Here is a 57671-nt window from a genome sequence, read left to right on the forward strand (position 1 = left end):
GGCCTGACCGACGACGGTGACGTGTGGTGGGAGGGTCTCGAGGACACCCCCGCGCACCTGATCGACTGGAAGGGCAACGACTGGACCCCCGAGTCCGGCACCAACGCCGCCCACCCGAACTCGCGTTACTGCACCCCGATGTCGCAGTGCCCGATCCTGGCTCCCGAGTGGGACGACCCGCAGGGTGTGCCGATCTCGGCGATCCTGTTCGGTGGACGTCGTAAGACGACGGTTCCGCTGGTCAGCGAGTCCTTCGACTGGCAGCACGGCACCTTCCTCGGTGCGACGCTGTCGTCCGAGCAGACCGCTGCCGCCGAGGGCAAGGTCGGCGCCGTGCGCCGCGACCCGATGGCGATGCTGCCGTTCCTCGGCTACAACGCCGGCGACTACCTGAACCACTGGATCAACCTCGGCAAGAACGCCGACTCGGAGAAGCTCCCCAAGATCTTCTACGTGAACTGGTTCCGTCGCGGCGAGGACGGCCGCTTCCTGTGGCCCGGTTTCGGTGAGAACTCCCGCGTGCTCAAGTGGATCATCGACCGCATCGAGCACAAGGCGGACGCCGTCAGCACCCCGATCGGTCTCGTGCCGACGGCTGCCGACCTCACGCTGGACGGCCTGGACGTCGACGCCGCTGACGTCGAGGAGGCCCTGGCCGTGGACGTCGAGGAGTGGAAGGCCGAGATCCCGCTCATCGAGGAGTGGCTCGACTTCCTCGGCGAGAAGGTGCCGTCGGGTATCCGCGACGAGTTCGAGGCCCTGAAGCAGCGCCTGGGCTGATCGCCTCTTGCTTCGACCGAATGTCACATCGGTTCAGTTCGACTGAACCGATGTGACATTCGTCGTTTCGGGGGCGATGGTGGGAGGACGGAGCCACGGAATATCGTCGACGTGCGTATACGTTCGTACCTGTGTGGACCCGGTGGAGTTCCGTTCACGGCATGATGGTGCAATAAACCAACCTGACAGCAACAGACATCGACCCGGCTGCCGACGTGGCCGCGAGGAGGATCCGGCATGGGGATCTACAACAACGTCACCGAGCTGGTCGGACGCACCCCGTTGGTGCGCCTGAACCGTCTCACCGAGGGCCTCGACGCCCAGGTCGTGACGAAGCTCGAGTTCTACAACCCGGCCAACAGCGTCAAGGACCGCATCGGCGTCGCGATCATCGACGCCGCCGAAGCGTCCGGTGAACTGAAGCCGGGCGGCACGATCGTCGAGGGCACCTCGGGCAACACCGGTATCGCGCTCGCCATGGTCGGTGCGGCCCGCGGCTACAAGGTCATCCTGACGATGCCCGAGACGATGTCCACCGAACGTCGCGTCATGCTGCGCGCCTTCGGCGCCGAGATCGTCCTGACCCCCGGCTCCGAGGGGATGGCCGGTGCGGTCGCGAAGGCCGAGGAGATCGTCGCGCAGAACGAGAACGCCGTCCTGGCGCGGCAGTTCGCGAACGCCGCCAACCCCGAGATCCACGCGCGCACCACGGGCGAGGAGATCTGGGCCGACACCGACGGCAACGTCGACATCTTCGTCGCGGGCATCGGCACCGGCGGCACCATCACCGGCGCCGGCCGCACCCTGCGCAAGTACAACCCCGACGTCAAGATCGTCGGCGTCGAGCCGGCCGACTCGCCGATCCTCAACGGCGGTCAGCCCGGCCCGCACAAGATCCAGGGCATCGGCGCCAACTTCGTGCCCGACGTCCTCGACCGCGAGATCTACGACGAGATCGTCGACGTCGAGTTCGACGACGCGATCCGCGTGGCGCGCGACCTCGGCACGCAGGAAGGCATCCTCGGCGGCATCTCGTCGGGCGCCATCGTGTGGGCGGCTCTCGAGCTGGCCAAGCGTCCCGAGAACGCCGGCAAGCTGATCGTCGCCGTGGTGTGCGATTTCGGTGAGCGCTACATCTCCACCCCGCTCTTCGAGCACATCCGAGGCTGAGAATTGTGAGTGTCCTGCGCACGATCCGGGAGGATCTCCAGGCAGCAAGAGGCCAGGATCCGGCCGCGCGCAGCAACGCCGAGAACGCCGTCGTCTACTCGGGACTGCACGCCATCTGGTCGCACCGGGTGGCGCACCGCATGTGGGCCAAGCCCGCTCTGCGGGGCCCGGCCCGAGTGCTGGCCCAGTTCACCCGGTTCCTCACGGGCGTCGAGATTCATCCGGGCGCGACGATCGGGCGGCGGTTCTTCATCGACCACGGCATGGGTGTCGTGATCGGGGAGACCACGGAGATCGGCGACGACGTCATGATCTACCACGGCGTCACGCTCGGCGGTCGGTCGCTCGCGAAGGCCAAGCGGCACCCCACGATCGGCAATCGGGTCACGATCGGCGCGGGCGCAAAGGTCCTCGGGCCGCTGCTGATCGGCGACGACAGCGCGATCGGCGCCAACGCCGTCGTCACCCGCGACGTGCCGTCGGACCACATCGCGACGGGTATCCCGGCGTCGGTGCGGCCGCGCAAGCAGCACGAGCAGCTGGTCGATCCGACGTCGTACATCGATCCGGCGATGTACATCTGAGTCCGGGATTCCAGCTGAAGGGTCCGTTCATGCGCTGACAGCGCACGAACGGACCCTTCAGCTTTTGCGGGTGTGGGCGTACCGTGTCGATCTTGGTGGCAGCCCCGCCGAGGACGGTCCTCGGTGTTCGTGCGTCGCCGTGTGGGGAGGGCGTACATGGGCGTCTATGCGGTCACCGGTTCGGCGTCGGGCATGGGACGGGCGGTGGTGGACAAGCTGACGGCGGCGGGGCACACCGTCATCGGTGTCGACATCCAGGGCGCCGACGTCGTCGCGGACCTGTCGACCGAAGCCGGGCGTAGGCAGGCGATCCGCGACGTGTTGTCGCGGGCAGGCGGCACACTCGACGGCGCGGTCCTCGCGGCGGGGGTGGGGCCGCTGCCCGGTGCCGAGAAGCTGCAGCTGATCGCGTCCGTGAACTACCTGGGTGTCGTCGAACTGCTCGACGGATGGCGTACCGCGCTGGCCGCGTCGGGCAGTGCCAAAGTAGTTGTCTTCGGCAGTAACTCGACGACCACGACGCCCGCCGTGCCCGGACGCACGGTCCGGGCCCTGCTGGCCCGTGACGTCGCGAAGGCCGCCCGCTCGGTGCGGCTGTTCGGTAAGGGTGCGGCGCCGATGATGTACGCCGGTTCGAAGATCGCCGTCTCTCGTTGGGTGCGCCGGAACGCGGTGACCCGCGACTGGGCGGGCGCCGGAATCCGGCTCAACGTTCTCGCGCCCGGCGCGATCATGACGCCGCTGCTCGAGAAGCAGTTGGCGACGCCCGCCGAGGCCAAGATGATCAAGCGTTTCCCCGTTCCGGTCGGCGGCTTCGGCGATGCGGGTCAGCTCGCGGACTGGGTGGTGTTCATGCTGTCCGACGCCGCGAACTTCCTGTGCGGCAGCGTCGTCTTCGTGGACGGCGGTTCGGACGCCTACTTCCGCCCCGACGCGTGGCCGCGCACCGTGCCGGTCACCCGACTGGTCCCGTATGCCCGGAAGTTCCTCGGCTTCCGCGGCAACCGGTAAACGGCCGAATAGTCGGAACTGCCCCCGATTCGGCTCCGCCGCAGCGCCTCTCGAGTCAGGATGATGCCGATCGTCGCACTTGTGCGGCGGCGGCGGAATGTCACATCCGACATGGGAGGGGACACGTGAACGTTCGCAGGATGAAGAAGGTTGCCGGGGGCGTGGTGGCTTCGGCCGCGCTGGTGCTGGGTCTCGCGGCGGGAACCGGGACGGCGGTCGCGGCCGACCGGTACGACGGTCCGACGTTGGAGACCGCGCAGGGTGATTTCAACGGTAAGAACGTCGAGTTGACGCTCACCAACCCGAAGAAGGCCGTGGGTGCGTTCAGCGAAACCACGTGTACGTCGGCGCTGCTCGACGGACAGCAGGGTCTCGACGCCTTCATCGCGTTCAACGCCAAGGACTACGGCAAATTGATCTCGATCATGACGTCGCCCAATCTGCATCTCGGTCCGGCAGCGAGCAACAACCTGATCAGCCCCGGGCCGAACAGCAATTCGAAGACCGTCCAGGTCGCCGAGGGCGTCTACATCTACCTGGGTACCTGCGGCGGTTGGAACTCGGTGCTGGATCCGAGCAACGTCGGCGTGTCGATGCAGGTGCTGATCGTGCCGGACGGCATCGGCAGCCTGTCGCCGGCCCTGACCTTCGGGAGTACCGCGCTCGAGGCCGGCGTCGACCTCGCGAGCCTGCTCCCGCTGCTCGGGTCCGTCGGCGGCGGTGCGGGCAGCTAGCGGCACTGGGCCCCGAGAGCTGAAGGGTCCGTTCGTACGCTCGCAGCGCATGAACGGACCCTTCAGCTCGAGGCGGGCGGCGGGGGCGGGGAACGCAGTACGCCGCGGCGGCTCGAGGTGTCGTAGGGGACGATGATCGCCACGGCGTGCGGGAGGTCGCTGACGATCCGGGCGATGTGGTCGGCCGTGCGGTCGTGCAGGACCCGGCCCAGCGGTGCTCGGTAGATGCGGCGCGGTAGCAGGATGCTGATCTCGGTGCGCGGCGCGCCGGCGCGGGCGATCATCTCGAGCGTGGCGTGGCCGAGGCGCCGATCGGGGCATTCGATCAGTTCGAGCGGCACTTCGAGATCGCTGGCCTCCCACTCGCGTTTGAGGTGCGCGGCGTGGGCGTCGTCGAGGACGAAGTGCACGGCTCGCAGTTCGCTGGGCCGCAGGCTGCGCCCGTAGCGCAGTGCCTCGATCGTCGCGAGGTCGAAGGCGTCGACCATCACGATGACGATGTGGTGTGAGTAGACGGCCTCCGCGTCGGCCTCGGCGTCGCCGAGTTCTCGCAGTTCGGCTGCCTCCTCGCGGTATTCGCGGTTGAGCCGGATCAGCACGTACACGAGGGTCGGGAACACGATCACGACGACCCACGCGCCCTCGGTGAACTTCGCGATCGCGAAGATGCCCACCACGATCGCCGACGTGATCCCGGCCGCCAGGTTGAGCGTCATGTTGCGCCGCCAGTTGCGGCCCTTCTCCCGCTGGTAGTGCCGAGCCATGCCGAGTCCGGCCATCGTGAAGCCGGTGAAGACGCCGATGGCGTAGAACGGCACCAGCGAGTTGACCTTGGCGTCGGTGGCGATCAGCAGGACGATCGCGATGGCGGTGAGTGTGATGATGGCGTTCGAGAACACCAGACGGTGGCCGCGTCGGCGGAGTTGGCGGGGGAGGAAGGCGTCGTCGGCGACGAAACTGGCGAGGAACGGGAAACCGTTGAAACTCGTGTTGGCGCCGGTGAACAGGATCAGCGCGGTCGCGGCCTGCACCACGATGAACAGGACGTTGCCGAGTGCGCCCGAGCCGAAGACGATCCGCGCCTCCTGGCTGATCACCGACGGGTAGCCGGCCGCGTACGGGGTTGCGTGCGTCAGATACGCGAGCAGTGACACCCCGGAGACCAGGAACGCGAGGATCGACGCCATGATCACCAGCGCCCGACGCGCGTTGACGCCCTCGGGCTTCTGGAATGCGCTGACGCCGTTGCTGATCGCTTCGAGACCGGTGAGCGATGTGCCGCCGTTCGCGAAGGCGCGCAGGATCACCAGCACCGTCGCGCCCATCACGAGGCCGTCGCCGTGTGCGATGTCGACGGTGCCGTCGAGCGTCGTCGGGTCGATCCGATCGAGATTGCCGGTGAGCGCCTGGATCACGCCGACCACGATCACCACCCCGATCGACGCGGCGAAGAAGTACATCGGGAAGGCGAAGGCGCGTCCGGCTTCCTTGAGCCCGCGCAGGTTGCCGTACGCGAGCAGCAGTACGGCGCCGATGGTGATCTCGAGGCTGTACGGGCCGAGTGCCGGGACCGCGGACACGACCGCGACGGTGCCGGCTGCGGACTGGACCGCGACGGTCACGACGTAGTCGATCAGCAGCGCGACCGCCGCGATCTGCGCGGTTCTGGGACCGAAGTTGTCCCGCGCCACCACATAGGAGCCACCGGCGTGCGTGTAGAGCATCACCACCTGCCGGTACGACAGTGTCAGCAACAGCAGGATGACGAGGATGACGCCGGTGATCGGCAGCAGCAGCGTGAACGCGGCGAGCGCGGCGAACGGCAGCAGTTCGATGAGTACCTGCTCCGGACCGTATGCCGACGACGAGATGCAGTCGGGGGAGAGCACTCCCAGCGCGGTGGTCTTCGACAGCCGCTCCTGGTGCAGGCGGGCGCTGGTCAGCGGCGGGCCGAGGAGCCGGCACTTGATCCGGTAGCCGAGCCGCTCCGGCAGGACGGGTTCGAGGCGGCCGCTCGTCTCCGCGTCTCGCGACGTCGCACTGTCGGGAGGATCCACGGCTGCTCCGTCCGTTTCGGCCACGCTCCTTCCAGTTCTACTCGCGGCGGCGGGCCTCGTCAGACGATCAGACGGTGAGGTCCGGTTCCTCCGCTGTCGAGAGCGTGAGCACCGCCCGGCGGACCGCGGAGGTCTCGCCGGTGATCCGGTCCTCGAGCGCCCGCAGGGTGTGTGCGATGCGGGATTCGGCGTAGTCCCCGACGAGGTCGACGCTCGCCACTAGGTACACCTGGTGCGGGCCCAGGAACTCCATGCGCAGGTAGGTCACCCGTTCGACCTCGTCGTAGGTGAGCAGTTTCCTGATCGCCTGCGTCCGCAGTTCCGGGGTGCCGGGCTCGCCGACGAGGAAGCGTCGATTGCGGTCGAGCAGAACGAGCGCGATGACGCCGAGCAGGACACCGACCGCGATGGAACCGATCGCGTCGGGGATCGGCGAGCCGGTGAGCTGGTGCGCGAGCACACCCGCGAAGGCGATCACCAGGCCGATCAGCGCGGCGGCGTCCTCGGCGAACACGGCCCGCACCGTCGGATCCGACGTCAGCAGCGCGTGTTCGAGGACATCGCGGTGCGCGTCGTGCGCCTCGCCGCGCAACTGCTTGAACGCCTGCCGGAACGAGATCGCCTCGAGGACGAACGCGATGCCGAGCACCGCGTACGCGACGCCGAAGTCGCTCGCCGGCTCCGGGTGCGCCAGTTCCTGGATGCCGTGCGTGATGGACACTCCGGCGCCGACGGCGAACAACCCGAGCGCCGCGAACAGCGACCAGATGTAGGCTTCGCGCCCGAATCCCAGGGGATGCGCGTGGTCGGGCGCCTTGCGGGCGCGGCGGTCGGCCACCAGCAGCAGGACCTCGTTGCCGGTGTCGGCCCACGAGTGGGTGGCCTCCGCGACCATCGACGCCGATCCGGTGATCACCGCGGCCACCGACTTCGCGAGCGCGATCAGGGCATTGGCCGCGAACGCCACGACGACGGTGAGGGTGCTCTCGCCGCCGCCGGTCCTCTCTGGGGACGTCGCCATCGCCTCAGGCTATGCGGCGCGACGCGACCCGGCCGGGTGAACCGCGTCGGGCGCGGCCTCGACGTGATCGAGAGCCGCGCCCGACGGGGAAGCGGTGCCTTCTAGCCGGTGTAGCCGGGGGGCATCAGGACGGACTTGAGCTCGCAGTACGCCTCGAGTCCCTCGGGGCCGCTCTCGCGGCCGATGCCGGAGTTCTTGTAGCCGCCGAACGGCGAACCCGGATCGAACGCGTACCAGTTGATCGCGTACGTGCCGGTGCGGATCTGCTTGGCGACCTCGAGACCCTTCTCGATGTCGGTGGTGTACACCGAACCGGCCAGGCCGTAGTCCGAGTCGTTCGCGATCTTCACGGCCTCGTCGACGGTGTCGTACGGAATCACCGCCAGCACGGGTCCGAAGATCTCCTCGCGGGCGATCGTCATCGAGTTGTCGACGTCGGCGAAGATGGTCGGCTCGACGAACCAGCCCTTCTCCAGTCCGGCCGGGACACCGCCGCCGAGCACGACGCGCGCACCCTCGGCCTTGCCCTTCTCGATGTAGCCGAGGACCTTGTCGCGTTGCTTCTCGGTGATGATCGGGCCGAGCTGGGCGCCCGGATCGTCCGGCATGCCGACGGGCATGAACCCGGCGAACTGGACCATGGCCTCGATGATCTCGTCGTAGCGCGAACGCGGCGCGAGGATGCGGGTCTGGCCGACGCACGCCTGACCGGTGTTCATCAGGCCCGACATCACCAGCATCGGCATGGTCGCGGCAACGTCCATGTCCTCGAGCAGGATCGCGGCGGACTTGCCGCCGAGCTCGAGCGAGCAGCGCTTGAGCTGCTCGGCGGCGATGGCGCCGATCTTGCGGCCCACGGCGGTGCTGCCGGTGAAGGTGACCTTGTCGATGTCCGGGTGCGAGACGAGGTACTCGCCGGTCTCGGCGCCGCCCGGAACCACCGACAGGACGCCCTCGGGCAGACCGGCCTCGGTGAAGATGTCGGCGAGCATGTTCGCGTTGAGCGGGGTCTCCGGCGCCGGCTTGAGCACCACGGTGCAACCTGCGAGCAGGGCCGGGGCCAGCTTGTTCACGGCGAGGAACAGGGGAACGTTCCACGCCACGACGGCGCCGACGACACCGACCGGCTCGCGGTAGACCTTGGTCTGCCCGAACGCGCCGTTGCGGGTCTCCTCCCACGCGAACTCGTTCGCCAGGTTCGCGTAGTAGTTGAGGGTCGCCAGCGACATGATCTTCTGCATCGTCTCGACGCCGGACGCCGGCGCGCCCATCTCGTCGGAGATGGTGGAGATCAGTTCGGCGCTGCGCTCCTCGATGAGCTTGGCGGCCTTGGCCAGGATCTCGCCGCGCTGGGCCGGGGTGGTCTCGGCCCATGCGCCGGACTCGAACGCGGCCCGGGCCGCGGCGACGGCGGCGTCGATGTCCGCGGGTGCGGCGACGGGAACACTGCCGACGCGCTCCTCGGTGGCGGGGGAGAACACCTCCAACCGCTGGTCGGTGGCCGGCGCGACCCATCGTCCGCCGATGAAGAGTTTGTCGTAGTCGGTCATCAGTTCATCCTCGCTCTTGTGGAGTGCCCTGGGTCACACTAGAACACGTTACAGCGAGTGGGAATAGGTGAGGTGCGATCGAGCGGTCACACGGCGTCGATCGCGATCAGCCCGGCGCCGGTGAGGGTGCCCAGAACGCCGAGTTCGGCGGGGACCAGTCGCAGTTCGCGCACGAACGACAGCTGCGCGTGTGCAGCCGCCGTCGCAGTCATCGGGCGCCACAGCGCGGGCCCCGACTGTGCGAAGCCGCCGCCCACCACGACGAGGTCGACGTCGAGCAGTGCGGCCGCCGACGCGAACGCCCGCCCCAGCGCGACGCCGGCCCGCTCGAGTGCCGCGGCGGCGGTCGGTTCGCCCAGTTCGGCGTCGACGGCCAGGTCGGCCCCTGTCGCACCGGTCCAGCCGTGGGCGCGCGCCCACCGCATCGCCGCGGACCCGCTCGCGACGGTCTCCAGGCATCCCACGGCGCCACATCCGCACAGCTCTTCGCCGCCCGCGACCACCATGTGCCCGATGTGGCCCGCGTTGCCGGTGCGTCCGCTCTCGATTCGTCCGCCGCGGATCAGCCCGCCGCCCACACCCGTCGACACCACGACACCGAGCAGGTCGGGGACGCCGCGGCCTGCGCCCTGCCGGTGCTCGGCGAGCGCCGCAGCGGCGCCGTCCAGCGCGAGGCGCACGGTCGCCGACGGGAACAGCGCGCCGACGGCGTCGACGATCGGGAAGCCGTCGCGCCACTCGCCGATGTTGACGGGCGCGACGGTGCCGGACGCGAGGTCGACGGGGCCGGCCGACGCGATTCCGACGCCGCGCACCTCGGTGCCCCCCGCCACCTTGCGGAGCAGGGCCGCGCACGCGTCCCACACGCCCGACTCGGGCGTCGGGACGGTGCGCGTATCGAGCGGGCGGCCGTCCGCGCCGACGAGCGCCGCCGCCATCTTGGTGCCGCCGACGTCGAGGGCGAGTGCGGTCATGTTCCGAGACTAGGGTCCGAGGACGGATTTCGAGACGAGGAACCACCCCCGCCCCCGCTGCCTTCCGCGTTTTGCGCACTTGTCGCACCGCGGAGGCCCGGAAAAAGCGCGATAAGTGCGCAAAACGCGGGGTGGGGGGAGGGCGTCAGCGCTTTCGGATCACCAGGACCAGGTTGCTGACCAGTAGTTCCCGCAGCACCGGGATCTTCACCATCCACCACGCCCAGCGTGGGTGGTAGCGGGGGAACGCGGCGAGGACGTCGCCGCCGGTCTGCGCCTTCGCCCAGCGCAGACCGTCCTCCGCGCCGATGTCGAACAGGGAGACGCCGAACCGGTTCTTCGGTTCCTTGCCGTGTTTGCGCTGGTAGCGGCGGGCCGCGTACTCGCCGCCGAGGTAGTGCCACGGTCCGGTCTCGTGCCCGCCGAACGGACCCCACCACAGCGTGTACGACAGCACCATCAGGCCGCCGGGTTTGGTCACCCGCAGCATCTCCTCGGCCATCACCCACGGTTGCGCGACGTGTTCGGCGACGTTCGACGAGAAGCACACGTCGACGGCGTCGGAGCGGATCGGCAGCGCCAGGCCGGATCCGCGGATGGAATCGCCGACGCTCAGTCCGGCCGCGTGCATCTCCGACGGGTCCGGTTCGACCGGGACGTAGCGCGCCCCCGCACGGGAGAACGCGTCCGCGAAGTAGCCGGGACCGCCGCCGACGTCGAGGACGATGGTGCCGGTGAGGTCGGTGTCGGTGAGTCCACGATGCAGGTCGCCGATCAGCTCGACGGAGTCACGCGCGAGCGCGCCGTAGAACAGATCGGGGTCGGTCTGTTCGTACCGGAAATCGCTCAGCAGCCCGACCGACCGTCTCAGGGTGGCGCGGCGGGCGAAGTAGCGGGTCACGCGAGGCGATCGGGCACGGTTCACGGGAGGAACCTTAACGATCGGACATACCGCCGCCGCGTTCGCCGGTTTCCGCTACTTGACGGTAGGGCGCGCCGCGTCCAGCCGATAAGGTGTGTCGCAGGCGACCGTCCGAGCCGGTGAGGGGGCACGCACGTGCGAGAGGTTCTCCTGCTGTGCTGGCGCGACACGGGGCATCCCCAGGGCGGCGGCAGCGAGCGGTACCTCGAGGAGGTCGGGGCCGGTCTCGCCCGTCGCGGTGTCAAGGTCACCCTCCGCACCGCCGGGTATCCCGGTGCTCCCCGCGAGGAGACGGTCGACGGTGTCCGCATCGTGCGTGGCGGCGGCCGGCTCACGGTGTATCCGCGGGCGCTCGGTGCGATCCTCGCCGGACGCGTCGGCCTGGGCCCGCTCGCCGGGCTGCGCCCCGACGCCGTGGTCGACACCCAGAACGGCATCCCGTTCTTCTCCCGTGCGGTCGCGGGTGCGCCGGTCACGGTGCTGGTCCACCACTGCCACCGGGAGCAGTGGCCCGTCGCGGGACGGCTCATGGGGCACGTGGGCTGGTGGATCGAATCCTGGCTGTCGCCGCGCGTGCACCGCGACAGTCAGTACCTGACGGTGTCGCTGCCGTCGGCCGACGAACTCACCGACCTGGGCGTCGAGCGGGACCGGATCGCCGTGGTGCGCAACGGCGCCGACGCGATCCCGGCCGGGGTGGACCCGGGGGGCGACGCGACGCGCACCCCGCATCCGAGCGTGTGCGTGCTGTCGCGGCTGGTGCCCCACAAGCAGATCGAGGACGCCCTCGCCGCGGTCGCGCAACTGCGCCGCACCATCCCGGAGCTGCACCTCGACGTCATCGGCGGCGGCTGGTGGGAGCAGAACCTGCGCGAGCGCGCCCACGAACTCGGTATCGGCGACGCCGTCACCTTCCACGGCCACGTCCCGGAGCCGCGCAAGCACGAACTGCTCGCCCGCTCGTGGGTGCACGTGATGCCCTCCCGCAAGGAAGGGTGGGGCCTCGCGGTGATCGAGGCTGCGCAGCACGGCGTCCCCACGGTCGGCTACCGCAGCTCCAAGGGCCTCACCGATTCGATCATCGACGGCGTGACCGGGCTGCTGGTCGGCGGGGATGCCGTCGCCGACCAGGCCGCCGCCGTCCCGGCGCTGGCGTCGGCCGTCGAGTCTCTTCTCCTCGACGCCGAGCTGCGCGCCGACCTCGGCCGCAAGGCGCGGCTGCGGGCCAACGAGTTCTCGTGGGAGCAGACCGCGTCCGGTGTGTACGCGGTGCTGGCGTCGTCAGCCGCGGGACGGCACGTGTCGGGGCTGATCTCCGGCGTCGAAGCCGCGACGACGCCGTCGCCGGGCCTGCAGGACGCCTAGCCCGCCGACCGCGAGCAGCGCCGCCCACAGCAGGTGGGCCGCTAGGGCCTCGCCGCGACCTTCCCGGAGATCCGGTGGGATGCCCCCCGGGACCCGGTAGAGCGCCAGTTCGTCGTCCGCGAAGATCGGCTCGAGCTGGTCCAGGGTGCGCTGCGAATCCCCGAGTGGGCCCGGGGTGGTGCGCTCGACCAACACCCACCGGACGTCTTCCTCGGCGAGCGACTGCGGGCCGGCGCCCGCGAGCAGAAACTGCTCGACACGGGTCGCGCGGGCGCCCTCGCCGCCGACGGTTGCGGCCTGCCCGACGACGAGCTGCCCGGTCTGCAGCACGTCCCGCGGCAGCATCCGGGGCGCCGGGTCCAGGACGGGCGCATCGCCGCTGTACGGGAACCTGCGGAACATACCGGCGGGCAGCACCGCGACGTCGCCGGCCTCCTTCGACAGCTCCAGATGCTGCGCGACCTGCCGCCAGGCCGGCGGATACTGCACGGGCTTCAACGCGCCGGCGACACCCCACACCAGATCGGGCAGCGCCAGCACGACCGCGGCGATCGCCGCGACGGGAACCGCACCCGGCACGGACACTCGCTTCGACAACGCCCGGACCCCGGCCGCCGCGGCCAGTGCGTACAGCGGCGCGGCGAGGGCCACCCACTTCTGGCTGTCGCGCAGCAGTCCCGCACCGGGCACGTGCACCACGGCCCACTCGCCGACCGACAGTCCCCACCCGGTCGCGCCGAGCGCCGGCAGCAGCACCGCGAGCCCGGCGAGGACCGCGAGCGTACCGATCACCGGGTGGCGGCGTCGGCGCCACAGCGCGGGCAGCCCGCACGCGACGACGACGAGCAGCAGTGCCGTCCCGGCGAGCGCCCACAGCGACGTCCGTGAGCCGGGCACCGCGGTCGAGTTCCACACCCCGCCCAGTCCCGCGAGGCTGCCGATCGTGCCCAGTCCTGGTTCGGCACGGGCCGCGAATGCTGCGACCCCGGCGGGATCCGACGTCCCGCCGCCCCCGGACAGGACGGTCGCCGCCAGCCACGGCGCCGACGCGGCCAGGAAAAGGGCGAGGAGGCAGCAGGCTGCCCGTGCGCCTTTTCGGTAGTCCCAGCTACCAGAAAGGCGCACGAGTAGCGCAGCTGCCAGGACGGCCGCGAGGATCGCGCCGGTCGGCGTCAGACCCGCCGCGGCGAGGCACAGCGTCAGCGCCGCCCACCCGCCCGGGCGTCCCCGCCGAATCGCGACGGCCGCGCACACCACCCACGGCAACGCCGCGTATCCGGTGAACAGACTCCAATGACCCTGCAGCAGACGTTCGGCCACGTACGGATTCCAGAGCATCACCGTCGACGCCACCAACTGCGGCCCCAGCCCGACACCGGGCAACAGCACCGCCACCATGCGGGCCGCGCCCCACCCGGCCAGCCACAGCGCCGCGACCAGGATCGCCTTCACCACGACACCGCCGTCGACGACGGAGCTGAGCACCGCGATCAACCAGTCCTGCGGCACCGCGCGGGCAGCGGCGTCGGCGAGCCCCAGCGCCGAATCGGTGACGTACGACCGCGGCGTGCTCACTGCGTCGCGCAGCAGCAGATAGCCGGGGCCGAGGAGCGGTCCGAGGATCAGCACGGCCAACACCAGGCTGTACAGCGACGGGACGGCGCGCGCGAGACTCGGGTGCCGTGGCGTCATGAGCGGCACCTTACGTGGTGCATCATGAGCGGATGCCACGCCAATCGCTCACCGGCTCCACGGTCGCCGGTATGACGATGGTGACCGTCGGATCGATGACGGCGAACATCGCCGCCTACCTGCTCGCGCTGCCCGCGGTGCGGTGGCTCGGCCCGGCGGGCTACGGCGAGTTCGCGGCCCTGCTCGCCGCCCAGTTGGTGCTCGCGGTGCCGGCGCTGGCGTTGCAGACCGTCGTGGCCCGGGAAGTGGTGCACGGCAAGCCGGTTCCGGTCCTACGGGCGCTGGGCTACCGCTGCGCGGCGATCGTCGGCGTGATCGCGCTGGTGCTCGTCCCGATCATGTCGTGGGCGCTCGACACGAGCCTCGCCGCGACGGCATCGGCCCTCGTCGCCGCGCCGCTGCTGGTGTTGCTCGGCACCGAACAGGGGATCCTCCAGGGCGCCGGCCGCTTCGCGGAACTGAGCGTCGTGCTGGCCGGTGCGGGGATCGTCAAGGTGGCACCCTCCGTGGCGGTGCTGGCGGTCGGCGGCGGGCCGGGCCCGACGCTGCTCGCGGGCGCGGCCGGCACCGGGTCGATGGCGTTCGTGGCGCACCTGATCGCGAGCCGACGAGCGTCCGCTACCGGCGCGCGGGCGGACGCCACGGCGATCGGGGTCGCGACGGTCCTGCGGGCGTCGCAGGTGCAGCTGGCGCTCATCGCGCTGACGTCGGTGGATCTCGTCGTCGCCCGCATGGTGCTCGACTCCCACGACGCCGGTCTCTACGCGGCGGGGGCCGTCGCGACCAAGGCCGCGTTCTGGCTTCCGCAGGCGATAGGCGTCGTGCTCTATCCCAAGATGGCGAACCCGGAACACTCGGCCGCGGCCGTCCGGTCGGCACTCGGTGTGCTGGTGGCGCTCGGCGTCGTCCTCGTCGTCGGAGCTGCCCTGGCGGCTCCGCTCGCGCCGGTCCTGTTCGGCGAGGTGTACACGCCCGTCCAAGGCATCCTGTGGATGTTCGCGTGGAACGGGGCCGCCCTCGCGGTCCTGCAGGGCGCGCTGTTGTCCGCGATCGCGGGCGAGCGCACGCAACTCGCGATCGTCGCGTGGGTGGGCCTCGCCGTCGAGGTGGTGCTGTTCTTCACCGTCGCCGACACGGTCCGCGCGTTCGTCACCGCCGCGATGTGCGTGGCCACGGTGACCGCCGCGACGGCCGCGGTGCTGGCGGTGCGCAGTGCCCGTGCCGCCGACGTCGCGCGATAAGTGCGCAAAGCGCGGGAAAGGGGCCCCGGATCCTGCGATAAGTGCGCAAAGCGCGCCGCGGAGGTCCCTCCCCGCGCGATAAGTGCGCAAAACGCGAGGGGTGGGCCCAGGATCCGGCGATAAGTGCGCAAAGCGCGAGGACGGAGCCGGGAACGACGAACCCCCGCACGGTGATCCGTGCGGGGGTTCGTGGTCTGTCAGCCGACTACTGCTGGCGGGGCGGTTCGGTGAAGCCGCCCTTGTCCATGTTGACCGTGGGGAATTCCTCGGTCTTGTCGGTGGTCCAGTCGTTGCCGGCGGATCCGGCGGGCGGGTTCGCCGGGCCACCGGCGGTCGCGCCCTTGTTGCCGCGGCCGCCGCGCAGGCCGAGGAAGATGCCGGCGATCAGCGCGATGACGCCGAGGATGCCGGCGACGATCGGCAGGGTGCGCCCGAACAGCGACAGCTTGTCCTGGCCGTCCTTGGCCTGGCCGATCTGGTACTCGATGGTGTTCTCGTCGAACGGGAGGGTCGCCTTGAGGACCGTCACCTCGGGCTTGGCCTTGTCGCGGGCGTAGTACTGGTACAGCTTCTCCTGGCCCTTGATGACGACGCCGGTGATCGGGTCGACCCAGACGTCGCGCTCGTTGGCGTACCAGCGGATCATCGTGACCGGCTGGTCGTCGCCGGGCACGCCCCACGTCTTGGCGGGCAGCGTCAGCTTGTTGGTGGGCGCCGACGGGACGACCTTGGACAGGTCGACGGGCTCGATCACCTGGTTGTAGTGGTACACCTTCATTCCGTTGATCTCGGTTTCCTCAACGAAATTGATGTCCTGCGTGGTGCGCGAGTTCAGGTCGAAGTAGGGGTAGCTCTTCTTCTCCGCGTCGAACGGCCACTTGTACTGCAGGCCGGTGTGCGACACCTCTTCGGCGGGCTCGGTCGACGACGTCTGGATGGTGCCGACGGGCGGCTCCACCGGCATCGAGCTGACACGGTCAGCGGTCAACCGGTCCACCGTCGCGGTGAGCAGGCCGCTCTCGCCCTGCTTGTCGGTGCGGATCAGCGTCTGCCCGGCCTGCAGCGAGATGACGTCGGCGTCGGACGGCTGCTCGGTGATCACGTACCGCTGCGCGACGATCGGCACGTTGGTGTTGACCTCGGCCTTGCCCGCGAGCAGCGCCTTGGAGTCGAGCACGTCGCCGTTGCCGGTGGCGACGGTGGTGACCTCGAGGTCCAGCGGCGTCTTCTTCAGCTTGTCGACGGTGTACGTGGGAATGAGGACCGCCACGGCGAGCAGGAAGGTCCCGAGGCCCACCAGAATGCACGCAAGTATCCGGCTCGGGCCTGAGCGCTCGGCCATGCTGTCTCCTAACTCAATGTTCTTGAATTGAGATACCCCCACCGGCAGCGTGCCCGCTGCACGGGTCGCACGGTGCCTGACGTTTCGTGACACCACGTGAGCCCAGACACTAACAGTCTCGTTGTCCCATTTGCGTCAGCACCGGAGTTCCGGATCGTTCACGTCGCTCTTTCGGTTCCGCAACGACCCGGGCACACTTGACGACGATGAACAGCGAACACCTCGCCACGCCCGCCCCCGTCGGCAATCCGAGGGCGTTCGTCCCGGCGCTCGAGGGGATGCGCGGCTTCGCCGCCTTCGGCGTCCTGGTGACACACGTGGCGTTCCAGACCGGCGCCACCGGCGACGCCGTGATCGGCCGGATCTGGGGGCGGTTCGATCTGGCGGTCGCGGTGTTCTTCGCACTGTCCGGCTTCCTGCTGTGGCGTCCGCACGCGGCCGCGGCCCGTGGTCTCGGGCGTCCGCCGACCGTCGCCCGGTACTGGCTCAACCGCGCCGCGCGCATCCTGCCGGCCTACTGGGTGCTGGTTGTACTGGTGCTGGCGTTCCTGCCCGCGGCCGGCGGCGGCTGGAAGGTGTGGATGTCGAACCTGGCGTTGCTGCAGGTGTTCGTGCCGCTCACCCTCACCGAGGGCCTGACGCAGATGTGGAGTCTGTCGGTCGAGGTGGCCTTCTACCTGGTGCTGCCGATCCTCGCGCTGGCACTGGTGAAGTTGCGCGGCGACAGCGCCCGGTTCCGGGTGCCGGTGCTGCTGGCCGCGGCGATCGTCAGCCTCACGTGGGCTTTCCTGCCTGTCCCCGCCCCGGACGGCATCCACCACGACAACTGGCTGCCCGGCTACATCCCGTGGTTCGCTGCCGGCATGTTGCTCGCCGAACTGGCGATGGTGGGCGGGACGTGGGTGCACCGCCTGGCCGAGCGGCGGGTATGGATGGCGGTGATCGCGGTCGTGGCCTTCGGGTTGTCGACGACGTGGCTGGCCGGGCCCGAGGGACTGGTCCGCGCCGAGCCGTGGCAGTACGCCACGAAGATCGCCCTCGGCGCGGTCATGAGTTTCGCGTTGCTGGCGCCGCTGGTTCTCGCCGGGCACCGGCACCGGATCCTGGCGAGCCCGGTGGCGCTGGCCGTCGGACGGTGGTCGTACGGCCTGTTCATCTGGCATCTCGCGGTGCTGACGATCGTGTTCCCGATGTTCGGCATCGTCCCGTTCAACGGCAACTTCTGGTTCGTCCTCGCCGTCACGAGCGTGCTCAGCATCGCGGTGGCGTCGGCCAGCTACGCGCTCGTCGAGGAACCGGCCCGCCGCGCCGTCAAACGCTGGGAGAAGCGCCGCCACATCGGCGAACGCCGCAGCGGTAGTGCCGAGACGCCGACACAGACGACGCCGATCAGCGCGAACAGCTGAATCAGGAACGAATGCCCGACGTAGCCGTCGGCGGCGCGCCACGGCCCGGTCGACAGCAGTACCGACGCGATCACCAGTGACACCCCGGCGGTCCCGACGAGGAAGCGGGCGGCGAACGCGTCACCGCGCCACCTCGCCAGTCCGAACGCGGTCGCGGCGACGAGCAGCGTGACACCTGTTCCGACGGGTCCCGCCACGACCGTCGCCACTGCTGTCACCCCGAGGGCCGCCGCGACGACGCTGTGCCACGGGCGCGGAGGTGCCGCCGATCCCTCCGGCTCGGGTTCGCGGTTGCGTCGGCGCGGTACCAGCGCCAGCAGCGCGAGCGGGATCAACAGCAGCAGCCCGAACGCGATGCCCGCGCGGTACCAGCGGTCCGACGGGAAGGTCAGCGTCACGACGCCGTCGGTGCCGGCGGGCACGATCCAGCCCTGCTGCCAGCCGCCCACGACGACGGGTTGCAGTTCGGTGCCGTCGGGCGCGGTCGCCACCCAGCCGATGTTGGTGCTCTCGGGAACCACCAGCAGCTGATCGGCGCCGGACGCCGCGACGTCGAGTTCGCGCAGGTTCTCGGTCCAGCGGCCGACGGCCGGCGACGACACCGGGGCGGCGGCGGGGGCGGGCGCCGCATCGAGGCGCAGGTTGTCGACCGTGAACGCCGGCCCGGGCGCGACCACGACGTCCTGGCGGCCGGTGGGCAGCGGCACCGGCGCGGGGTCGCAGACGGTCGCGGTCACCGGCTGCCCCGACGCCAGTTGGCGCGCGGTCGCGGTCACCGACGTCCGGACGACGGTGCCGCCGACGGAGATCGTGGGGCCGATGTCGCAGCCGACGGTGACGGTGCGGTCCGTGGTGGCGGTGGCGGTCCCCGGGACGGGTCGGCCGCCGTCGCCGAGCACGGCCACCTCGGACAGTCCGGCGGGCTGACGTTGCAGGAACCCGAGCGCGGTGCGGTCGAGGACGTCGTCCCACTGCACGAGGCTCAGCACGATCGTGTCGGTGACGTGCGGATCGAGCGGAACGGTCTGTGGGGCAGCGCCTTCGGTGTCGAGGTCGCGGGTCTGCGGGCCGTTGCCGAGGTTGACCGCGACTCGGCTGGGGGCGGCGGGCAGGCTGCCGGGGCTCGGGGTGAGCTGCAGTCCGGTCACCAGCGTCGGCTGCGGCAACCGGATCGTCAGCGTCGGCAACCCGCCCTTGCGTTGAGCGCTGTCGGTGGGCGCCGTCCACGACGTCGCGACGTCCCCGTCGACGGCCGCGGCGGCCGTGCCACGCAGTTCGACGCCGTCGGCGGCGCCGGTCGCGGACACCGCAGCCGGGTCGGTGACGAGGCCCTCCAGCGCGGCGCCCGGACGTGGCCGCAGCGTCAGTTGCGGTGTGACGGAGGTCGATTCGGGCACCGACAGGGTGCGGGTGAACGTGCCGGGTTCCTCGGGGGGCAGCACCAGCGAGCCGCTGCAGTGCACGCGGTCCGGACCGTCGGCGCAGCCCGCACGTCCCGGCAGTTCCTGCCCCAGGTCCCAGCCGCGGACCTGCGCACCGGCGGGCGTCGCCGGCAGCACGGTGCGGTGGACGATCGGCACGGGCAGCGCGGTGCCGGTGGAGTAGTCGTCGACGGAGATCTCGCTGATGCCGAACTGGTAGCCGGGGGAGCCGTCCTCGGTGTGGGTGGCGAGGATCCGCAGCCACGGCGTCGTGCCCGACGGCAGCGACACGTCGACGGGTTTTCCGGGTTCGTCGACGCGGACCGACGTCGAGCCGTTCGGGGTCTCCACGCGGATCCACTTCACCGGCGGACCGAACGCGGCGGGGCTCGTGGTCAGGTGCAGCATGCCGCGGGTGATCGGGGTGTCGAAGTCGAGGCGCAGCCACTGCCCGCGCGCGGTCTCGAGGCCGTTGCTCAGCCACGCCGTGGCCGGGTCGCCGTCGACGGTCGCGGCGGGCCCGCTGCCGGGGGCGGTCCCGCCGAGCTGTGTGGCGTCGGAGGCGGCGCTCGACACGCTGAGCGTCGCACCGGACCACTCGCCCTCCACCAGCGCGGCGCCGGGGACGGGGTAGTCGGGAACCGCGTTGTAGGTGCGGCGCTCGTCGTCGGGGCCGCGCAGCGCGGAGCTGTGATTGTCGACCTGACCGAAGTCCGTCTCACGGTTCGTCGGGGTGTCGGTGACCGTCACCGACGTGGCGTCGATGCCGGCGCGGGCCGCATCCGACGCGAGCAGGGCCGGCCCGGTCACGGTGCCGTTCTCGGCCAGGCGCAGCAGCGACTCGGAGCCGCCCTGCACGACGGGCACCCGGTCCAGGTCGACGGCGTACGGACCGGCGGCCGGGGTCGCGCCGTCGGGTGAGGTGACGCGGTAGATCTCGACGGCCGGGTAACCGGGGCGCAGGTCGCTGTCGATCACGACGTCGTCGACGGTGTCCGGGACGATCTCCTCGCCGAACTCGGCCACCTTCTCGAGGCCGGGTGAGCCGTCGACCGTCTGGTGGACCAGCAGTGGACGCGTCGACCGGGACGTGTCGGGGTCCAGGTCGTTGCGCACGACGACGTAGCGGATGCCCTGACCGAGCAGGGTGTCGGCGAGGCCCGCGGACGGTCGGCCGTCGGAGATGATGCGCTGCACCGAGTCGAGCGCCCGGATGGCACCGGGCGGCACGAGCGGGACGGCGTCGCGCACCGCCCACGGTGTGGAGGCGAGCGCCTGCAGCGGCTCGTCGCGCGTCAGGCCCCACACCTGCGCGCCGAACGGGGCGCCGGGCACCACCAGTGCGCGTTCGGCGTCCGCGCCCGACCCGGATCCGGCGGCGTTGTCCTCGAGCCACTGCGCCGCCTCGTGCCAGTACGCCGGCACCTCGTCGTACGCGCCGCGCGGGGCGAGCCGGCCGGACCACGCGAGTGACGTCGTGAGCGTGAGCGCGACGAGGATCAGCGTCGTCACCGCGACCAGCGGTTCACGTTCGGGATGCGCGAACGCGCTGCGCCAGCGGCGGACGGGCACCGACCCGGGCAGCGGCACCTTCGCGAGCAGGTGCGCCAGCCCCAGGACCAGCGGAAGCCGGACCAGCGGCTCGAGCTTGTGCACGTTGCGCAGCGGCGCGCCGGTGCCGTCGAGGAACGCGCGGACCTGGTCGGCGATCGGGGACCCGAGTTCGCCGATGTAGCCGGCGCCGAGCCCGGCGATGCCGACCAGCAGGATCAGCGTCAGCCGACCCTTCGCCGGCATCCGGCGCATGCACAGCCCGGCCAGGCCGGCCGCGGCGATCAGGCCGGTGGCGACGACCGCGACGGGCTGCGTCACCAGAACCGTGCCGGCGACGCGCTCGGGGGAGACGAACGGCGTCCAGCTGTCAGTTCCGCGCAGCACCTCGGTCAGCGACGTCCACTGCGTGGTGACGCCGGAGGATTCGATGTAGTCGAGGAACGGCGGGCTCACCCGGCCGAGGAGCAGCAGCGGGACGATCCACCACAGTGTCGCGAGCAGCAGCGACGGGATCCACCACGCGGTGAACACCCACCAGCGCCGGTTGGGGCGGTGCGCGATCCACCACAGGCCCGCGACGAGGCAGGCCGCTGCCGTGGCGACGGCGTTGACCGCGCCCATGAGGGCGACGGCGAGGGCGGACTGGGCGGCGAGCACCCGTGCGCCTTTTTGGTAGCTCGGCCCACCGGAAAGGCGCACGGGCGACGAAGTCGCCAGGATCACCGGCAACAGCACCCACGGCGCCAGCATCATCGGCAGCGACTCCGACGAGATGGAACCGATCGTGGTGAGCACACGCGGCGACAACGCGAACGCGACGGCCGCGACGATCCGGGACGAGCGGCTGCCGATGCCGAGGGCCTCGGCGACGCGGATGACGCCCCAGAATCCGGCGACGATCAGTAGCGCCCACCACACGCGTTGCGTGATCCACGGCGGGACGTGCAGGAACTCACCGGCCGCGAAGAACAGCCCGTGCGGGAAGAAGTAGCCGTAGGCCTGGTTCTGCACCTGGCCGAGCGGCGCGATGCTGCTCCACTGGTGGGCGGCTCGGGTGAGGAATCCGATCGGGTTCTCGGTGAGGTCGTATTTGGTGTCGGCGACGACCAGGCCCGGCGACTGCAGCAGGCTCAGGACCAACGCGACGAACCCGGCGCCGTACAGCCAGCGCCGGGTCAGTGGTTGGGTCGAGGGTTCGACGGAAAGCCCCCCGTCGACGGGACCGCCGGACGAGGGGGACGTGCGGGAACGCGCGATGCCTGCGGGCTCAGCGGCTGCCGTACTCAACCTGGTTGAGGATCGACGAGTTCGCGTTGCCGGAGCGGTCGATGTCCGGGAGCGTGTTGTCCTGCGCGGCCGCGGTGACGCCGAGAACGGCACCGGCGCCGACCACTGCACCGATCACAGCGCTGGCAACGCCGGGGACAAGGAACTTCGCCATCTCGGATCTCCCATGGTCAAGCCGCCGGGTACGCGAGTCCTACTCGTGCGTACGTGATGTCCGGGTCAAGGTATCACCTGCGGGGGCGGCGGCGTGGGCGTCCACGCCGAGCGCCCCGAGCAGGGTGCCGAGTTTCGTAGTGGTCTCGGCGAGTTCGGTGTCGGGATCCGACGCCGCGACGATCCCGCCCCCGGCCCACGCCAGCGCCGACGTGCCGTCCGCGTCGATCTCGGCGCACCGGATCGCGACCACCCAGTCGCCGTCGCCGGCGCCGTCACACCAGCCGACGGCCCCGCCGTAGAAGCGGCGGTCGCCCTCGACGTCGCGGATCGCGTCCAACGCCCGGTCGGTGGGGGTGCCGCACACCGCGGGCGTGGGGTGCAGGCGCCGCGCGAGCTCGAGCGAGGACACCGAACCGTCGAGCAGTCGACCGCGGATCGGGCTCGCCAGGTGCCACAGTTCGCCGGTGCGGGTCAGTTCGGGGGCGGCCGGCACATCCAGTTCGGCGCACAGCGGGGCGAGCACCTCGCGGATCCACTCGACGACGTACGCGTGTTCGGCGAGGTTCTTCGCCGACGCCAGCAGTTCCGCGCCCTCCGCCTGGTCGGCGTCCGAGTCGGCGCGGCGCGGCGCCGATCCCGCGAGCGGACGGCACGTGACGACGTCGCCGCGGCGACCGAGCAGGATTTCCGGGCTGGCGCCGACGAGGGTGTGGCCGCGGTAGCCCTCGCCCGACGCCGTGAGGTCCACGGCGAACCCGTTGGCCGTCTCGTGGCGGCGGATCATGCGCGCCGCGAGCGCCTCGGGATCGATCGGTGCGTCGGCCGTCAGCCGCACGGCCCGCGCCGCCACCACCTTGTCGAACTCGCCGCCGCGCAGCCGGTCGACCAGTCGGCGCACACGGGCGACGTGTTCGGCCGGGCTCGGAACCTCGCCGGCGATCGTCACGCGCGGCAGCGGTGCGACGGTGTCCGGGCGCCATGGCCCGTCGGTCCACGCCGCGGTCGCGGGCGCCGTGAGCGCGGTGGGTGCGGACGGATCGAACGGCAGCGCGCCCACCACCAGCTCGACGCGACCGTCGGCGAGCGCTGCGGCCGCGGCGGCGACGGTGTCGTAGCGGTCCCGCGTCCCGGCGGTGCGGAGAGTCCGATCGGAACGCGAGAGCAGGAAGCCGTCCATGATGTTGCCGACGATAGTCGTGGCACCGTGGACGGCCGCCCTCAGGTTCGCGCCTCTACTTGCCCGGCGGAACGATCAGCACCGGCCGGTGACTGTGCCGCAGGACGTGGTCGGCGACGCTGCTCTGCAGCAGCGACCGCAGCCCCGTGGTGCCCCGGGTGCCGGTCACGATGATGTCGGCGTCCAGTTCGTCGGCGCATTCGACGATCGCGGCCCAGATGGCGGTCGACGACTCGCAGCAGCGGCCCTCGGCGTTGAGTCCGGCGGCCAGCGCAAGGTCCACACCCTCGTCGTTGGTGGTGCGGGCATCGATGAGGGCGACGTCCTCGGACTGCTCGTCGGGCACCCATTCGGGCTGCATGACCCCGGACAGTCCGGACATCCGAGCCGCCTGCCGGACCATGGGTTCCCACGCGGTGACCACCACGGCGCGGTTTGCGGCCAGGAATCGGCCGGCGTGCTGGATCGCACGCTTGGCGTTGTCGGAGCCGTCGTAAGCGATGAGCATGAGATCTGCAGGCACTGTGACCTCCTGGAATCGGGGTCGGCCGCCCGGGGCGGCCTTCGGCTTCCGTTCTTGAAGATTACCTTGCCATTACCCGGGGTGTCCGGCTCGGAAACCGCTCGGATCGATGTCGACTACGGTCGGAACCATGCGAATCCGACATGCGTTCGCCCTCGTCCTGTGCGCCGGTCTCGCGGCCGGGTGCTCGTCCGGGAACGGGACCGACACCACCGCGACGTCCCAGCCGTCGACGTCCGAATCAGCGGCGTCGTCGACGTCGACCACCTCGCAGGCGGCGGCTCCGGGACCGTTCGGCTCCGCGGTGTGCGGACCCGGTTTCCTGAAGTCGCTCACGGAGCGGCAGAAGCTGGCGCAGCTGCTCACGGTGGGCGTCACGGGTACCGCGGACGCCCTCGACGTCGTGAAGTCCGAGGGCATCGGTGGCATCTTCATCGGCAGCTGGACCGACGAGTCGATGCTCGCGAACGGGGAGGCCGCGCAGGTCGCGGAAGCCAGCGCGGTGCCGCTCATGGTGACCATCGACGAGGAGGGCGGCCGGGTGTCCCGCGTCGACCAGCTGTTCGGGCCGGACCCGTCGGCGCGGGAGGTCGCGCGCACCATGACGACGGACCAGGCCTACGAGATGGCACTCGAGCGCGGCCGCAAGCTGCGCAGTGTCGGGATCACCGTCAACTTCGCCCCCGACGTCGACGTGAGCAGCCAGCCGGACGACTCGGTGATCGGCGACCGATCGTTCTCGGACGATCCGGAGGTGGTCACCCGGTACGCCGACGCGTACGCCCGTGGCATGCGCGACGCCGGGATCCTGCCGGTCATCAAGCACTTCCCGGGCCACGGATCGGCGTCCGGTGATTCGCACACCGGCGCCGTCACCACGCCGCCGCTCGACCAGTTGCAGAAGACTGACCTCGTGCCGTTCCGGAACCTGGTCGACACCGAGGTCGGCGTGATGTTGGGTCATCTCAGCGTTCCCGGTCTCACCACCGACGGGCTGCCGGCGAGCCTGAGCCCGCAGGCCGTCGACCTGCTCCGGAAGGGGACGGGCTACGACGCGCCCCCGTTCGAAGGGGTGATCTTCACCGACGACCTGAGCGGGATGAAGGCGATCACCGATCGGTTCGACATCGCCGACGCGGTGGAGCAGGCCCTGAAGTCCGGCGTGACGTCGGCGCTGTGGCTCACGACCGACGACGTGCCGCGGGTGCTGGACCATCTCGAGGACGCGGTCGCGAAGGGACGGTTGCCGCAGTCGCAGGTGGACGAGTCGGTGCTGACGGTGGCGCGCGCGAAGGGCGCTGTGAGCTGCTGAGGATCGCCTGGGTCACAATGAAGTGACCGTTGATCTTCTTACCGTAGAGTAAGATGGCATCTCTTACCTGTGGTTGGAGGAATGATGGCTGGAGGCACCAAGCGGCTGCCGAGGGCTGTGCGTGAGCAGCAGATGCTGGACGCCGCCATCGAGGTCTTCTCCGACAACGGTTTCCACGACGCCTCGATGGATGCGATCGCCGCCCGGGCGAACATCTCGAAGCCGATGCTCTACCTGTACTACGGGTCCAAGGACGAACTGTTCGCGGCGTGCATCCACCGGGAGGGCGTGCGGTTCGTCGAGGCCATCTCGCCTGCGGGCGACCCCAACCTTCCCCCGCGCGAGCAGTTGCGTGCCGCGCTGGCCGGTTTTCTCGGGTTCGTCGACGCGAACCGGCGCTCGTGGATGGTGCTGTACCGGCAGGCGATCGGGCAGCAGACGTTCGCGTCGCAGGTCAGCAGCAGCCGTGACCGGTTGATCGAACTGACGGCGAAGTTACTGGAGTCGAGCACCAAGGATCCCGAGCCGGGTACCGACTTCTCGATCATGGCGGTAGCGCTGGTCGGGGCCGGCGAGGCCGTCGCGGACCGGGTGGCCGGTGGTGAGATCGACGTCGATGCTGCCGTCGACCTGCTCGAGAATCTCGCGTGGCGCGGCCTGGCGGGCACGAGCAAGAAGAAGCAGTAGTAGTTGTAGTAGTACCGACAGACGAGTGGCCCCGGGCATGCTGCCCGGGGCCACTCGCGTCTGCGGATCAGTACCAGTGTTTGCGACCACCGACCGCGCGTCCTGCGGCACCCAGGATCAGCAGCACCGCACCGACCACGAGCGCGATGATGCCCAGCGTCCACAGGATCGGGATCTTGATGAGCAGGCCGATGACGAGCAGGATGATGCCGAGAGTGATCATGTTGTGTACCTTGCGCTTTCGGTAGGGGAGCGGTCTCTCCGGTGGGGGAGAGGTCTTTCGGTAGGGGAGAGATTTGGTGGCGGTCAGGCCGCGGGGCGGTGCCGGACGCGGCGTCCGCGCAGGGCGATCGCCCGCTCGGATTCGCCCATGCCGCCCCACACGCCGAAGGGTTCGGGGAGGGCGAGGGAGTGCTCGAGGCACTTCTTCATGACGGGGCAGGTCGCGCAGATTGCCTTCGCGCGCCGCTCACGCATCATGCGGGCGTTGCCACGCTCGCCGGTCGGGGGAAAGAAGATCGACTCGTCCATGCCCTGGCAGCGGCCGTGCTGCTGCCATTCCCAGGTGTCGGCCAGGGGTGCGAGGTTCGGGCTGATTCCGGTCATCGAATGCTCCTCGTGATTCTTCGTGGACTGTCGATCGCGTCTGGGGCCGTCAGGCGGCGCTGAGTTCGGGTGCGTCCTCCGGGCGGTGGACGTCGGCGAACATGCCGTCGAGGCGGCGCTTGAGCTCTTCGGTGCTCAGCGACCAGGTCGCCGAGGCGCGGCCTGCGGCGGCCGAGCGGTGTGCACTCACGTGTGGTCATCCTTTCTTCTGACACGGCCCACCCGGTGCGGGGCGAGGCCTCTCGGCTCGCTGCCCAGGTTCGGAAGACCGGTGGGGGGAGTGCATCCGTCCGCCGCTGACGCGGCCTGGTCTGACATCTCCGTCTCACTCTTCTTCGCTTGCATCTGGAAGCTTTGACCTCTGAACCGTACAACAAAATCTGTGTCCGTCAAAGCAGATTAATTGAAACCGAGCGTGGATCGGATCTTCCGTGCAGGTGAGAGGCGATTGGTGGCGTGTGTCGGATCCGTGAAATTTGTGGCGGCTCGTGCGCCGCGGGGGAAGGGAGGACGCGTAACGTTCGTTGCAGGGATGTGATCGAGCGGGCTTCCTGCCGCGGCTCGTCGCGCCCTACCGCCGCATTCCCTGCGGTGGTCTTTCCGACAGAGGTGACACCAGTGCCACGTACCCGCGAACACGCCGACCACTACGCCGACGCGCTCACCGCGCTCGCTGCCGCGACGCATCGTCCGGCGAACGTGGTCAATACGGGCGCCGGCTACGCGATCCGCGTGGATTTCGAGTACAACCGCTTCCTGTTGGCGACGAATCACGAGGTAGACGGGCTCTCGGACGATCACGCGTCCGTCGAGCGCTGGACCGTGCGGTTCTTCCAGGCGGTGGCGGACGGCGGCGCCGAGGAGCTCGTGTCGGTCGAGTGCGAGTGGTTGGTGGACGCCTTCGACCGGGCGATCGCGGAACTGGACCGCACCGGCAACCGGATCGAGGCGGACATGGAGTTGGGAGAGCTGAGCCCGCCGAGCGAGGTGTGATTCCCGCCGCCGTTTCCCCGTAACCTGCGGCACAGGGAATCTTCGTCCACCGCCGCACATTCGATGCAGGGTCGGTGCTACGGTGAGTTGTCAGCACAAGCTCGCGGACGGTACGCAGACGAGGCCCGGAACTTCTCGACGGCCCGGGTGAACTGCCCGCGTACGCGTTCCCACGCGACCGAACTCGACGCGATATGAAGGCCACGATGACGCAACAGTCTCCGCCCCGCTCGACCCGCGGAGTCTACGGAATTTCGGTCACCTCGGAACTGACCGGAATCGGTCCGCAGACTCTGCGGCTGTACGAGCGGCGTGGGCTGATCAACCCGTCCCGCACCGGTGGCGGCACACGCCGCTACAGCGAGGACGACATCTACCGGCTGTCGCGGGTGTCGGAACTGGTCGAGGCCGGCGTCAATCTCACAGGTATCCGGCAGATCCTCGATCTCGAGGCGACGAACGCGGAGCTCGCGGCGGAGAACGAGCGGCTGCGAACGGAACTCGGGCAGTAGGCGCCTGCGGCACCTGTGCGCCTTTCCGGTAGCCGCAGGTACCGAAAAGGCGCACAGGTGCGAAGCGCCTAGCGCAGGGTCGCGCTCAGGTGCGGATAGCCCTTCTTGGGGTTCTTCAGGGACAGGTCCCAACCCTCGGCCGTCCGGTCGGCGTACAGGTTCACCGTGGCCGGCAGCACGATCGGCTTACCGAAGCGGACGGTGTAGGTGACCGCGTCGGCCACTCTTCCCTCGAGCGGCTGCAGCGCCGCCGCGGCGCTCCACATGCCGTGCGCGATCGTGCTGGGAAACCCGAATGCCTTGGCGCCCAGCGACGAGACGTGGATCGGGTTGCGGTCGCCCGACACCGCCGCGTACCGGCTGATGATCTTCTGATCCACCCGCAGGGTGCGGGTGGGCCGCGGCGGGACCTCGTCCTTGTGTTCGGCCTTGGCTTCCTTCGGCGCCCCGGTGGGGTGCATCTTCAGGAACGTGCTGACCTGACGCCACACGAGCTCGCGACCCACCGAGACCTCGCTGACCAGGTCCACCTGTGTGCCCTTGGCGTGCGGACGTAGGTTCTCGGCGTGGACCCGCAGATCCAGCGGCTCGCTCACCGAGATGGGGCGCAGCTGCTCGATCGTGTTGTCGGTGTGTACGGAACCGATTGCCGGGAAGGGGAACTCGCGCGAGGTGAGCAACCGCATCACGGTCGGGAACACGAGCGTGAACGGGTACGTGATCGGGAGCGTGTCGCCGAACCGCAGCCCGCATACCTTCGCGTAGGCGGCCAGGTTGTCCGGATCGACACGCAGACCCGACAGCGCCAGCGTCTCCTTCGGCAGGCTGCGACGCCCGGACGGCTTGACGAACGGCAGCGCGCCGAACGCGGCGCGGGCGTAGTTGTCGAGGGTGCCGGGCTGCTCACGCAGCTGCACGAGGGTGCTCTTGCGGCCCGTCATCACGCACCCAGCAGGGACTGGCCGCACACCCGGACGATCTGGCCGGTGACGGCGTTGGAGGCGGGGCTCGCGAAGTACGACACCAGTTCGGCGACGTCCACGGTCTGGCCGCCCTGCAGCAGCGAACTCATCCGGCGTCCGGCCTCGCGGGTGGCGAAGGGGATGGCTGCGGTCATCGCGGTCTCGATGAAGCCCGGGGCGACGGCGTTGATGGTGATCTTCTTCTCGGCCAGCACGGGAGCGGTGGCCTGGACCAGGCCGATGACGCCCGCCTTCGAGGTGCCGTAGTTGGTCTGGCCGCGGTTGCCTGCGATGCCCGCGATGGACGACACGTCGATCACGCGTCCACCTTCGCGCAGCACGCCCTTGGCGACGAGGGCCTCGGTGATCTTCTGCGGAGCGAGGAGGTTGACGCCGAGCACGCTGTTCCAGCGGGCCTCGTCCATGTTGGCGAGCGTCTTGTCGCGGGTGATGCCGGCGTTGTGGACGATGATGTCGGCGCCGCCGTGGCGCTCGGTGAGATGCTCGGCCAGCTTGTCGGCCGCGTCGGCGGCGGTGACGTCGAGGGCCAGCGATGTGCCGCCCACCTTGTTCGCCGTCTCCGACAGCGCCTGACCGGCGGCGGGGATGTCGGCGCACACGACGTGCGCGCCGTCGCGGGAGAGCACTTCGGCGATGGTGGCGCCGATGCCCCGGGCGGCGCCGGTGACGACGGCGACCTTGCCCTCGAGCGGGCGGTCCCAGCTGGCGGGGGCGACGGAATCCTGCGCGCCGACGCGGATGACCTGGCCGTCGACGAACGCGGACTTGGCCGACAGCAGGAAGCGCAGGGTCGACTCGAGGCCGGACAGACCCGGCGCGGCGTCGGGGGATACGTAGACCAGCTGCGCGGTGGAGCCGCGCTTGATCTCCTTGCCGACGCTGCGGGTGAAGCCTTCGAGCGCGCGCTGGGCGATCTGCTCGTCGACACCCGACGTGAGCTCGGGCGTCGTGCCGAGGACGACTACGCGAGCGCACGACGCGAGGTTGCGGATGACGGGTTGGAAGAACTCGAACAGCTGGACGAGCTCGGTGACCTGACCGATGCCGGTGGCGTCGAACACGAGCGCGCCGTAACGATCGTCGTGCGGCTGCGCGGCCGGGTAGTCCGACAGCAGTTCCCGAACCGGCTCGACCAGGCGGCCCTTGCCGCCGATGAGGACGGGGCCGGCCAGTGGGGGCTCGCCGGCCTTGTAGCGGCGCAGCTTCTCCGGCTGCGGCAACCCGGCCTGCTTGGCGATGAATGCGCCCGGCGCGGACGAGAGGAACTGTGAGTAGAGGTCGGGAGCGCCCTTGCTGGCTGCCACGGTCCACCTTCTTTGTCGCAATCGGGCACCCGTACATCCGGGTGCGGTGTCGACATTGAACTTACTCTGCAGTAAGTTTGATGTCGAGTGTAGGAACCACCGCCGAGGCGGATCGACCGTGCGGATCTCGAGCAGATCCCCCAGCTACATGGAGACCGACGTGACCAGCAAAGCCCGTACCCGCAGCGCCAAGCCGGCATCCGCACCGCAGTCCGGTGGTCGGCAGCAACGCCGCGTCGCCATCGTCGGCGGCAACCGCATTCCGTTCGCGCGTTCGGACCGGGCGTACGCCCACGCGTCCAACCAGGACATGTTCACGGCGACGCTCGACGGGCTGGTCAGCCGCTTCGGGCTGCAGGGCGAGCGGCTCGGCATGGTCGTCGGCGGCGCGGTGCTCAAGCACAGCCGCGACTTCAACCTCATGCGCGAGTGCGTCCTGGGCAGCGCGCTCAGCCCCTACACCCCGGCCTACGACCTCCAGCAGGCGTGCGGCACCGGCCTGCAGTCGATCATCGCCGTCGGCGACGCCATCGCGGCCGGACGGATCGACGCGGGTGTCGGCGGCGGTGTGGACACGACGTCGGACGCGCCGATCGGTGTGAACAACGAGCTGCGCGAGTTCCTGCTGTCGATGAACCGCGCGCGCTCCGCGGCGGACCGGGTCAAGCTGCTCGGCCAGGTGCGGCCGTCGATGCTGGGCATCGAGATCCCGCGCAACGGGGAGCCGCGCACCGGGCTGTCGATGGGCGACCATGCCGCGATCACGGCGAAGGAGTTCGGCGTCCGCCGCGAGGATCAGGACGAGCTGGCCGCCGCGAGTCACCGCAACATGGCCGCCGCGTACGACCGAGGCTTCTTCGACGACCTGGTCACCCCGTTCCTCGGGCTGACCCGCGACGACAACCTGCGTCCCGACTCGAACGTCGACAAGCTGGCGACGCTCAAGCCCGTGTTCGGCACCAAGCTGGGCGACGCGACCATGACGGCCGGCAACTCCACGCCGCTCACCGACGGCGCGTCCGCGGTCCTGCTGTCCACCGACGAGTGGGCGGCCGAGCGGAACCTGCCGGTGCTGGCGCATCTCGTCGACTCGGAGACGGCGGCCGTCGACTACATCCACGGCGGCGACGGGCTGCTGATGGCGCCGACGTATGCAATCCCGCGCCTGCTCGAACGCAACGGTCTCACTCTGCAGGATTTCGACTTCTACGAGTTCCACGAGGCATTCGCGTCCGTCGTGCTCGCGACGCTGCAGGCGTTCGAGTCCGACGAGTACTGCAAGGAGCGCCTCGGCCTCGACGGTGCGCTCGGGTCCATCGACCGATCCAAGCTCAACGTCAACGGGTCGTCGCTCGCGGCCGGGCACCCGTTCGCGGCCACGGGCGGCCGGATCGTCGCCTCGCTCGCGAAGATGCTGGCAGAGAAGGGTTCGGGCCGCGGCCTGATCTCGATCTGCGCCGCCGGCGGTCAGGGCGTCACGGCCATCGTCGAGGTCTGACGGCCGTGACCGGGGTCGAGCGAACCGGCCGACCCGCAATTCGGCTGTAACGCCTCCGGCAGGAGGCCGATATCCCAGTTGGCTCCGCGTTGTTGCCTGACCCCCGACCTGGCAACGACGCGGAGCCACTCTGCGTTCGAGGGTCGGCAGACCACGTGGAATGATTCTCTCGCCACCGTCAGGTGGAAATCCCGACCGGGCGTTCGTGTCACCGCGACTATCCTCACGGGAGAACACGTAATGCGACGGCCCAGCACGGTGTCGGTTCGGCAGGAGGGCCCTTTTCATGAGCGACGAGCGCGACCGCGTCAACGACCAGGGAAACGGCCGGGAGAACGGTGCGGAAGGCCCCCAGCCGGACGAGAACCCCACCGAGATCATGCCGGCGGTGCCCCCGCAGGCCTCGGACGATGGGTCGGACGATGTCTCGGACGCGCCCACCGAGGTCTTCGCAGCCACCTCCGCCGCTTCGCACCCTCCCACCGCTGACGAGCCGCAGCCGGCACCGGAGCCGGTAGCCGAGCCGGAACCGGAGCCGGTGCCCGAGTCGGTGGCTGCCCCGGACGCGTCCGGCGGCCGCCGCTGGGTGAAGTACGCCGCCGTCGCGGGCGGGGTCGCGGCGGTGGCCGTCGTCGCGTACGCCGTGGATTTCGCGGTCTCGTCGGATCGGGTGCCGCGCGGCGTGACCGTGGCCGGTGTCGAGATCGGCGGGCAGAACGACCAGGACGCCGAGGCCACGCTGCGGGCCGCACTCGGACCCCGTGTGGGCCAACCGGTGCCGGTGCGTGCCGGGACCACCGACAGCTCGATCGTTCCGGCGCAGGCCGGGGTGGACATCGACTGGGCCGCGACCGTCGAGCGCGCCGGCGAACAGCCGATCAACCCGTTCACCCGGCTGGCGTCGCTGTTCACCAACCAGGAGATCGGTGTGGTCTCCACGGTGGACGACGCCGCGTTGACCGCCGCGATCGTCGGCGTGCAGCAGCAGTCCGATCGGGCGCCCCGCGAGGGCAACGTCGTGTTCGAGGGCGCCACCGTGGTGCCGGTCGCGCCGCTGCCCGGACAGAACCTGCAGGTGGAGCCCGCGAAGGACACGTTCGTCGCCCAGTGGGCCGACGGCACCACGGTCGACCTGCCGGTGGATACCGTCGACGTCGCGGTCACGCAGGCCGGCGTCGACGCCGCGGTCCGGGATGTCGCGACACCCGCCGTGTCGGCGAACGTCGAGGTGACCGGCAAGAACGGTGCGGTCGCGACGCTGCCCGCCGACCAGATCGGCAAGGTCCTGAGCTTCGTGCCGGACGGCGACGGCGGGCTGTCGCCGCAGTACAACGTCGAGGCGGCGACCGCGATCCTGTCGCCGCAGCTCGCCGGCACCGAGACCAAGCCCAAGGACGCGCAGATCAGCCTGTCGAGCGGCTCACCCGAGGTGATCCCGTCCGTCACCGGCGAGATGGTGCAGTGGCCCAAGACGCTCGAACCACTGCCCGCGCTGCTGTCGGCGCCGGCGCCGCGCACCACGCCTGCGATCTACGAGCCGGCCGAGCCCGCGCTCACCACCGACGGCGCCAAGGCGCTCGGCATCCGCGAGGTGATCGGCGAGTTCACCACGGGCGGCTTCGAATACGCGTCGGGCGTGAACATCCGGCTCGCGGCGAGCGCGATCAACGGAGCGATCGTCAAGCCGGGCGAGACGTTCTCGTTCGACGCCCAGACCGGGCCCCGCGGCTCGGCCCAGGGCTACGTGGACTCGGGCATCATCAACAACGGCCGCCCCGACAAGGCGGTCGGCGGTGGCATCAGCCAGCTCGCGACCACCCTCTACAACGCCACGTACTTCGCGGGCATGGAGGACGTCGAGCACACCGAGCACAGCTACTACATCTCGCGGTACCCGGCAGCCCGCGAGGCGACGGTGTTCGAGGGCGCGATCGACCTGAAGTTCCGTAACCCGTCGAAGACGGGCGTGATGATCCAGGCGATCGGCACCAGCTCCAACATCACCGTGCGCATCTGGGGTACCAAGACCGTCGACGTCGAATCCGTCACCGGTGGCCGAACCAACCAGACGTCGCCGAACACGATCACCCTGCCGGCCGGCCCGCACTGCGTGCCCTCCAGCGGCGCACCGGGATTCACCACGAGCGACACCCGCATCATCACGGACGCGAACACCGGCGCGGAGATCTCCCGCAACACCCGGACCGTGCGCTACGACCCGGTGCCGATCGTCAAGTGCGTGTCGAACGAGCCGGCGCCGAAGCCGGAAAGCACGCCGGGCGGTTAGCCCGGCCCGTCTCCCGTTACGAGCTGAAGGGACCGTTCATACGCTGCCGGCGCATGAACGGTCCCTTCAGCTCTCAGCCGGGCGCCGACGAGACGCTCACACCTCGATCGGCGGGTGCAGGCGCATCAGCGTCCAGGCGCGGTCGCGCCGGACCGCGAGGGCGCTGGCGCCGAGGGAGGCGAGCAGCAGACCCAGCAGGACGGCGATCGAGATCCACAGCCGGGAGTCGATGCCGCCGACGGTGAGTTGGCGCAGGCCGTTGACGGCGTAGGTCATGGGGTCGAACGGGTGCAGGATCTGGAACGGTTTCGCGGTGGTCTCCACCGGGTAGATGCCACCCGCGGACACCAGTTGCAGCATGAGGAACGCGAGCGTCACGACGCGGCCCACGGCGGGGCCGAAGATCGCGTTGAACGCCTGGATCAGCGCCATGTAGGTGAGCCCGACGAGGCCGAGGAACGCGATGGTGCCGAACACGTACACCGGCACGAGTCCCACCCCGAAGTGCACGACGACGTACATCACCAGCACCTGCGCGATCGCGATGAGCGCGGCCGGCCAGTACGACGCGAGCACCACCCGCATCGCCCCCAGCCCGGTCGAGATCGGCCGGTTCTGGATGGGACGCAACAGCATCCACGTGATGATGCCGCCGACGAACAGGGCGAGCGGCAGGAAGAACGGGGCGAAGCCGGTGCCGAACGTCTTGGCGCGGTTCTCGTGGTCCTGGTCGAGCGCGACGGGCGCCGACAGCGTCTGCGCGACGGCCGTGCGCTGCTGCGGATCCCATTGCGGGACCTGCTCGCTGCCTTCCTTCAGCTGCGATGCGAGTTCGCCGGAGCCGTCCTTGAGCTGTGTGGTGCCGTCGGCGAGTTGGCCGGCGCCCTGCGCCAACGTCTCGCCGCCGCTCGACAGCTGGCCGAGACCGTCGTCGAGGGTGCGCGCGCCGGAGGCCGCCTGCTGTCCGCCCGCCTGCAGCTGGGTCAGGCCGTCGCGCAGTTGGCCCGCGCCGCCGACGGCCTGCGTCATGCCGGCCCGGTACGGGCTCGACGGGTCGCCCAGCTGGAAGGCGAGTTGCTGGGCGCCGTCCCGTAGTTGGGCCAGTTGCGCCCGGGTGGCGGGGTCGAGGACGGCGCCGAGGGCGCCGGTGACCTGGTCGACGAGCTGGTTCACCCCGGCGCTGACCTGACCCGCGCCGTCGCCGAGCTGGCTGGTGGCGCTGGACAACTCGTCGAGTCCGCCGGCCAGTGCGCCCGCCCCACCCGACGCCGTGTCGATCCCGGCCGAGAGCTGTGCGGTGCCGTCGGCGAGGGCCGCCGAACCGGCCTTCGCGGTGCCCAGTCCGTCGGCGAGTGTGCGGGAGCCCCCGGCCAGCTGCTGGGCGCCGGCGTCGGCGGCCTGGGCGCCGGTGGAGAGCTGACCGGCGCCGTCCGCGGCGCGGCGGAGACCGTCACCCGCCTCGCCGAGACCGACGAGCACCTGGTCGACGGACTGCTCGCCGATCTGCGCACTCACGGCGTTGAGAATCTGCTGCGCCGCGTTCTGCCCGATGATGGTGCCGAGGTAGTTGTTGGCGTCGTTGTACGTGAAGATGATTCGGGCCTTCTGTGGATCCGGCCCGGTGGGGGAGGCCACCGACTGGCTGAAGTCGCCGGGCAGTGTCACCGAGAAGTAGTAGCGGCCGTCCGCGACTCCGGTGGACGCCTCGTATGCGGTCACCTCGTGGAAGTCGAGTTCGCCGGAGTCCATCAGCCCCTGCGCCACCTGGTCGCCGGCGTTGAGCGGTTTGCCGTCGACGACGGTGCCGTGGTCGCTGTTGACGAGGGCGACGGGGATCTTGTTCGCCGCGCTGAACGGATCCCAGAACGCCCACAGGTACAGCGCGCCGTACAGCAGCGGCATCAGCACGATCGTCACGAGCGCTACTCGCGGCATCAGCCCGCGCGAGAACCGCTTGAGCTCGGTGCCGAGCGACATCCCTGCGAGCATGGCTACTCCTGGCCTTCCGGTGTGGCGTCCGTCAGCGGGTGGAATTCGTGGGCGGGTGAACCGGGCGGCAGCGGGTTCACCGCGGACGCGATCACCGTCTGTCGGGCCCCGAGCATCGCGAGGTGTTCGACGAGTCGCGCGCGGTCGTACTCGTCGCGGACCTGTTCGAGGTCGTCGACCAGCAGCAGTGGTGGTGTCCGGGTGTTGGCCACCGCGATCCGCAGCAGCAGGTTGTCGAGTTCGCCGAGATCGCTGACGTAGTCGGTGAGATTCGGCAGCGGGCGATCGCCGAACACCGGCGCGCACACCTGCTCGAGTTCCCGCTGTCCGGCCCGGCGGATCAGCAGGTACCACGTGGCGTCCCAACGGATCTGCTCGGTGATGAGGTCCCGCACCGTCACCGACTCGGAGATGTTGTCGATGCCCTGGAACCCCGCGATCGCGGACACGGCCCGGATCCCCGCCGGTGCGGTGCGACCGAGTACGCGCAGCGTCCCCGACGAGGGTTTCATCCGTCCGCTGAGCGTCAACAGCAGCGAGGTCCGGCCCGAGCCGGCGAAGCCCTGGATCACCGCGAGTCCGCCGAACGGGATGCGCAGGTCCACCGGGCCGAACACCGGCCCCAGCGATCCGCTGCGCGTGAGCCCGTCGGCGCGCACCGCGAGCGCGTGCCCGGAGGGCTCCGAGAACCCGGTGTGTTCGTCCATGCTGGTCACAGCGGCTCACCAACCTCGGTTCGGCGGCGGAATCGACCCGTCCAGCCAAACACAACCGAGTGGTCTGCGCCGGGTATGGCGCGAATCGGTTCGCACCCGCCGGGGCGGCTAGTCCGGCAGCGCCACCACGTCCGGGATCTCGCCGTCGAGGATGCGCTGCGCGGCCTGCTCCAGCCGGCGTTCGCCGAGCCGTTGCACCCACTGCCGGCCCGCCGGGAAGCGGGCGAGCACATGATGTTTGGGGACGTTCACGGCGAGCCGGACCAGCGGGTACCAGGGCGGGCGCACCGGCACCCGCAGTGCCCGCACCCCGGCCGGCCCCAGCAGCGTGGTGGCCAGCGACAGGCCCCGCTCGTACTGGTAGCGGCGGCGCAGTCGCTGGAACCGGGGGTAGTGGGTGTGCAGCGGCAGGTCCACGAGGGAGGCGGCCAGCGCGTAGCTGTGTTCGTCGGCTGCGGGGGAGGACGCGCCGATCTGGTACATCATCCGCAGCCCGGCGCGTTCGTCGAACGGCAGCCAGCGCCGGTCGACGCCCATCAGCCAACCGACGTAGCACCACAGGTGCAGCACGGCGTCGGCCTCGCGGCGCGTGTAGCGGACGCCGAGCACCCGGGTGTGCAGCAGGAACGTGATCGAGAACAGCCCCAGCGTCCCGGCCTGGTCGAACTGGTTGACGGGAAGGCCGCGAGCGCCACTGTCCCAGTCGGTCTCGTGCTCGTGGTGGTAGCCGACGAACGCGTGCATCAGGCGTACGTGCACCGAGAGCCGGAACCCCTCCCCGAAGCGGTCCAGCCCGCCGTCGGCCACGCACCCGTTCCACCACGTGCCGGTCTCGGCGATCCGGCGCCGGGTGCGTTCGCCGGTCAGCCCTCCCGACGACGTCAGCACCGGCAGCGGTCCGGAGTTGTTGTAGCCGCCCAGCAGCGAACCGTAGGCGAGCACGTCTCCGACGTCCGATCCGACGCGGCGCAGCGTGCGGGCACCGAGCGCGAGAAGATCGCGGTCCACCCAGTCCGGGGTGGCTTCGAGCATCGCGAAGTAGGCCCGCAGGGGTTCCGGAGCGTCGGGCACCGCGTCGATGCCCTCGGCGAGTGCCCTACGGAACTGTCCGAGGGTCACGGTGCGGTCCTCGCGGATGGCCCTCACCAGCGCGGCGCTGGGCTCGTCGCGCTCGAGCAGCGCCCGGCGCATTGCCCGCGCTTCCGACTCGGTGGCGTCCGGTGACGGCCAGGCGAACGGTCGCAGTGGCGCGGTGGTCCGCGCGGCGCGGGCGCGGTCGCGCATGTACCGCGTCGGGTACTCCGTGGTGTGCGTCACACCTACAGCCTGGATCTGACAATGACTGTTGTCAACCCCGACCGTTCCGCGGAAACGCCGATGCCGCACAACGAAGACGTTGTGCGGCATCGGCGTTCGATCGAATCCGCGAATGTGTCGCGGGTGGCCGGGGCCTAGAAGGCGGCCTCGTCCATCTCCATGATGTCGTTGTCGAGGTGCGAGAGGACGGTGCGCGTCGCGGTGAGCTCGGGCAGGACGTTCTTGACGAAGAACGACGCCGTCGCGACCTTGCCCTCGTAGAACGGCTTGTCCTTGTCGGACGCACCCTCGTCGAGCGCCTTGATCGCGATCTCGGACTGGCGCAGCAGCTGCCAGCCGATGAGCAGGTCGCCGACCGACATCAGGAAGCGGACCGAGCCCAGGCCCACCTTGTACAGCTCGGAGGGCTGCTCCTGCGCACCCATGAGGTGGCCGGTCAGGACCGCCGCCATCGCCTGCACGTCCTCGAGGGCCGTGGAGAGCAGGGCCCGCTCGGCCTTGAGGCGACCGTTGCCGGCCTCGCTGTCGATGAACTTCTTGATCTCGCCGGCCACGTGGGCCAGCGCGACGCCGCGGTCGCGAGCGATCTTGCGGAAGAAGAAGTCCTGCGCCTGGATGGCCGTGGTGCCCTCGTACAGCGAGTCGATCTTCGAGTCGCGGATGTACTGCTCGATCGGGTAGTCCTGCAGGAAGCCCGAGCCGCCCAGGGTCTGCAGGCTCTCGGTCAGGTACTGGTACGCCCGCTCGGAGCCCACACCCTTGACGATCGGCAGCAGCAGGTCGTTGACGCGGTGCGCGAGCTGCTCGTCGGCGCCCGAGACCAGCTGCGCCATCTCCGGCTCCTGGTGCGCTGCGGTGTACAGGTACACCGCGCGCATGCCCTCGGCGTACGCCTTCTGCAGCGCCAGGCTGCGGCGCACGTCCGGGTGGTGGGTGATGGTGACGCGGGGGGCGGTCTTGTCCGTCATCTGCGTCAGGTCCGAGCCCTGGACGCGCTGCTTGGCGTAGTCGAGTGCGTTGAGGTAGCCGGTCGACAGCGTGGAGATGGCCTTGGTGCCCACCATCATGCGGGCGTGCTCGATGACGTCGAACATCTGCGCGATGCCGTTGTGGACCTCGCCGACCAGCCAGCCGACGGCCGGGGTGCCGTGGCCGCCGAAGGTGAGCTCACAGGTCGCGGAGGCCTTGAGGCCCATCTTGTGCTCGACGTTGGTGACGAAGACGCCGTTGCGCTCGCCCAGCTCGTTCTTCTCGAAGTCGAAGTGGAACTTCGGCACGAAGAACAGCGACAGGCCCTTGGTGCCCGGGCCGGCGCCCTCGGGACGGGCCAGGACCAGGTGGAAGATGTTCTCGAACAGGTCGTCCGACGTGGCGGACGTGATGAAGCGCTTGACGCCCTCGATGTGCCAGGTGCCGTCGTCCTGCTGGACGGCCTTGGTGCGGCCGGCGCCCACGTCGGAGCCGGCGTCCGGCTCGGTGAGCACCATCGTGGCGCCCCAGCCGCGCTCGACCAGCGTGGCGGCCCACTGCTTCTGCTCGTCGGTGCCGTTCTTGAAGAGCACGTCCGCGAACGACGGGCCGGCGGCGTACATGAATGCGGCCGGCTGCGAGCCGAGCAGCATCTCGGCGATGGCCCACACCACCGCGCGGGGGACGGGGACACCGCCGACCTCTTCGCTCAGGCCCATGCGGTACCACTCGGCGTCCCACATCGCCTTGAACGACTTCTTGAAGGACTCCGGCAGGGTCGCCTCGTGCTTCTCCGGGTCGAACACCGGCGGGTTGCGGTCGGCGTCGGCGAACGCCTCGCCGAGCGGTCCCTCGGCCAGGCGTGCGACCTCGGACAGCATGTCCTTGACGGTGTCGGCGTCGAGGTCGCCCCACACACCTTCACTCAGCGGCTTGTCCAGACCGAGTACCTCGAACAGGTTGAACTCGAGGTCGCGGACGTTGCTCTTGTAGTGGCCCATGTTCTCTCCCTGAAGTGCACTTCGTGGTGCGGTCTGTCTTTCCGTCGAGTACCGCCCAAGTAGCTACTCGTCGGTAACTTAGCCGATGTTACCCGCGATTAAGTTCGCTTGCCAAGAGTGGGTTTGCGCGCGACGACGAGCGCGTCGATCGCGGTACCCGACTCGGTGTCGCGATACCGCCTTTCGGCGACCTGGACGTCGAGGCGTCCGTCCAGATCGGACTTCAAATCGTCTGGTGTGTAGAGGATTTCGACGTCTGCGGGACCGCCGGCGCCCTCGGTCGCGTTGATCGAGTCGTGGCCGAGAATCATGAGGATTCCCTCGGGTTTCAAACCGTCGATGATTCGCCTCACAAGCGCCCGCCGCTGCGCCGGATCGAGGTGGACGAAGATCATGAGGACCAGGTCGTAGTCCGAGACGTCGGTGGTCGTGATGTCGTCCGCGACGTACGTGAGGCGATCGCGCACCCGACGCGGGGCCTGCGTGGCGATCTCGCGGGCCTTCTCGATCGCGACCGTGGAGAAGTCGACGCCCGTCGTTTCCCATCCGCGCGTCGCCAGCCACAGCGCGTGCCTGCCCTCACCGCACGCCAGATCGAGCGCCCGGCCCGCCGGCAGCGACGTCGCGAACTCCACGACCACCGGATTCGGCGGCGTTCCCCACACCGTCTCCGCCTGTGAATACCTCGCGTCCCAGTCCTCAGCCTTCATGGCTATGACGGTATCCCCGCCCGCCCCGTCCCGCCCCTCTCGCGTTTTGCGCACTTGTCGCGCTCGGGAGGCCCGAAAAACCGCGACAAGTGCGCAAAACGCGGGGAGATCAGCCGACGGTGATCCGGCGGTGGGCCAGCTTCCACCGCCCGCCCTCGTACCGGTGGGTGTCGTCGTAGCGGCCCACCCCGGCCAGACGTGGCTCGCTGGTGGTGTCGCGGAAGAACAGCCAGTACGCCGTCGACGACGCCTCGACGTCCGAGTCGAGCGACACCGCGACGGTGGTGATGACGTGGCGGCTCGACGTGCCGGGCCCCTGCACTCCGCCCGCGCGGCGCTCCCGCACCCCTTCCTCGATCGCCTCGACACCCTTGCGCATCTGCGCGGCCATGCCGGTCACCGGGTTGGCCTGCGATTCCCAGATCGCGTCGGCGGTGAAGTGCTCGAGGTACTCCTCGACGGTGCCGTCGTCGGCGAGTTGGGCGATGCGGGCCAGGAGGTCCTGGACCTCGCCACGCGGGTCGGTGCTCGTCTGCTGCTCCATGTCGTCTCCTCGAGGTGCAAACCAAGTGTTTGCTCGGGACGGTAGCAGCGGTGGGGGCACCGCGCGCCGACGTTCTCAGCGCTGCAGGGTGGTGTGCATCAACAGCACGTTGTAGTTCGAGTGCACGGTGGTCAGGAAGTAGAGGTCGGGCCCGGACGACCACGGGTGAATGTATGCGCCGTACATCGACGGGAGTTCGGGGCCGGCGATCAACACTTCCGGCGCACTCCACGGCCCGGTCGGGGACGGGGCCCGCCGCATCACCACCGAGTTGTGGTCGTCGGTGGTGAGCATCAGGTACTGACCCAGGAAGGAGTTGTACTGGACCGAGATCTCGCCGACACCGCCGAAGACGATCGGGGCGGCGACGTCGGGGTTCTTCGGCACCCACTTGCCGCCGTCCCAGTACTCGTAGGCGTTCAGGTCGCGCATCTGCTTCTCGGGGACGCGGGTGAGGTACACGAGGCCGCCGCGGCCCGGCGGGGTGCCGTACTGGTAGACGAACTCGCCGTCCTTGACGAACGCACCCATCTGGAAGTTGAGGTTCCCGCCGACGGGTGGACGCCGGGTCTCGGTGGCCTCCACCCAGTTCTCGCCGTTGTCGGTGGAGAATGCCAGGCTCGAATAGTTGGTCTCCCACTTGCCGGGCTCGCCCCAGTTCTTGACGGACATGATGCTCATGTACTGCATTCCGTCCGCGGCGATGCCGGCGGTGGGGATTCGGCTGATCTCGACGAACGGGATCTTGGGGCTGGGAATCAATTCCTTGGACTGGCCGACGATGTCGCGGGGGGTGCTGTCGAAGGTCATGCCGTCGGCGAGATCTCGGTCGGAACTGCGGAAGAGGACGTTGCTGCGCCACGACCACAGGCTGCCGACGAGCAGGTTGGGGATGCCGAGCCCCGCGGTGTCGCCGAACGCGGTGAGGACCTGTCCGTTCCCGTTGTCCCACATGATGCCGAGGTCCGTGCCGAGGACGTTGGAGTCCTGGGTGCGATTGGCGCTCAGAAGCCCGGTCGCCTGAGCCACGGCTCGGCTTCGGCCCTGCAGCGAGGGCACCCCGTTGGTGCCGTTCAAGACCGGAATGGGATTGACCGTGTTGGGATCAGCCGCGGCCGGAACGATGAATGCGAGAATTGCGGTGCCGGTGCACAGTATCGATCCGGCGATCGTATGAACTCGATTCCATTTCACGAAAGTCCCCATCTGCGGTGGCATTCGACCGGGCGTCGGCGGTAATTGCGCTGCTCGCGGCGTCTTTTAGGGCGGATAACACGCTAGCAGGATCGTTGATCGGAATTGCAGGGATTCCGGGGTTGACGTGTTTGTCGCATTCGCTTCGTTCAATTGTCCGAATTGACGCGAATGGATGGTGGAAAACGTGATCGGTGCGGCCGGAATGTTGCGCCCGGGCGCTCCGCCCCGGCGCCCGCGGGGCAGCGGCGCAGGGCGTCGCGGCGAACTCGGTACCCGAGTAACACCCGGCCTCTACCTGGCGAAGTACCGTGTCGTGGGAAGACGGGGCCAGGTGGGTCCCGCCACGTGGCGGCTCGGGCCGCGAACAGTGCAGTAGAGGAGACCAAACATGGGTGCGCAGATCTCGAACTCTGCCGAGGTCAGGCAATCCGCCATCCTCGGTTTGGGGGTTTACCGCCCGGAGCGGGTCGTGAGCAACGCCGAGATCTGCGAGACGATCGATTCCACCGACGAGTGGATCCAGTCGCGCTCGGGCATCAAGAACCGCCGCTTCGCGAACGCCGACGAATCGGTCCTCGCGATGGCGATCGCCTCGGGTCGCAAGGCCCTCGCGGCCAGCGGCATCGAGCCCGAGCAGGTCGGCGCCGTCGTCGTGGCGACCTCCACCTACCCCTCGCAGACTCCGCAGTGTGCCGCCGTCGTCGCCGACGCCCTCGGCACGGGCGGGCCGGCGGCGTTCGACGTCACCGCCGGCTGTGCGGGCTTCTGCTACGCGCTGTCGATCGCGTCCGACATGGTCCGCCTCGGCACCGAGGACTACGTCCTGGTCATCGGCGTCGAGCGCATGAGCGACAGCACCGAGCCGACGGACCGCAGCGTGCGCTTCATCTTCGGTGACGGCGCCGGCGCCGTCGTCGTCGGCCCGAGCGATGTCACCGGCATCGGTCCGGTCGTGTGGGGGTCGGACGGTTCGCAGTCGCAGGCCATCCGCCAGGAGCCGGACTGGCTCGCGTTCGCCGACGATCCGTCGCAGCGCCCCTGGATCAAGATGGAGGGCACCTCGGTCTTCCGTTGGGCCGCCTTCGAGATGGGCAAGGTCGCCACGCAGGCCCTCGAGCGTGCCGGTGTCGCGATGGAGGATCTCGGCGCGTTCATCCCGCACCAGGCGAACGGCCGCATCAACGAGGTCATCGCCCGCAGCATCAAGCTCCCCGAGTCGGTGCCGGTGTCGGACGACATCGCCGAGACCGGCAACACGTCGGCGGCCTCGATTCCGCTGGCGATGGAGGAAGTGATCCGCACGGGCAAGGCGAAGCCGGGCGAGCTGGCGCTGCTGGTCGGTTTCGGTGCCGGCCTGTCGTACGCGGGCCAGGTCGTCATCCTCCCGCCGCTCGCGCAGGACTGACACTCAGGCAGACGAACGAACGGCGGGCCCGCTTTCCGGCGGGCCCGCCGTTCGTCTACGTCAGCGGCCTTCGAGGAAGTCGTCGATCATCGCCAGTTCGTCCTCGTCGAGGGGGCGACGCAGATGGGAGACGTTGCGCGCCACCTGCGCGGGCGTCGACGAACCGATGAGGACCGACGCCACCTGCGGCTTCGCGTCGAGCCAGGCGACGGCCAGTTCGGACAACTGCCGGTCGAGCTTGCTCGCGAGCGAGAGCAGGTCCTCGACGCGTGCGAGGGCTTCCTCGGTGGCGGTCGCCGCGAAGTACTCGGACTTGTCGAATCGGGAACCCTTGGGGAACTCGGTGTTCCGACGGTACTTGCCGGTGAGCAGCCCCGCGGCCAGCGGGTAGTAGGGGATCACCGCGAGATTGCCGCGCTCGCACGCCGGCACGATCTCGGCCTCTACTCCGCGCTCGAGCAGGTTCCACTCGATCTGGGCGGCGACGAAGCGCGGCAGGGCGCCCTCGGTCGAGGCCTGGGTGGCGCGGTCGATCTGCTCGGGTGAACTGTTGGAGCAGGCGACGTGGCGAACCTTGCCCGCCCGGACCAGTTCGTCGAGCGCACCGAGGGTGTCCTCGATCGGCACCGACGGGTCCGGTGCGTGCTGGTAGTAGAGGTCGATGTGGTCGACGCCGAGCCGGCGCAGGCTCGCTTCGCACGCCTGGCGCACGTAGTCGGGCGCGGACCCGCGCTCCGTCTCGCTCATCGGTGCACCGAACTTCGTTGCGATCACGGCGTCCTCGCGCCGACCCGCCAGCGCTGCACCGAGGATCTTCTCCGATTCGCCGGTGGTGTAGACGTCGGCGGTGTCGAAGAAGGTGATGCCGTGCTCGAACGCCGCATCGACCACCGCCCGCGACTCCTGCGCGTCGATCCTGGAGCCGAAGTTGTTGCAGCCCAGGGACACCGTCGAGACGACGAGATCGGTTCCGGGGAGGGTCGTGTACTGCATGTGTGTGGACATCGAACTCCTGACGCTGGCACTCGGGTGGGCCGGTGAGCTGCCCGATTTCGGAGATTACGCCGAACGTGCCGTGGCTCGCGAGAGCGAATTCCGGTGTGCGGTATCGCCCGGCTAGGATTCGCCTTTGCGAACATATGTACGAGAGATGAGGAACCGCGTCGCCCGTGAGTGCTGTGAAGATCGACAAGTCCTGGGTGGCCGGATTCGCCACCGTCGCCGTGCTGTTCGCCGGGGGGTGCACCGCGATCGCGCAGCCGTCGTCGGGGTCGGCGACGGATCCCGAACCGGGCCCGAGCGGCACCACGCAGGTCGCGGGCGAACAAACGGTTGGTGAGCCTGCCGTCGATCCTGTGGTCGCCGACGGGGCGCTGGCCGGACTGGCGGCCCTGCCGATCCGTGAGCGGGCACCCAAGAACGGTTACGACCGATCGCAGTTCGGCCAGGCCTGGACCGACAACGTCACGATCGAGGGCGGACACAACGGCTGCGATACCCGCAACGACATCCTCAAGCGGGACCTGATCTACATCACCACCGATCCGATGAGCCGCGACTGTACGGTGCTGTCGGGCACGCTCGACGACGTCTACACCGGCAAGACGATCCGCTTCGTCCGCGGTGTCGAGACGTCGAGTGCGGTGCAGATCGACCACGTCGTCGCCCTCTCCGATGCGTGGCAGAAGGGCGCACAGCAACTCGACGAGGCCACCCGGCGCAACCTCGCCAACGATCCACGCAACCTGCAGGCCGTGGACGGGCCCACCAACCAGGGGAAGAGCGACGCCGATGCCTCGGCGTGGCTGCCGCCGAACCTCGCCTACCGGTGCACGTACGTGACCCGCCAGATCGAGGTCAAGGCGGCGTACGGGTTGTGGGTGACGCAGGCCGAGCACGACGCGATGGCTCGTGAGCTCTCCTCCTGCGGCGCAACGGAATCCGCGGATCCCGCGCCCATTCCGGTCCCCGAACCGGCCGACGTCTCGCCCGCGGGTGCGGGGATGCCGTCCGGAGACGTGTACTACGCGAACTGCAAGGCGGCCCGCACCGCGGGCGCAGCACCGCTGCACCGCGGGCAGCCCGGCTACCGCGCCGCGATGGACAGCGACGGAGACGGGGTGGCCTGCGAGTAGGTCCGGCGGTCAGATCCGGACCGCGGTGTGACCTGTCCACGGCGGGTCTGTTTACGGAATCTGTCAATGGTGTTGACATGCGGATGCTTCCGACGATTCCCGTGACCTCTCGCACACGGCCTTGTAACCAAACCGGACGGTTGATTAATGTCTCTGTCGGTTGAGATCTTGAACAACTGGACAGAGACAGCCGCGTTCTGTCGATCGGGGCAATGACGGGCGGCAGGTCGTGACGCGACCGCTTACCTGAGGATTTCGCATGTCCGCGAACGTAATCGAGCGCAATGCTCCACCGCCGGGCGATCTCCCGGCGCCCACCGTGGAGAGGGTGGGGCGAAAGGTCGGCCGTCGCGTCGGCGCAGCTGCCACGAGGCACCACCCGCTTGCGATGCGTTGGCGGTTGCTCTCTTCGGTGGCGCTGGCGGGCCTGCTCTTCTTCCCGGTCTTCCGTTTCAACCTCTACGACGCGATGGCGGGGTCGCCCACTGCCTACCTGCTCTTGTTGCCGCTGTGGATCGGGATGATCTCGTATGGCACTGCCCGGCGATCTCCCGGCACGGTCATCGACGACTCCGAGCTCAACTGGATCGTGACGGTGGGGCTCGTCGGTCTGTCGGTGATCTGTGTCGGTTTCGTCGTGCCCGAGCTGACGGTGAAGGCGCCGATCTGGCACGTCGAGCTTGTTCCGATCTTCTGCATCCTGGGCGCCTTCGGGGCGGTCAACTTCGGGGTACGTCGCGTTGCGCGGGCGTGGCCGGCCGCAGCGTTCGTTCTGCTGTGCTTCCCGGTGACTGTTGTGCTGCTTGCCGCAGCACTCGGTGGAACGGCCGCCGCGTACGGCACGGTCGCGGTGTCCCTCGGATGTGTTGCGCTCGCAATGGCGCTGCACGGCAGTGGGATTGGCCCGCCTTTGGTGGGTGCTGCCTTCGTGTCGGGTGTTCTGGCGGTGTGGCTGCTGCGCGACGCCCCGCCGTTGGTTCCGATGCTGGCCCCGGCGGCCGTAGCTCCTTCGGTGGCATTCGTGGTGGCGCTGGCGACGCGCCGTTCCGTCCTGCCGGTCGGCCGCCAGAATCTGCCCACCTGGTCGATGCTGTCGATCGCGTGGGTACTGGTGTCCGCGTTGCTGCTGTTGTTGGTTCTGCCGCCCGCCCCGCAACTCGCTCGCGCCAGGGATCTGAGCGTGGTGCGAGCCGACTGGGTCGAACACTTCGCTGCCACCGAGGGGATCTCGATACGGCAGGAGCGCACCTTCGATTTCGCTCCGAGATACCTCGGAGACCGATCGTCCTTGGTCCGTTACCGCGTCGAGTATGCGGACACCACTGCTTTCGTCGACGTCTTCACCAGTGGCCGTCTCGGCGCGTTGTCGAACTTCCGTGGCATGTCCTGGTATCCGGGCACCGCCGATACCCGAATCGACGGCGGCAGTGCCCGATTGGGTCCTTCGGTCAACGCGACCGTCTCCTACAACGATGCGTCCGCAGCCAAGACGCCACACGACCCGGTGTGGGTGTCCGTGAGCTGGAAATGGCGTGTCGGCGGTGACAAGTACCAGCAGGTGCGAATGCTGGTTTCGCAGCGTTCCGACGTCCCCGAGCAGGTGCCCACGCCCGCGGCCCCATCGGTGTCGACGCTTCTGCTGGAGCCACTCGGCGCCACCATGCGTCGCGCCACGGACACGCCCTCGCCTCCCGCCGTCGCGGTCGAACGGGCCACCAGTGCCGCCCGTGTTCTCGTCGGTGCCGTCCGCGATCCGGGATCGGGCCGATGACCGACGCTGCCCCGGAGCCGTCCACGATGGTCTTCGCGGATGCCGCCCGCGTGACGTTCACTCGTGCGCAGAAGATCGGACTGCTCGTCTGCGCGGTGGTTGTCGCGGCAGCGCTGCTGGCGTCCTGGCGTGCGACCGTGACCGTCCTGGTCGCACTCGCCACCCTCTACTACTTCCTGGCGACGGTCGACAAGCTGTGGCTCTTTCTGCGTGGCTCACGTGGCGACGTCCTCTTCCAGGTGAGTGACGATGAAGCGCTTGCCATCCCGGATGCCGATCTCCCCTACTACACCGTCCTGTTGCCGGTGTACGACGAGCCGCAGATCGTGCGCAATCTCATCGCCGGGGTGGGGCAGCTGGACTATCCGCGCGACAAGCTGGACATCTTGCTTCTCCTCGAGGCAGACGACGATGCCACCATCGCGGCGTTCAGGGAGGAGCCGGCCGACTTCGTGACGCCGGTGTTCGTGCCGCCGAGCCTGCCGCGGACCAAACCGAAAGCCTGCAACTACGGAATGTCCCTCGGCATCGACCGCGGCGACTACCTCACGATCTACGACGCGGAGGACATCCCCGATCCATTGCAGCTGCGCCGCGCGGTGGCTGCCTTCCGCCGCAGCAGTGACGACGTCGCGTGTGTCCAGGCGAGGTTGGGCTATTTCAACGAACGTCAGAACCTGCTCACGAAGTGGTTCTCGCTCGAGTACGACCAGTGGTTCGGGTACACGCTTCCCGCTATCGAGGCATCGGGCTGTGTCGTTCCCCTCGGCGGCACGTCCAACCACGTCAGGACCGACATCTGGCGGTCCGTTGGAGGTTGGGATGCCTTCAACGTCACTGAGGACGCCGATCTCGGAGTTCGGCTCGCGCGCAGGGGGTATCGCACCGTCGTGTTGGATTCGGTGACACTCGAGGAGGCCAACAGCGACGCCGTCAACTGGGTTCGGCAGCGTTCTCGGTGGTACAAGGGCTACCTGCAGACGTTCTTCGTCCATGCCCGCAACCTTGCCGGGCTGCGCAGCGAGATCGGGCTTCGCGCCGTGCTGCGCTTCGCGAACACCACCATCGGGATGCCGTTGAGCAACGTGCTGAATCTCGTCTTCTGGACGGGCATCGTGATCTGGTACATCGCGCACCCGGCCTTCATGGACGAGCTCTTTCCCGCGCCGCTGTACTACTCGTCGCTCGCTCTCTTCCTGGTGGGCAACCTTCTCACCGTGTTCGCGGGGCTCATCTCGGTTACGGCGGACCGCAAGCCGCACCTCACCGTGGCGGCATTGACCGCACCGCTCTATTGGCTTCTGCAAAGCGTGGCAGCACTGAAAGGACTTCTCCAATTGATCATCAAGCCGTCCTATTGGGAGAAGACGGTCCACGGGTTGTCCGGCGAGCCGGATACCGCGAAATGATCGGGCCGGCAATTCGATACCGATCCATCCGCGTCCTCTCGTGCATGCTGGCGGCTGCGGCCGCAGCGGTGTGTGTGGGTGTGTCGCCGGCGTCGGCGCAACCTGCCGCCGACGACATCGTGCGTGACACGACGCTGGTGTGGCCGGGTCTGGGCCTGCCGTCGTCCGTCGATCTCGATGCGACGTCCTCTCGGGACTTCACGATTCCGGTGCCACAGGGCGCGCGCGGGGTGGTGCTCACCGGGCAGATCCGATCGGCTCAGGGCATCGGTGATGCGCAGGTCGCGATCGACGACGCGCATGGTCGTCCCGTCGCATCGTTCGGGGTCTCCGCCGAGCCCGGTACCTCCTCCCCGTTCACTGCCGACCTGAGCGCTCTGCCCGTGGTCGACGGAGCGGTCTCGATCCGAATGATGCTGAGACCGGCTCATTCGCCGAGCGATCGCTGCTCGTCGGCTCCTGCGGTGACGCTCTTCGATCTGGCAACCACGTTCGGAATCGTCGGCACCGCGCCGCCGCGCACCGTGCAGGACTTTCTCCCGCCGGTCCTGACCGGCATGACCGTCAAGGTGCCGAGGACGCCCACGGCCGCGGAGCAACAGGCAGCCCTCGACCTCGTCGCCGCGGTCACCACGCACTACCTACCCGCTCCGGTGGATGTGCGAATCGTCGCATCGGATGCGGAGCCCGCGGGCCCGCCGGCGATGGACGATCCGCTTCACCGCACCGTCGTCATCACTGAAGGTGGGGACCCGGCGGTGACGGTGGAGCGCGACGGCGACGGGCGTCGGTACCTCGCCATCTCGGGATCGGCACAGACACTCCCGCAACAGGCTTCGCTGTTCACATCCCAGACGAGCGCCCTCGCGCAGGCCGCGTCGGTGACCGTCACCGAACCCGGTGGCCGCGCGGTGCACGGCACGGACACCCTCACCTTCGGTCAGCTCGGCGCCTCGGCGCAGGCACTGGTGCTCGGTCGGACGGACGCACACGTGGGCTTCGCGCCGACCGCCTTCGGTTCTCCGGGCCTCGGCGCCGCACGGGTACGTCTGCTCGCCGACTACACGCCTGTCCATCCGGACGACACCGCCTCTTTGGTCATCGAGTCCGCCGGTGTCGTGGTGCAGACTCTCCGGCTCGACGAATCCGGGCACGTGGACCGCTCGTTCGATCTCCCCACCCAGATGTCGGGACGGTCGACCGGAATCACGATGCAGCTCACCTTCACGCCGCGCGGCGGCTGTACGCCGTTCACAGCACCCATGTCGTTCCGGACCGACCCGCGCTCGACGGTGTCCGTCGTCGCGGGCGCCGATCCGCGCGGTGGCTTCGCCTCCCTGCCATTGGCGTTCGCGCCCAGCGTGCAGGTGGCGTTGGGTGATTCGGATTCCGGCCATCTCTCTCGTGCCGCGGCGGTGCTCCAGGCGATTCAGCGGTTGACCGCGACCCCGTTGAACGTCGTCGTCGTGCCGCCCGAGGAAGCAGCGAGCAGCGGGTCGGGGGCGCTCGTCGTCGCGGACGCTGCCACTGTCGAAGCCTTGAAGTTGTCTCCGCCCCTGTCCGGTTCGGCCGAGAGTGCGCGGGTGGACCTGGCGACGCCGCTGTCGGCGACGGTTTCGGGCGGTCTCGGGTCTATCCAGGCCTTCACCGACGGTGGGCGCACGGTGGTCCTGGTCACCGCCTCCCGCGACTGGGCGCCGGTCGACCGGCTGCTGAGCTATGCCGCAGGTCTCGACGACGGCTGGGCATCGCTTTCCGGGGACGTTCTCGTGGCCGGCGTCGACGGTGAACCCGCCACGCTCACGGTGCGAACCGATGGCAGCCCGCGATTTCTTGCCGAGACAGCTACCTCGTGGCGGCGCTGGTTGTGGCTGGGCGGGGCCGTTCTGATCGTCGCGGCCGCGTCGGTCGGAGCCTCCTGGGTCCGACGGCGTCGGACCGCTGCGGCCCGCTCCCGTGCGCACCGTGACGACTGACGTCGTCGGTGCTCGCCGGTCCGCTCGCGTCACCCCCGCGGTGCCGCGAGCGGGCGGCGCGGCAATGCTCTTCTCCGTATGTGTGCTCGGCTACGGACTGCTCGGTTATTTGCTCACTGCGCAGTTCAACCTCATCGACGGCGACGGTCCGAGCCGGGTGGCGAACGCCGGGTACACGATCCTGAGCCGAAACCCGCACCTCGGCGCCATGGGTTTCGTATGGAATCCGCTTCCCAGCCTCGTCGAACTACCGCTCCTCGGCTTCAGCCACTGGTGGCCGGAGTTGAAGACACTCGGGTTGGCCGCCGTGATCCAGAGCGCGCTGTTCATGGCGGGTGCAGCAGTGGGTGTACGTCGCATCGCATTCGATCGCGACGTGCCCCGACTCGGCCGTTGGGCTGCGGTCGCCGCGTTCGCCGCGAACCCGATGATCGTGCAGTACGGCGCCGTGGGCCTGAGCGAGGCGGCGCTCATCTTCTGCGTCGTCTGGAGTGTTCGGTTTCTGCTGTTGTGGGTGCAGTCGGGGGCCGCCACCAGCCTCGCCTGGTCGGGTCTCGCGTTGGGGTTCGGCTATCTCGCGCGGTACGAAGCGCTCCCGGCGGTCGCGGGCGGGGCGGCCTTCGTGTTGTTGCTCGCCGTCTACCGTGCGTGCGATCCGAGCCGGCTGGGACGCGTCTCGACGTGGAGGAAGGCGCTCCCTTCCGGAATCCAGGCCGCGGTCCTGTTCTGCTTTCCCGCGATGGGCGCCTTCCTGCTGTGGACGATCTCGTCCTGGCTGCTCACCGGGGATGCTCTGCCGCAGTTCACCTCCCAGTACGGCAACGGTACTCAGATGGCCACCGCGGAAAGCGCGGGTGCCGACCTACTCGAAGGGAAGGCGACGATCGACTCGATTGCCGCGAGAGTGTTCGGGATGGAGCCGCTGCTGCCCGTAGTCGTCGTCGCCGCGGGGTGGTACGCCTTCCGTCGGCGGCGAGTCGATATCTTCGCGCCCCTCGCGGTGTGCGGCGGAGTCCTCGCCTTCCAGGCTGCGGCGCAGTACACCGGTATGACGTTCGGGTGGTTCCGCTTCTACATACTCGTCGTTCCGATGACCGTCATCGCGGCGATGACCCTGTGGGAACCGTTGCGGTCGCGGGAAACCGGTGGCTCGATGCGCGCGTGCGCGTCGTCGGTGGCCGCATCGGCACTCATGGTGGCGACGCTGGTGTCCTCGATTCCGGTGACCTGGCACTCGATGCTCGACCCGGCAATCGGCGACCAAGGTCCTCAGCAGGGTCTTCGCTCGATGGTCTGGCCGGACCGATATCCGCCGCAGGAGAACTCGTTGTTCCAGGCCTTTCAGGACGACCGCAACATCGCCCGGTGGCTCGACAACCAGAATCTACCGCCGTCGTCGGTGCTTTCCGACACGTTCCAGAGCTGGGGCATCTGGTTGGCATCTGGTCGACCGCGTCAGTTCGTGATCACCAGCGACTTCGACTTCGCTCGCGCACTCAACGCCCCACACGAATTCGGGATCCGGTTCATTCTCGTCTCCGACCCGGTTGCGGATGGCGCAGCGGACGCCGTCAATCGGCGGTACCCGACGCTGTGGTCGGACGGTGCAGGTCTCGGGGAGCTGCAGTTGACGGTTACCGGGCCCGGTGGACAACCGCGGTGGAAGATCTACCGGCTCGATGGGTGATGCGTGTGTACGGCGCCCGATCCCGTCGGGGGTGGATCGGGCGCCGCGGCACCGACGTTAGCGAGCGCTCGTCGCCGCCACCGGTGGATTCGGACATCTGTGCCGAGCATCACTCGCGCGCAGCCGGATCGGTGCGGCCACCGCCGGCGTTCAGTAGCTGCGTCGGGCGCGCCCCGATCGCGGATGGAACCACAGTCGACCGGCGAGGACCATGCGGTCGAGCTCCTCGCATACCCCGCAGCGCGGGTACAGGGCACCGTCGGGGCCGACGCCCGACGCGCGATCAGCCCGCTCGACTCGTGCGCCGATCGGGCAGTCGGTGAACACGTGGTACGAGATATCTGCGCCCGAACTCGTTGAGTAGTAGGGCATCTCCTTACGCACCGCTCTCGTCCTCTCTGCACGTCGCAATGCGGGCGAGCGTACACAGGAATCCGGCTAACCGGTACGAAACGAACGAATCTGGCGTCGTGGGCAGGATTCGTCGGCGCTCGGCACCCGTCGAGGGAGGCGAAGACCTCGTCGAGGCCGCGGGCGGTCTGACGAAAACGCCCTCCAGCTGAAGCAGCTGGAGGGCGTACGCGTACGGGAGCGGTCAGCCGAGAGCGGCAATGGCGCCGACGAGCGCCAGCGCTGCGCCGATTCCGCCGATCAGGGTGCCCACGCCGCTGATGATCGGCTGGATCTGCTTGATGAGTGCGAGATCGGCTTCAGACGAACCCATTTACTTCTCCTCTGTTGGTTCCCCCCACGCTCGACGGAGGTCGAAGGTGGCGCCACCGCCAGTTGCGGCGGCACAGGTGACGTTAGTTCACGACATACCTAACGTCATGTCGGGGAGGCTCGGCGTCCGCTCGCAACACCACGTGGCCAGCGGATTGCGCCATCGATGCGAGGAGTGGTCACCCGGGGTTGAGGCCCGGAGCGTTTCGTGTCAGATCCCGACGGCGACCTCGAGTGCGGCCAGTTCGCTGTCCAGGTGGTCGAGGATCGCCTCGAGCCGGGGGGCGGCACGGCGACAGCCGGTTAGCCCGAACGCGATCGCGTTGTCGGTGCTGGTGCAGGTGATGTTGAGTGCCTGTCCGTCGAGCGTGACCGACAGGGGATAGAGGGCGTCGAGGCGGCATCCGTTCCAGTAGAGCGGGGCGTTCGGGCCCGGCACGTTGGAGATGACGATGTTGAACGGCGGCCGCACCGGGCCGTGTCGACCGAAGAGCATGTCGAGCGCGAGTGGTGCGGACCCCAGCGCGCTGAGGGCGATCACCTGCGCCGAACTCATACCGCGCAACGCTGCCTTGCCTTCGGCCATCGATCGCCGGACCGTGGCCAAACGCTCGGCGGGGTCGGCGTGATCGGTGCCGAGATTGCACATGAGTGTGCCGATTTCGTTGCCGCCGGTCTCGTTCGAGTCGATCGGCTGGGGGCGGGACTTGTTGCCGTGCAGAGATACCGGAACCATCGCAACCAGCGGCCGGTCGGGGAGTGCGCCGCGTTCGACGAGATAGCGCCGTAACGCGCCCGACGACATCGCGAGCACGACGTCGTTGATGGTGCCGTCGACGTGCTTCGCGACCAGGCGTAGTCGGTCGAGCGCCCAACTGCGAGCGGCGAATTGGCGGGCGCCGGTGATCGGTACGTTCAGTGCGGAGTGGGGCGCCGAGAAGGACATCGGGCCGCCCTGGTTGCGCAGCGCGCGCAGCACGCTGTCGGCGAGCGCGGGGACCAGTCCGGTCGCCTCCGCGGCAACGTCGATCGCGGTGCGGATCGCCGACGTCGGGAGCTCGAGCAGTCCGGCCGGGCTGCGGCGCCGCCGGATCTGCGTACGGGGCTCCCACGGCGCGGGCATGTCCCGCTTGTCGGAGTCGACCGTCAGCGATCGGCGTAGCAGGCGCATCGCGCCGACACCGTCGGCCACGCTGTGGTGAACCTTGGTGTAGACGGCGAAGCGGCCGTCCGCGAGGCCTTCGATCAGATGCATCTCCCACAGCGGCCGGTTGCGGTCGAGCAGGCTGCTGTGCAGGCGGGAGACGAGGGCCGACAGTTCCTCCATCCCGCCGGGGTGCGCGAGCGCGTCGTGCCGAATGTGGTGGCCGATGTCGAACTGGTCGTCGTCGGCCCAGAACCACTGTCCGAGTGACGAGGGCGATCGGCGGGGCCGTTTGCGCAGCAGCGGGGTCACCGCACCCCGCGCCATCGCGACGTCGAGCATGCCGCGGACGTCGCGGGCGTCGGCGCAATCCGGAGGCTGCAGCAGGACCAGACCACCGACGTGCAGCGGATGCTCCCGGGATTCACCGAGCAGGAAGACGGAATCGGCCGGTGACATGGGGAGCGGCATACGGGGGTCGCCCTTCGGAAATGGCGGGCCGGCGGATGCCGCCCGCAGTGTCGTGGATCACGTTGCCGTCAGTTGTACGTGATCCCCGCCCGACGCGCCACCTGTTCGAATGTCCAGCTAAATCGGTATTTTCGGGTGATTGTCGGGAGTGTCCGAACGTTCGTCCGTTTGGTCTCGGCGCCGCGCGCCCAATCGCTAGCGGTCGCGGATCTGGGACGGGTCCTCGGTATCGAGCTTCGTCACGTCCCAATCGAGTGTGGAGCCGATTTCCTCGCTGTCCGCACGGCGAATGCCCCGTCCGATGAGCACGGCTGCGGCGAGCGCGAGGACAAACCACGCTCCGAGTGCGATCCACAGCCAAAACATGTTTATTTTTGTAGCACCGGGACCTGTGAAAAGTTGAAGTATTGCCTGAGAGCTAGCTCACGCGAGGGACAGCGTCGGGGCGCCGACGCGGAAGCGGTTCCGGGCCTCGCTCACGGTCAGGACGGGTACCCCGAGGGTGCGGACCTGCGCTAGCAGCAGGGCGTCGGCCGGGCTACAGATTCCGTCGAGTGCATCGTCGTCGACCACCGCGCAGTCGACGCCGGCGTCGGCGGTCTGTGCCCGACCGTAGCCGAGTGCGAGGGCCAGCTCGCGAGCCTCGTCCAGCGCTGCGGACCTGCCGACGAAGACGACGTCGCCCTTGATCGAGGTGGTGACCTGATCGTCGAGTGCGTGGTTCATGGGACTCCTTGTGGCGACTTGTGGCAACGCGGTACCGGTGTCGAACATCGGTTTGCGTGCTCGACCGGAGACCGCCCCGCAGAGCGTGAGGTTCTCGAATGGTAGGCCGCGGCGAGTGGGTTCGCTCGTCGGCGGCCACACTGCACCGGTCAAGTGTGCCGGTGTGCGAACCGTGGAGCCGCCGGCGGCGGGCGTCAGCCGATCGGGACCGGGGTGGGCGCGGATGCGGTGTCCGGGCGCCGACGACGCTTGGTCGTGAGCAGGCGCTGGGCCGCGGAGTCGAGCAGGAACCCGAGGAGTCCGATCACCAGGATGACGGCCATGACCTGGTCGTACGCGAGCTGGTCGCGGGCGTTGAGGATCTGGTAGCCCAGCCCCGACTGCACTCCGAGCATCTCGGCCGGCACCAGCACCACCCACGCGATGCCGAGCGCGACGCGCAGCCCGGTCTGCAGATGGCCGCGGATCGCAGGAAGGACTACGGCCGTGAGCCGTTCGGTGCGGGTTGCGCCCATCGAGCGGGCCACCAGCAGGTGTCCGGGATCGATCGCGTGCACGCCCGCGGCGGTGTTGATGACGATCGGCCACACGGCCGCCGCCGCGATGAGGAAGAACACGGGCCGGTGCCCGATTCCGAACAGTGCCACGGCGATCGGCGCCCACGACAGTGGGGAGATCATCCGCAGGAACTGCGTGACGGGCCGCACGGCACGGTCTACCGTCGGATTGAGGCCGATGAGCAGACCGAGCGGGATGCCGATCACGGCGGCGATCGACAATCCGACGAGCAGACGCCACATGCTGGCGGCGGTGTCCGGCAGCAGCACCCCGCGTTCGATCAGGCCACCGAGCGCGGGCAGCACCTCCTGGGGTGCGAACTCGCGGATCAGTGAGTCGTCCGACGCCAGGATCGTGGTGGCGAACCACCACAGGAGCACCGCGACGGCGATCGCGGTGAGGGGCGGCCACCATGCGGACCACCGTGAACGGGAGGGCTGCCGACTGCTCACGTGGGATCCACTTCCTCGGTACGGGTCAGGTGTGCGGGGAGCCCGAACGCTGCCGGGCCGCCGGCGATCGTCAGGGACTGTCGCACGAAACGGTCGTCCACCAGATCGGCGTGGACGGAGGCCGGATCGAGTCGGGACAGGAAGCGCCGATCGCCGTCCACCTCGGTGTCGTGCATCGCTTCGACCAGGGCCTGGGTGAAGCTGGGGAACGGGAACGGCTGGTAGCCGATGCGCTGCGGCTGCCAGGCCTGGTGGCTGACGGGGTACACGTCGGCCGGGTAGGTGAGCGCCTTCGTGATCGCCGGGAGCGGCTGCGGCAGATAGCGTCCCGTCTTCAACATCTCGGCGGCGTGCTTGCGGTCGGCGTCGATGCGCAGTTGCGCCGACGTCACGGCGTCGGTGAGGCGTTGGACGCCGGCGGGGTCGCGGTCGATCACGTCCTCGTGCACGAGCAGAGCGCAGCAGGCGTGGTCGCGCCACACGTCGCCGAGGAAGCGGTGGATTCGGCCGACACCCTTGATCTCTGCGGCCGCGTTGAACGGATCGGCCACCGTGTAACCGCCGATCGCACCGTTCGCCAGGGCGGGCAGCATGTCGGACGGGCTCATCACGACCAGACCCA

50 protein-coding genes and 1 pseudogene (2 of these 51 running past the window's edge) are annotated in these 57671 nt (G+C 69.3%); 20 read left to right on the top strand and 31 right to left on the bottom strand.

From position 1 onward, the window contains the following. The 5 genes from PSS76_RS03925 to PSS76_RS03945 form a co-directional block, all read left to right on the top strand. Window positions 1–780, top strand: the final stretch of a protein-coding gene (locus PSS76_RS03925) for a phosphoenolpyruvate carboxykinase (GTP) (protein WP_337455862.1). 1050 nt of this gene lie to the left of the window's left edge; the window shows 780 of its 1830 coding nt (coding positions 1051–1830); the start codon falls outside the window, past its left edge; its stop codon occupies window positions 778–780. Window positions 781–1017: 237 nt separating this feature from the next. Further along, a complete protein-coding gene (gene cysK / locus PSS76_RS03930; protein WP_005517527.1) occupies window positions 1018–1950 on the top strand; it encodes a cysteine synthase A in 933 nt (310 codons plus the stop codon). A gap of 5 nt (window positions 1951–1955) precedes the next feature. Beyond that, window positions 1956–2534: a serine O-acetyltransferase EpsC gene (epsC, locus tag PSS76_RS03935; protein WP_005517529.1), complete on the top strand. Its 579-nt coding sequence runs from the start codon at window positions 1956–1958 to the stop codon at window positions 2532–2534. 156 nt (window positions 2535–2690) lie between these two features. Beyond that, entirely contained in the window at window positions 2691–3545 is an 855-nt protein-coding gene (locus PSS76_RS03940) for an SDR family oxidoreductase (protein ID WP_084845900.1), read from the top strand. 125 nt (window positions 3546–3670) lie between these two features. Further along, complete coding sequence (locus PSS76_RS03945; RefSeq protein ID WP_013417247.1) at window positions 3671–4279, top strand: hypothetical protein; 609 nt, start codon at window positions 3671–3673, stop codon at window positions 4277–4279. Between the two features lie 62 nt (window positions 4280–4341). Here the strand turns inward: PSS76_RS03945 and PSS76_RS03950 are convergent, their stop codons facing one another. From PSS76_RS03950 to PSS76_RS03970, 5 genes are all read right to left on the bottom strand, one after another. Next, window positions 4342–6273, bottom strand: coding sequence for an APC family permease (locus PSS76_RS03950; protein ID WP_317047816.1), 1932 nt, complete (start codon window positions 6271–6273; stop codon window positions 4342–4344). A 130-nt stretch (window positions 6274–6403) separates the two neighbouring features. Then, on the bottom strand, window positions 6404–7357 hold the full coding sequence (locus PSS76_RS03955) for a cation diffusion facilitator family transporter (RefSeq protein ID WP_064076581.1): 954 nt from the start codon (window positions 7355–7357) through the stop codon (window positions 6404–6406). 101 nt (window positions 7358–7458) lie between these two features. Continuing rightward, window positions 7459–8907, bottom strand: a complete 1449-nt coding sequence (locus PSS76_RS03960; protein WP_013417244.1) for an aldehyde dehydrogenase — start codon at window positions 8905–8907, stop codon at window positions 7459–7461. Window positions 8908–8993: 86 nt separating this feature from the next. Next, on the bottom strand, window positions 8994–9881 hold the full coding sequence (locus tag PSS76_RS03965) for an ROK family protein (RefSeq protein WP_084845897.1): 888 nt from the start codon (window positions 9879–9881) through the stop codon (window positions 8994–8996). A gap of 145 nt (window positions 9882–10026) precedes the next feature. Further along, on the bottom strand, window positions 10027–10782 hold the full coding sequence (locus PSS76_RS03970; RefSeq protein ID WP_037085975.1) for a class I SAM-dependent methyltransferase: 756 nt from the start codon (window positions 10780–10782) through the stop codon (window positions 10027–10029). A 156-nt stretch (window positions 10783–10938) separates the two neighbouring features. Between PSS76_RS03970 and PSS76_RS03975 the strand changes: the two genes are divergently transcribed. After that, a complete protein-coding gene (locus tag PSS76_RS03975; RefSeq protein ID WP_022598000.1) occupies window positions 10939–12168 on the top strand; it encodes a glycosyltransferase family 4 protein in 1230 nt (409 codons plus the stop codon). On the opposite strand, the gene PSS76_RS03980 is transcribed toward PSS76_RS03975, so the two are convergent. Continuing rightward, window positions 12085–13860, bottom strand: coding sequence for an MmpA family trehalose lipid delivery protein (locus tag PSS76_RS03980; RefSeq protein WP_337455864.1), 1776 nt, complete (start codon window positions 13858–13860; stop codon window positions 12085–12087). The two genes, PSS76_RS03975 and PSS76_RS03980, sit on opposite strands and share 84 nt — an antisense overlap. Window positions 13861–13892: 32 nt before the next feature. Here PSS76_RS03980 and PSS76_RS03985 point away from each other — a divergent pair, with 32 nt between their 5' ends. Beyond that, complete coding sequence (locus PSS76_RS03985; protein ID WP_106851793.1) at window positions 13893–15101, top strand: polysaccharide biosynthesis protein; 1209 nt, start codon at window positions 13893–13895, stop codon at window positions 15099–15101. A gap of 205 nt (window positions 15102–15306) precedes the next feature. Here PSS76_RS03985 and pgfA read toward each other — a convergent pair whose 3' ends face one another. Next, the gene (pgfA, locus tag PSS76_RS03990) at window positions 15307–16443 is read right to left on the bottom strand and encodes a cell envelope lipid trafficking protein PgfA (protein ID WP_005517564.1); all 1137 of its coding nucleotides are present in this window, start codon (window positions 16441–16443) and stop codon (window positions 15307–15309) included. Window positions 16444–16649: 206 nt separating this feature from the next. On the opposite strand from pgfA, the pseudogene PSS76_RS03995 reads away from it, so the two are divergent. Further along, window positions 16650–17699: pseudogene (locus tag PSS76_RS03995) on the top strand (acyltransferase family protein); the annotation flags it as partial. A 20-nt stretch (window positions 17700–17719) separates the two neighbouring features. On the opposite strand, the gene PSS76_RS04000 reads toward PSS76_RS03995, so the two are convergent. The 4 genes from PSS76_RS04000 to PSS76_RS04015 all read right to left on the bottom strand — a co-directional run bounded on the left by PSS76_RS04000 (window position 17720) and on the right by PSS76_RS04015 (window position 23967). Beyond that, window positions 17720–22003 (bottom strand): alpha-(1->3)-arabinofuranosyltransferase domain-containing protein, encoded by a 4284-nt coding sequence (locus tag PSS76_RS04000; protein WP_337456138.1) that lies wholly within the window; start codon window positions 22001–22003, stop codon window positions 17720–17722. An 88-nt stretch (window positions 22004–22091) separates the two neighbouring features. Beyond that, window positions 22092–22265: a DUF2613 domain-containing protein gene (locus PSS76_RS04005; RefSeq protein ID WP_005517572.1), complete on the bottom strand. Its 174-nt coding sequence runs from the start codon at window positions 22263–22265 to the stop codon at window positions 22092–22094. 39 nt (window positions 22266–22304) lie between these two features. Further along, window positions 22305–23444 (bottom strand): isochorismate synthase, encoded by a 1140-nt coding sequence (locus PSS76_RS04010; protein ID WP_337455865.1) that lies wholly within the window; start codon window positions 23442–23444, stop codon window positions 22305–22307. A gap of 55 nt (window positions 23445–23499) precedes the next feature. Continuing rightward, complete coding sequence (locus PSS76_RS04015; RefSeq protein WP_005517576.1) at window positions 23500–23967, bottom strand: universal stress protein; 468 nt, start codon at window positions 23965–23967, stop codon at window positions 23500–23502. A gap of 130 nt (window positions 23968–24097) precedes the next feature. On the opposite strand from PSS76_RS04015, the gene PSS76_RS04020 reads away from it, so the two are divergent. After that, window positions 24098–25279, top strand: a complete 1182-nt coding sequence (locus PSS76_RS04020; protein ID WP_175274742.1) for a glycoside hydrolase family 3 N-terminal domain-containing protein — start codon at window positions 24098–24100, stop codon at window positions 25277–25279. A gap of 84 nt (window positions 25280–25363) precedes the next feature. Next, window positions 25364–25966, top strand: coding sequence for a TetR/AcrR family transcriptional regulator (locus tag PSS76_RS04025; RefSeq protein WP_013417232.1), 603 nt, complete (start codon window positions 25364–25366; stop codon window positions 25964–25966). A gap of 67 nt (window positions 25967–26033) precedes the next feature. Here the strand turns inward: PSS76_RS04025 and PSS76_RS04030 are convergent, their stop codons facing one another. The 3 genes from PSS76_RS04030 to PSS76_RS04040 form a co-directional block, all read right to left on the bottom strand. Next, window positions 26034–26189, bottom strand: a complete 156-nt coding sequence (locus PSS76_RS04030; protein WP_005517580.1) for a DUF6131 family protein — start codon at window positions 26187–26189, stop codon at window positions 26034–26036. A gap of 83 nt (window positions 26190–26272) precedes the next feature. Further along, on the bottom strand, window positions 26273–26572 hold the full coding sequence (locus PSS76_RS04035; RefSeq protein WP_005517582.1) for a WhiB family transcriptional regulator: 300 nt from the start codon (window positions 26570–26572) through the stop codon (window positions 26273–26275). Between the two features lie 49 nt (window positions 26573–26621). Beyond that, window positions 26622–26762, bottom strand: coding sequence for a hypothetical protein (locus PSS76_RS04040; protein WP_005517584.1), 141 nt, complete (start codon window positions 26760–26762; stop codon window positions 26622–26624). 428 nt (window positions 26763–27190) lie between these two features. Between PSS76_RS04040 and PSS76_RS04045 the strand changes: the two genes are divergently transcribed. Together PSS76_RS04045 and PSS76_RS04050 are read left to right on the top strand one after the other, a co-directional pair. Further along, window positions 27191–27565 (top strand): hypothetical protein, encoded by a 375-nt coding sequence (locus tag PSS76_RS04045; protein ID WP_022597979.1) that lies wholly within the window; start codon window positions 27191–27193, stop codon window positions 27563–27565. Between the two features lie 206 nt (window positions 27566–27771). Continuing rightward, window positions 27772–28077 (top strand): MerR family transcriptional regulator, encoded by a 306-nt coding sequence (locus PSS76_RS04050; protein ID WP_226347514.1) that lies wholly within the window; start codon window positions 27772–27774, stop codon window positions 28075–28077. 68 nt (window positions 28078–28145) lie between these two features. Here the strand turns inward: PSS76_RS04050 and PSS76_RS04055 are convergent, their stop codons facing one another. Beyond that, window positions 28146–29018, bottom strand: a complete 873-nt coding sequence (locus PSS76_RS04055) for a MaoC/PaaZ C-terminal domain-containing protein (RefSeq protein ID WP_337455872.1) — start codon at window positions 29016–29018, stop codon at window positions 28146–28148. Continuing rightward, complete coding sequence (locus tag PSS76_RS04060) at window positions 29018–30364, bottom strand: 3-oxoacyl-ACP reductase (RefSeq protein ID WP_005517590.1); 1347 nt, start codon at window positions 30362–30364, stop codon at window positions 29018–29020. Before PSS76_RS04060 ends, PSS76_RS04055 begins: the two co-directional genes overlap by 1 nt. Window positions 30365–30524: 160 nt before the next feature. Between PSS76_RS04060 and PSS76_RS04065 the strand changes: the two genes are divergently transcribed. Both PSS76_RS04065 and PSS76_RS04070 read left to right on the top strand, forming a co-directional pair. Further along, complete coding sequence (locus PSS76_RS04065) at window positions 30525–31862, top strand: acetyl-CoA C-acetyltransferase (protein ID WP_037085979.1); 1338 nt, start codon at window positions 30525–30527, stop codon at window positions 31860–31862. Between the two features lie 286 nt (window positions 31863–32148). Beyond that, entirely contained in the window at window positions 32149–34149 is a 2001-nt protein-coding gene (locus PSS76_RS04070) for a VanW family protein (protein ID WP_337455875.1), read from the top strand. A 96-nt stretch (window positions 34150–34245) separates the two neighbouring features. Here the strand turns inward: PSS76_RS04070 and PSS76_RS04075 are convergent, their stop codons facing one another. The 7 genes from PSS76_RS04075 to PSS76_RS04105 all read right to left on the bottom strand — a co-directional run bounded on the left by PSS76_RS04075 (window position 34246) and on the right by PSS76_RS04105 (window position 42601). Continuing rightward, window positions 34246–36138, bottom strand: a complete 1893-nt coding sequence (locus PSS76_RS04075; RefSeq protein ID WP_337455876.1) for a YhgE/Pip family protein — start codon at window positions 36136–36138, stop codon at window positions 34246–34248. A 2-nt stretch (window positions 36139–36140) separates the two neighbouring features. Then, a complete protein-coding gene (locus tag PSS76_RS04080) occupies window positions 36141–36845 on the bottom strand; it encodes an ATP-binding cassette domain-containing protein (RefSeq protein WP_005517598.1) in 705 nt (234 codons plus the stop codon). A 117-nt stretch (window positions 36846–36962) separates the two neighbouring features. Next, window positions 36963–38171 carry an oxygenase MpaB family protein gene (locus tag PSS76_RS04085; protein WP_337455877.1) on the bottom strand — a complete coding sequence of 403 codons (1209 nt, stop codon included), beginning with the start codon at window positions 38169–38171 and terminating at the stop codon, window positions 36963–36965. Between the two features lie 134 nt (window positions 38172–38305). Next, window positions 38306–40141, bottom strand: a complete 1836-nt coding sequence (locus PSS76_RS04090; RefSeq protein ID WP_005517601.1) for an acyl-CoA dehydrogenase — start codon at window positions 40139–40141, stop codon at window positions 38306–38308. 98 nt (window positions 40142–40239) lie between these two features. Then, complete coding sequence (locus tag PSS76_RS04095; RefSeq protein ID WP_084968516.1) at window positions 40240–40851, bottom strand: class I SAM-dependent methyltransferase; 612 nt, start codon at window positions 40849–40851, stop codon at window positions 40240–40242. A 109-nt stretch (window positions 40852–40960) separates the two neighbouring features. Beyond that, window positions 40961–41395 carry a nuclear transport factor 2 family protein gene (locus PSS76_RS04100; protein ID WP_005517605.1) on the bottom strand — a complete coding sequence of 145 codons (435 nt, stop codon included), beginning with the start codon at window positions 41393–41395 and terminating at the stop codon, window positions 40961–40963. Between the two features lie 75 nt (window positions 41396–41470). Further along, window positions 41471–42601, bottom strand: coding sequence for a glycoside hydrolase family 183 protein (locus PSS76_RS04105; RefSeq protein WP_337456139.1), 1131 nt, complete (start codon window positions 42599–42601; stop codon window positions 41471–41473). Window positions 42602–42980: 379 nt separating this feature from the next. On the opposite strand from PSS76_RS04105, the gene PSS76_RS04110 reads away from it, so the two are divergent. Then, the gene (locus tag PSS76_RS04110; RefSeq protein ID WP_005517609.1) at window positions 42981–43997 is read left to right on the top strand and encodes a beta-ketoacyl-ACP synthase III; all 1017 of its coding nucleotides are present in this window, start codon (window positions 42981–42983) and stop codon (window positions 43995–43997) included. Window positions 43998–44057: 60 nt separating this feature from the next. Here the strand turns inward: PSS76_RS04110 and PSS76_RS04115 are convergent, their stop codons facing one another. Continuing rightward, complete coding sequence (locus tag PSS76_RS04115; RefSeq protein WP_145273316.1) at window positions 44058–45002, bottom strand: aldo/keto reductase; 945 nt, start codon at window positions 45000–45002, stop codon at window positions 44058–44060. Between the two features lie 164 nt (window positions 45003–45166). On the opposite strand from PSS76_RS04115, the gene PSS76_RS04120 reads away from it, so the two are divergent. The 5 genes from PSS76_RS04120 (at window position 45167) to PSS76_RS04140 (ending at window position 52975) form a co-directional block, all read left to right on the top strand. After that, window positions 45167–46132, top strand: coding sequence for a GmrSD restriction endonuclease domain-containing protein (locus tag PSS76_RS04120; RefSeq protein WP_337455878.1), 966 nt, complete (start codon window positions 45167–45169; stop codon window positions 46130–46132). Between the two features lie 259 nt (window positions 46133–46391). Further along, entirely contained in the window at window positions 46392–47903 is a 1512-nt protein-coding gene (locus PSS76_RS04125; RefSeq protein ID WP_337455879.1) for a hypothetical protein, read from the top strand. Then, window positions 47900–49312 carry a glycosyltransferase family 2 protein gene (locus PSS76_RS04130; protein ID WP_337455880.1) on the top strand — a complete coding sequence of 471 codons (1413 nt, stop codon included), beginning with the start codon at window positions 47900–47902 and terminating at the stop codon, window positions 49310–49312. Before PSS76_RS04125 ends, PSS76_RS04130 begins: the two co-directional genes overlap by 4 nt. A 44-nt stretch (window positions 49313–49356) precedes the next feature. After that, entirely contained in the window at window positions 49357–51288 is a 1932-nt protein-coding gene (locus tag PSS76_RS04135; RefSeq protein ID WP_337455881.1) for a hypothetical protein, read from the top strand. Then, window positions 51278–52975, top strand: coding sequence for a glycosyltransferase family protein (locus PSS76_RS04140; RefSeq protein WP_337455882.1), 1698 nt, complete (start codon window positions 51278–51280; stop codon window positions 52973–52975). The genes PSS76_RS04135 and PSS76_RS04140 overlap by 11 nt, the downstream gene beginning before the upstream one ends. A 150-nt stretch (window positions 52976–53125) precedes the next feature. Here PSS76_RS04140 and PSS76_RS04145 read toward each other — a convergent pair whose 3' ends face one another. From PSS76_RS04145 to PSS76_RS04175, 7 genes are all read right to left on the bottom strand, one after another. Continuing rightward, window positions 53126–53347 carry a hypothetical protein gene (locus PSS76_RS04145; protein ID WP_139793056.1) on the bottom strand — a complete coding sequence of 74 codons (222 nt, stop codon included), beginning with the start codon at window positions 53345–53347 and terminating at the stop codon, window positions 53126–53128. A gap of 223 nt (window positions 53348–53570) precedes the next feature. Continuing rightward, window positions 53571–53699, bottom strand: a complete 129-nt coding sequence (locus PSS76_RS04150; protein ID WP_005517614.1) for a hypothetical protein — start codon at window positions 53697–53699, stop codon at window positions 53571–53573. Between the two features lie 210 nt (window positions 53700–53909). Beyond that, window positions 53910–55313, bottom strand: a complete 1404-nt coding sequence (locus PSS76_RS04155) for a WS/DGAT/MGAT family O-acyltransferase (protein ID WP_242420724.1) — start codon at window positions 55311–55313, stop codon at window positions 53910–53912. Between the two features lie 195 nt (window positions 55314–55508). Beyond that, window positions 55509–55679: a hypothetical protein gene (locus tag PSS76_RS04160; RefSeq protein ID WP_175271654.1), complete on the bottom strand. Its 171-nt coding sequence runs from the start codon at window positions 55677–55679 to the stop codon at window positions 55509–55511. 57 nt (window positions 55680–55736) lie between these two features. Then, window positions 55737–56039 (bottom strand): hypothetical protein, encoded by a 303-nt coding sequence (locus PSS76_RS04165; RefSeq protein WP_037084877.1) that lies wholly within the window; start codon window positions 56037–56039, stop codon window positions 55737–55739. A gap of 194 nt (window positions 56040–56233) precedes the next feature. Beyond that, the gene (locus PSS76_RS04170; protein ID WP_022597951.1) at window positions 56234–57049 is read right to left on the bottom strand and encodes an ABC transporter permease; all 816 of its coding nucleotides are present in this window, start codon (window positions 57047–57049) and stop codon (window positions 56234–56236) included. Beyond that, window positions 57046–57671, bottom strand: partial view of an ABC transporter substrate-binding protein gene (locus PSS76_RS04175; protein WP_238772321.1) — the 3' portion only. The gene runs 547 nt beyond the window's last position; only the last 626 of its 1173 coding nucleotides appear in the window; the start codon falls outside the window, past its right edge; it ends in the stop codon at window positions 57046–57048. The genes PSS76_RS04170 and PSS76_RS04175 overlap by 4 nt, the downstream gene beginning before the upstream one ends.

Source organism: Prescottella sp. D32, assembly GCF_037287305.1.
Lineage (GTDB): Bacteria > Actinomycetota > Actinomycetes > Mycobacteriales > Mycobacteriaceae > Prescottella > Prescottella equi.

Bases quoted from the DNA above. Each gene is read 5' to 3' on its own strand.
- cysK (WP_005517527.1), top strand. From the start codon at position 1,018: ATGGGGATCTACAACAACGTCACCGAGCTGGTCGGACGCACCCCGTTG.
- PSS76_RS03940 (WP_084845900.1), top strand. From the start codon at position 2,691: ATGGGCGTCTATGCGGTCACCGGTTCGGCGTCGGGCATGGGACGGGCG.
- PSS76_RS03955 (WP_064076581.1), bottom strand. From the start codon at position 7,357: ATGGCGACGTCCCCAGAGAGGACCGGCGGCGGCGAGAGCACCCTCACC.
- PSS76_RS03960 (WP_013417244.1), bottom strand. From the start codon at position 8,907: ATGACCGACTACGACAAACTCTTCATCGGCGGACGATGGGTCGCGCCG.
- PSS76_RS03965 (WP_084845897.1), bottom strand. From the start codon at position 9,881: ATGACCGCACTCGCCCTCGACGTCGGCGGCACCAAGATGGCGGCGGCG.
- PSS76_RS03980 (WP_337455864.1), bottom strand. From the start codon at position 13,860: ATGACGCCACGGCACCCGAGTCTCGCGCGCGCCGTCCCGTCGCTGTAC.
- PSS76_RS03985 (WP_106851793.1), top strand. From the start codon at position 13,893: ATGCCACGCCAATCGCTCACCGGCTCCACGGTCGCCGGTATGACGATG.
- pgfA (WP_005517564.1), bottom strand. From the start codon at position 16,443: ATGGCCGAGCGCTCAGGCCCGAGCCGGATACTTGCGTGCATTCTGGTG.
- PSS76_RS04005 (WP_005517572.1), bottom strand. From the start codon at position 22,265: ATGGCGAAGTTCCTTGTCCCCGGCGTTGCCAGCGCTGTGATCGGTGCA.
- PSS76_RS04010 (WP_337455865.1), bottom strand. From the start codon at position 23,444: ATGGACGGCTTCCTGCTCTCGCGTTCCGATCGGACTCTCCGCACCGCC.
- PSS76_RS04020 (WP_175274742.1), top strand. From the start codon at position 24,098: ATGCGAATCCGACATGCGTTCGCCCTCGTCCTGTGCGCCGGTCTCGCG.
- PSS76_RS04025 (WP_013417232.1), top strand. From the start codon at position 25,364: ATGGCTGGAGGCACCAAGCGGCTGCCGAGGGCTGTGCGTGAGCAGCAG.
- PSS76_RS04030 (WP_005517580.1), bottom strand. From the start codon at position 26,189: ATGATCACTCTCGGCATCATCCTGCTCGTCATCGGCCTGCTCATCAAG.
- PSS76_RS04035 (WP_005517582.1), bottom strand. From the start codon at position 26,572: ATGACCGGAATCAGCCCGAACCTCGCACCCCTGGCCGACACCTGGGAA.
- PSS76_RS04050 (WP_226347514.1), top strand. From the start codon at position 27,772: ATGACGCAACAGTCTCCGCCCCGCTCGACCCGCGGAGTCTACGGAATT.
- PSS76_RS04055 (WP_337455872.1), bottom strand. From the start codon at position 29,018: ATGACGGGCCGCAAGAGCACCCTCGTGCAGCTGCGTGAGCAGCCCGGC.
- PSS76_RS04070 (WP_337455875.1), top strand. From the start codon at position 32,149: ATGAGCGACGAGCGCGACCGCGTCAACGACCAGGGAAACGGCCGGGAG.
- PSS76_RS04075 (WP_337455876.1), bottom strand. From the start codon at position 36,138: ATGCTCGCAGGGATGTCGCTCGGCACCGAGCTCAAGCGGTTCTCGCGC.
- PSS76_RS04080 (WP_005517598.1), bottom strand. From the start codon at position 36,845: ATGGACGAACACACCGGGTTCTCGGAGCCCTCCGGGCACGCGCTCGCG.
- PSS76_RS04090 (WP_005517601.1), bottom strand. From the start codon at position 40,141: ATGGGCCACTACAAGAGCAACGTCCGCGACCTCGAGTTCAACCTGTTC.
- PSS76_RS04095 (WP_084968516.1), bottom strand. From the start codon at position 40,851: ATGAAGGCTGAGGACTGGGACGCGAGGTATTCACAGGCGGAGACGGTG.
- PSS76_RS04100 (WP_005517605.1), bottom strand. From the start codon at position 41,395: ATGGAGCAGCAGACGAGCACCGACCCGCGTGGCGAGGTCCAGGACCTC.
- PSS76_RS04105 (WP_337456139.1), bottom strand. From the start codon at position 42,601: ATGGGGACTTTCGTGAAATGGAATCGAGTTCATACGATCGCCGGATCG.
- PSS76_RS04110 (WP_005517609.1), top strand. From the start codon at position 42,981: ATGGGTGCGCAGATCTCGAACTCTGCCGAGGTCAGGCAATCCGCCATC.
- PSS76_RS04115 (WP_145273316.1), bottom strand. From the start codon at position 45,002: ATGTCCACACACATGCAGTACACGACCCTCCCCGGAACCGATCTCGTC.
- PSS76_RS04125 (WP_337455879.1), top strand. From the start codon at position 46,392: ATGTCCGCGAACGTAATCGAGCGCAATGCTCCACCGCCGGGCGATCTC.
- PSS76_RS04130 (WP_337455880.1), top strand. From the start codon at position 47,900: ATGACCGACGCTGCCCCGGAGCCGTCCACGATGGTCTTCGCGGATGCC.
- PSS76_RS04135 (WP_337455881.1), top strand. From the start codon at position 49,357: ATGCTGGCGGCTGCGGCCGCAGCGGTGTGTGTGGGTGTGTCGCCGGCG.
- PSS76_RS04145 (WP_139793056.1), bottom strand. From the start codon at position 53,347: ATGCCCTACTACTCAACGAGTTCGGGCGCAGATATCTCGTACCACGTG.
- PSS76_RS04150 (WP_005517614.1), bottom strand. From the start codon at position 53,699: ATGGGTTCGTCTGAAGCCGATCTCGCACTCATCAAGCAGATCCAGCCG.
- PSS76_RS04155 (WP_242420724.1), bottom strand. From the start codon at position 55,313: ATGCCGCTCCCCATGTCACCGGCCGATTCCGTCTTCCTGCTCGGTGAA.
- PSS76_RS04160 (WP_175271654.1), bottom strand. From the start codon at position 55,679: ATGTTTTGGCTGTGGATCGCACTCGGAGCGTGGTTTGTCCTCGCGCTC.
- PSS76_RS04165 (WP_037084877.1), bottom strand. From the start codon at position 56,039: ATGAACCACGCACTCGACGATCAGGTCACCACCTCGATCAAGGGCGAC.